This is a genomic window from Streptosporangium sp. DT93, from assembly GCF_049844535.1.
Taxonomy (GTDB): domain Bacteria; phylum Actinomycetota; class Actinomycetes; order Streptosporangiales; family Streptosporangiaceae; genus Streptosporangium.
The window spans coordinates 1-57055 of sequence record NZ_JBNCLF010000016.1; the positions used below are offsets into that span (position 1 = coordinate 1).

Genomic DNA, 57055 nt, shown 5'->3' on the forward strand with positions numbered 1-57055 from the left:
CCGGGATCTGGGTCGGCCGGGTGAGGCGGTGCCGCTGTTGGAGCGGGCGCTGGCCATCACCGAGGCCGCCTATGGCCGTGATCACCCCAGCGTCGCCATCGGGCTGGGTAACCTCGCGAGCAGCTTTCGGGATCTGGGGCGGCCGGGTGAGGCGGTGCCGCTGGAGCAGCGGGCGCTGGCCATCACCGAGGCCGCCTATGGCCCTCATCACCCCGACGTCGCCATTCGGCTGGGTAACCTCGCGGTCAGCTTTCGGGATCTGGGTTGGCCGGGTGAGGCGGTGCCGCTGTTGGAGCGGGCGCTGGCCATCACCGAGGCCGCCTATGGCCCCGATCACCCCACCGTCGCCACCTTGTTGGGTAACCTCGCGAACAGCTTCCGGGATCTGGATCGGCTGGGTGAGGCGGTGCCGTTAGAGCAGCGGGCGCTGACCATCACCGAGGCCGCCTATGGCCCTGATCACCCCAGCGTCGCCATTCGGCTGGGTAACCTCGCGAGCAGCTTCCATGCTTTGGGTCGGCCGGGTGAGGCGGTGCCCCTGTTGGAGCGGGCGCTGGCCATCACCGAGGCCGCCCGCGGCCTTGATCACCCCAGCGTCGCCATCGGGCTGGGTAACCTCGCGAGCAGCTTCCATGCTTTGGGTCGGCCGGGTGAGGCGGTGCCGCTGTTTGAGCGGGCGCTGGCCATCGCCGAGGCCGCCTATGGCCCTGCCCATCCCACTGCCGCCAGCCTACGAGGTGCTCTGTCCTATGTGATACATGCCAAGTAACTGCATCTTTCTAGAGCATGTATGAAATGATCAAGAGAGGTTAATCATTCCGTGTGCTGTACCAGCAGGTCAAAGCGGTAACATCGCCAAACGGTAATCGCTCCCCCTATGTGAGTATCCCAGGACCAGAAGTTTCCTCATAATGGGTTGTCGTGCGGCGACTTGCGCTCTTCGACCTGGACAACACACTCGTCAACCTGGATGAGGCGTTCCAGGTATGGGCCGAGGAGTTTGCCGAGGAATACGACTTGGAGCATGAGGCGGCTGACTGGTTGCTTTCTCTTGACCGGGCCGGCTACCCACATCGTGAGGTCTTCTTCACCAAGGTTCGTGACCGCTTCACCTTGCCCGAGCCGGTCGACGGGTTGTGGAATCGCTACCGCCAACGCATGCCCTACCTCGTCCACTGTCGACCCGAGGTGATGGACGGACTGTCTCGACTCCGCGCGTCGGGCTGGAAGGTGGCGATCGTCACTAACGGCACCGCGGACAACCAGCTCGGCAAGATCCACCGGACCGGACTGGCCGAGGCCGTCGACGCCTACGCGCTCTCAGGACTGGAAGGCATCCGTAAGCCCGACATCAGGCTGTTCGAGGTCGCGGCTCAACGCTGCGGTATGACTCTCGAAGGCGGGGGATGGATGGTCGGTGACAACCTCGTCGCCGACATCGGCGGAGGACAGGCAGCCGGACTACGTACCATCTGGATCGACCGAGGCACTTGGGCCGGCCATGACCACAGCGCGGATCATGTCGTCACCGACGTGCTTCAAGCCATGGAGATTCTGCACAGCGAGCGGTGATCGAGCGGCCGTGCCGCAGCCCGCGAGGAGTGCTGTACAGCAATCCTGTACAGCAACACCGCCTTACACGATCACACGCCACCGACCCGTATCTACCGTCTGATCAGGACGTGAGGCCGCCGACCTGGGACGTGCCGTTGACTCGTAATGAAGGGGTCTGGGGTTCGATTCCCCAAGGCGGCTCCCAGGTCAAAGGCCCTCCGGGATTATCCCGGAGGGCCTTTTTCGTGTCCGTACAGCAACGGAGTCAGCTGTTCAAAGGGCGGTTTGGTCATGGCTCTTGCTCGACAACTCGTTGATCAGGCGGGGCTCGTTCTGCACGCTCCCCGGGAGCCCCGGGTGCCGCGCACCGTTGACGGGATCGCTGAGGCCCTGCAAGGTGGCCGGCGGATGGCGTTCTACCGGGAACTCGGCACAGCACATCTGGATCAGGCGGAGACGGTCCTGCGTCGTTGGTGGTGTGAGGCGATGCTCGACACGGATCCCGAGGCCGACCGGATCCGTGAGGCCGCGCTGGAGGGCACCTTGCCCGTTGCAACGCTCGCTGATGTCCCTTGCTCGCCGAGGGCAGCAAGGGCTGTCCCCCGCGCCGGGGCAGTCAGTCCAGCGCGGCCGCCTTGCGGAGCAGCACCGAGCGTTCGCGCCGGTTGGCGCACAGCCGGGCGGCCAACTCCAGCTCGGCGCGCGCCTCCGGTCGCCGGTCGAGGCGGGCCAGCAGCTCCCCGCGTACGGTCGGGACCAGATGTGAGCCGGGGAGCCGGTTCGAGGCGATCAGCTCGTCCACGATGGCCAGGGCCCGCGCCGGACCCGAGGTCATGGCCACGGCGACGGCACGGTTGAGCTCGACCACCGGCGAGGGCGCGACCCGGCCGAGCACCTCGTAGAGCAGCACGATCCGGTCCCAGTCGGTCTCCTCGGCCGAGGGGGCCGACGCGTGGACGGCGGCGATCGCGGCCTGCAGGCCGTAGGGGCCGAGGCCGCGGGCCGATGACGCCCTGGCCAGCGCGGCCAGCCCCCGGCGGATCGCCGGGAGGTCCCACAGCCGCCGGTCCTGGTCCCCGAGCAGGATCGGTGTGCCGTCCGGGCCGGTCCTGGCCGGGAAGCGCGCGGCCGTCAGCTCGCACAACGCGAGCAGGCCGTGCACCTCCGGCTCGTCCGGCTGCAGCGCGGCCAGCGTGCGGGCCAGCCGGATCGCCTCGTACGCGACGTCGGGGCGCAGCAGCCGGTCGCCCGACGTGGCCGTCGACCCCTCGGTGAAGATCACGTAGAGGACGCTGAGCACGCCGCCCAGCCGTTCCCGGCGTTCGCCGACCGGGGGCAGCTCGAACGGCACCCCGGCCGCCGCGATCGTCTTCTTGCCCCGGGTGATGCGGGCCTGCACGGTCGGTACGGGGACCAGGAACGCGCGGGCGATCTCCTCGCTGGACAGGCCGCCGACCACGCGCAGGGTCAGCGCCACCCGGGCCTCGCGGGAGAGCACCGGGTGGCAGCTGACGAACATCAGCGCCAGGACGTCGTCGTCGATCCCGTCGGGGTCGATGTCCTGCTCGTTCGCGGGGTCGGCCGCCAGCAGGGCGTACCGGTCCTGGAGGGCGGTCCGGCGGCGGATCGCGTCGATCGCCCGCCGCCGGGCCGTGGCCATCAGCCAGCCGGCCGGATTGGCCGGGGAGGCGCGCGGCCACGACACCAGCGCCTCGGCCACCGCCTCCTGGGCCGCGTCCTCGGCCAGCCCGAAATCGCCGGTGAACCGGGTCAGCGCGGCGACGATCCGGGCGGACTCGATCCGCCAGACGGCCTCGACGTCGGCCGTCCCCATCAGGTCCGGCCGTCGGGCCGTCCCCATCAGGTCCGGCCGTCGGGCCGTCCCCGTCAGGTCGGGCCGTCTGGCCGTGCCCATCAGGTCCGGCCGTCGCTCTCGCCGCTCTGCGGGGCCTCGTCGGCCTCAGCCACCCGCCGGACCTCGATCTTGGACCCGCGGACCACCGGGACCCGCTTGGCCCACTCGACGGCCTCCTGCCTCGTGGCGACGTCGAGCATGAAGTAGCCGCCGAACAGTTCCCTGGTCTCGCCGTAGGGCCCGTCCGTGACCACCGGAGCCTCGCCGCCGAAGTCGACCACGGCACCCTGGCCAGGGTCGTCCAGCCCCTCGGCCGCGACGAGGACCCCGGCCTTCATCATGTCCTCGATGAACCGGTGGGTCCTGGACATCATCTCGTCGAGATCGGCCATCATGGCCGCGTTCGTCTCGTCGGTGCCCCGCATGATCAGCAGGTATTTCGACATCGTGTTCTCCTCGTCCGGCGGGGCCGCCTCTCGGTCCTCGCTCCCACACGTCGAACGAGCGGCCCGCCGATCGACACGGCTCCGGAGAAATCTCCCGCCGCGACGCGGCCTGTCCCGTCGGACCGTCTCCTGAGCGACGGCCGGTGCGGACGCCCTGCCGATGATAGGCGTGCCGTTCCGCTCAGCCGTGTTCGGGCTCCACCGGGAGCCACAGCTCGGCGTCGGCCTCGGTCCTGTCCGGCGACAGGCGGGTGCGCAGGATCTCAGGGCCGGTGCGGGTGCGGTACGGGTTCGACGGGAACCACTCGGTGAACACGTCCCGCCACAGTTCCTGGATGGCCCGCGGCACCGGCCCGGAGACGGTGAAGACCGCCCAGGTGCCGGCCGGGACGGCCAGCGTGGTCGTGCCCTCCGGAGCCGCCATGGAGGTGATCACGCCCTGGTGGTAGTCGAGGTCGGTGCCCTCGGCGCGGCTGGGGTCCAGGTCGTCGCAGATCGCGACGATGCCGTACGGCTCCTGGTCCGACAGCTTCTCCAGGCGCTCCAGGGTCCGCGGGTCGATCCCGCGGACGAAGTCGATGATCGCCTGGTTCGGTCCCGCGTGCACCAGCGGTATCCGGGTCCTGAGCCCGACGACGGTGAAGTCCGCCTTGTCCACGACGCGGTACCGCATGCTGCTGCTGCCCTCGACGACGAGGCGGAAGGCCATCCGCGACTGGGAGCTGAGCACGGCGCCGGTACGCCGCGCCTCGCCCGGTCCGATGCCGTGCATGGCACGGAACGCCCGCGCGAACGCCTCACCGGAGCCGTAGCCGTAGCGCACCGCGATCTCCAGCAGCGTCTCGCGTCCCGCGAGGACCTCGGCGCCCGCGAGGGTGAGCCGGCGGCGCCGGATGTACTCCGACAGCGGCATGCCCGCGAGCGCGGAGAACATCCTGCGCAGGTGGTACTCCGAGGTGGCCGCGATGCGCGCCAGCTCCTCCACCTCGAGGGCCTGGTCGAGATGGCACTCGATGTGCTCCATGGCCTGGTTCAGCCGTTCCAGCATGCCCCGGCCCCCCTTCCCCTCGGCGACCACCACGCTAGCGCTGTGATCGGGGGAGGTCGTGCGGTGGGGTTAAGGGGGCGTTCTCCGAGGCGGGGTGCCCTTCTCGCCGCGGACGCGGGCACGTTCGCGGCGTCGGGCGGACGGGCCGGTCGCACCCGACGGCCGGCAGGTCTACCCGGCGTCGCGGTCGGTGCCGTCGGTGCCGTCGGTGCCGTCGGTGTGGTCGGTGCGGTCGCCGTCCGGGCCGGGGGTGTCCTGTCCCAGGCCCCGGCGGATCGCGATCTCCACGGCCGAGTACGCGCCGTCGGCCCGCTCCAGCTCGTACGGCGCGGCCGGCATCAGCGGCGGCTGGGCCATGAAGCGCGGCCGTACCCCGTGGTGCGGCTGCGCCGCGTGCACCAGGAACGGATGGCACAGGAAGACGTCGCCGGGGGAGCCGGTGGCGAGGGCGAGCGGCCGGTGGTCGGACGCCGCCACCAGATCGGGCGCGAGGACCAGCCCGCTCGCCCCGTCCTCCCCGTACTTCTCCAGCACCTTCGGTACGTCGAGGTGTGAGCCGACCCGGATCCGGGTCGGGGCGTCCTGTTCACCGACCTCGCTGAACAGGAACAGCATCAGCAGCGCCCGGCCCTTGGAGCTCAGATTCGTGAAGTACCAGCTCTCGCCCTCCGGCAGATAGCTCCCCTCGATGTGCCAGCCCGCGTCGTTCGGCTCCTCCTCGTGCGGGAAACGCAGCGGGAACGTGCCCAGCGAGTAGCGCGGCTCCCAGCGTCCCGCGCCGACGAGCAGGTCGTACGCGTGGTGCAGGAACGGGGAGTTCGGTGCGGCGGCGAACGGCCCCTGCGCCAGGCCGGGCACCCAGTGCACGGGCTTCGTCCACGTCGCCGGATCGTCCGGGTCGCAGCCCGTCTCCCGCCACAGCAGCCGCGCGCAGTCCGCGGCCACGCGCGGCGCGACGGCGCCCTCCAGCTTCACGAAGCCGTCGCGGAGGAAGCGGGATACCAGGGTCGTGTCGTCCATGCCCCCATCGTGCGGCGACGGCGGCCCCGGCCGCCCGACATTTCCCGCACCGCCTTTGTCGGGTCTCCACCGAGCCCCTTCCCGCTCCGCCGGGACCGGATTTTCCGGTGTGCCGTCGCGTACGTGGTTCTGACCACGGTCCCGATCGGCCGAGCACGACGATCGGTCCGCTCGAGAAGCGGAAGACCGGTGTCCTCGTCACGATCCGCTGTTTTCCCGCAGGTCGCGGGACAAGGGCCGGACGGTCCCCGAGGGAGAAATGCGGCGTGCGGGGGAATCGTTTCAGGAAGGCATTCACACGTGATAGGTGGGACTTTCGGGCCCGTGTGGGCCGCCTTTTAAATGCTTTGCCCGTGGACGGCGCGCGCTGGGATGCTCGGTCGAGCCGGAACGGGAAGGAAACCGTGAAATGGCCGCAACTGCATCCAGTGAGTCGTTCGAGTCCGGGCCGGAGTTCGAGTCCGGGCCGGAGGTCCGCACCGAGGCCGGTGTCCTGCGCGGTGGCCGGGAGGCGGGCCTGGCGGTCTTCCGCGGCATCCCGTACGCCGAGCCGCCGGTCGGCCCCCTGCGTTTCGCCGCGCCGCGACCGGCGCGCGGCTGGGACGGGGTGCGCCCGGCGGTCGCCTACGGCCCGCCGCCCCCGCAGTCCGGTGTGCTCGGGGCGTCCCAGGACGACGCCGGCGACGGCTGGCTGACGGTCAACGTCTGGACACCGGAACCGGATCCGGCGTCGGGGCTCCCGGTGATGGTGTGGATCCCCGGCGGCGGCTACGCCATGGGCGACGCCGCTCTCCCGGAGTACGACGGCGCGCACCTGGCCGGGAGCGGGGTCGTGGTCGTGACCCTCAACTACCGCCTCGGCGTCGAGGGGTTCGCGCGGATCGACGGGGCCCCGGCCAACCGGGGGCTGCTCGACCAGGTCGCGGCCCTGCGGTGGGTGCGCGACAACATCCGCGCGTTCGGCGGTGACCCGGACCGGGTCACGGTCTTCGGGCAGTCGGCGGGCGGCGGATCGGTCGCCGCGCTGCTCGCCATGCCGCGCGCCGCCGGGCTCTTCCACCGGGCGGTCGCGCAGAGCGTGCCGGGGACGTTCTTCTCCCCCGAGCTGGCCGCCGACATCGCGGCCGACATCGGCGCCGAGCTGGGAGTACGGCCCACGGTGCCGGGCCTGTCGGCGGTGACTCCGGCCCGGTTGCTCGCCGCGGGTGACGCGATCTTCGCCGGGACGGCCCGGCGACGGGAGCGCTGGGGGCAGATCACCCACCGGCCGATCCCGTTCGCACCGGTCGTCGACGGTGACGTCCTGCCGGAGACCCCCTGGCGGGCGCTGGCTGGCGGCGCCGCCCGGGACGTGGCGCTTCTCGTCGGGCACACCCGTGACGAGCACCGGCTGTTCAGCCTGATCGACGGCGTGCTCGGCCAGGTCACGCGCGAGCAGGCCGAGACCGCCCTGCGCGTGCTCGCCCCCGGCGCGGACGGCGCGCACCGGTACCGGGAGGCGTTCCCCGCCGCGACCGACGAGGAACTGTACGAGCTGGTCAACGGGGACTGGTTGTTCCGCATGCCGAGCCTCCACCTCGCCGACGCGCAGCTCGCGGGCGGCGGCCGGGCCCACCTGTACGAGCTGACCTGGCCCGCCCCGGGACTGGGCGGTGTCCTCGGCGCCTGCCACGGCCTGGACGTGCCGCTCGTCTTCGGCAACCTGGGCAGCGGGCAGACCGCCGCACTGATCGGCGACCCGCCCTCCCCGGAGGCGGAGGAGCTGTCCGCGCTGGTCCGCGGGGCGTGGACGGCGTTCGCCGCTCACGGCGACCCGGGCTGGCCCGCGTACGACACCGGCCACCGTCTCGCGCGGCTCTTCGACACGCCGTCGACGGTCGCCGCCTACCCGGAGGAGACCTCGCGGCTGCTGTGGCGGGACCACGCCTTCCCGGCCCTGCCGCTGCTCACGCGGTGAAAGGAGGGGAGAGGCCGGAGGCTTGAGTGCCTCCGGCCTCTCCCTTCCTCGTCCCGAGGTCACGGCCGGGCCGTCGTGGCCCCGCGGAGGCGCCGCGCGGCGAGGGCGAGGATCACGACGGCGACCAGCGCGAACAGTATGTTGCCGGTGCGGGCGACGACCGGATCGGTCGTACCGGCGATGGGTGTCAGGAAGAAGCTCGACCACGCGTAGGCGACGACGGCCCCCGACGCGGCGGCGAAGACGTGCGCCGGTCCCCACTCTCGCCGGCGGCCGTACCACCGGAGCGCGGCCACCGCCGCGACCTCGACCGTCAGGCAGACGACGACGCTCACCCAGCCGCTCAGCTGCTCGGCGCTCTGCCGGACGACGCTCGTCACCACCAGCGAACCGGCGAGGACGAGCACGGGTGACGGGACGAAGCCGGGCAGGGGGGACGGGGCGGAGCCGGGCGTGCGGGACGGCACGGCGCGCGGCCGGACGGCGAACGCGGCGAGGACGAGCACCACGGCCGTCACCGCGGTCGCGATCATCTGGGACGCGGAGGGACGGAACACCGGCACCCCGGCCCCCGCACCCGCCGTGTAGAACGTCCCGGCCCAGTAGAGCGCGACGGTGAGCAGGAACACCACCGAGGTGACCACCAGGCCGCGGGTACGCAGCCACGGCACCCGTGCCCGGTCCGGGAACAGGGTCTCGGCGAGTGCGATTGGCGTGCAGATGCTCCAGATGACGTGCAGCGACAGCACGTAGACCGTCCAGTGCGCCCCCATGCCCAGGAAGGGCAGGGGCGCCTCGTCGAGCAGGCGGTAGCCGGCGAAGTCCGGGTTGAACAAGGACATCGTGGCGAAGCCCTCCTCCAGCACGCCGAAGGCCCCCGCCAGCAACGCGATGGCAGGCCAGCCCCGGCCGGTGCGCCGCGCCAGTTCGCGGATGAGCAGCGCCCCGCAGCCGTACAGCGGGACGAGGACCACCACGACGCCCACGGCGGTCAGCGCGATGTCGCCGAGCAGCAACTCCGCCACGAACGGGGAGAGCAACAGCAGGGAGACGATCGGTGCCCACAGCCGTCGTTTCGGCTTCGGCCTGTCGCCGGTCGGAGCCGAAACGGCGGTGGTGGACGGGACGGGATCGGGGAAAGGCGCGTTCTTCGACATTCGATGTCCTTTGGGAAGGTGTTTCGCGACGATGAGGGCGGTGAATCGACCTGTGCGCGATCGCAGACGGACGCCGGGGGCGTCGACGCCGTTGAATTTCCGGATTCCGTACGGACAATGGACAATCTATTCATCGACATCCCTGTACGTCCCGCAACCGAGTTGCGTCGTACGTCGCCGAGGTTGCGTGTTCGCCGGCGCGGTTCCCGGCCGCACGTGTTCGCCGGCCCGGTTTCCGGCTTCGCGACGGGGTGACGGCATCTCCTGGCGGGGAAGGTGCGCGGTCATGACAGCACGATCGACACTCGCCGGCGGCCGCGGTGCCGGGTGGGCGGGACATGTCGTGGTGTTCATCATCATCGTGGCCTACGCGTGCCTGCAGGTGCTGCTCCACGCCGGGGGGCAGCGGACGTCCGGAGCGCTGGGACCGGCGGCGGAACTGGTGTTCAACCTCGTCGTCGACGGGCTCCTGCTGTTCGCGCTGAGCCGTCCGCGGACGGTCGGTGTCCTCGTCGTCCTCGGCGCGGTGATCGCACGGGTCGCCGATCTGGCCGCCCCCGGGTTGCTGATCTCCACCGACCCGCTCTTCGCGGGCTCGGTGCCACTGGCGACGCCCGTCGCGGTGTGGATCCTGGTCTACCTGCGGGCCACGCCCACGGCGTTCGCCTGCGTCGGCGCGCTGGTGCTGCTGAACGTCCAGCCGTGGGCACCGACCTGGACCGGCCTCTACGCCGGTGTGGTCTACGCCGTGCTGCCCGCCGTGATCGCGATGTACGTGCGGGCGCGGGCGAGCCTGCTGAGCTCGCTGCGCGAGCGGGTCGAGATCGCCGAACGCGAACGGCATCTGCTCAACGAGCGGGCCATCGTGGCCGAACGCCAGCACCTGGCCGCCGAGATGCACGACGTCGTCACCCATCACGTCACCGAGATCGTCCTGCACGCCGGAGCCCTGCGGACGTCGACCGACGACGAGGCCGTCAGGGCGGCGGCGGGACGGATCGGGGACCTCGGCTCCCGGACCATGGTCGAACTGCGGGACCTCATCGGCGTCATGCGGAGCGGCGAGCGGGCCGCACCGGCAGGGGGAGCCTGTGACGGGGGCTGCCGCCGTCCGGGGTGTGACGGGGACTGCCGCCGGACGGCGCGGAGCACGGACGACAGGGGAGGGGACCTGGCCGAGCTGACCGGCTCCGCCGGGGCGTCGCTGCGCGTCGGAGGCGATCCCGGTACGGCGTCCCCGGTGATCTCCCGTGCCGCGTACCGGGTGGTGCAGGAGGCGCTGACCAACGTCCGCAAACACGCCCCGGGGGCCCGGGTGAGCGTCGACCTGCGTCACAGTCCCGAGGCGGTGCGCATCGAGATCCTCAACACCGCGCCCACCGGGCCCGCCGATCCGTCGCTGGTGGCCAGCGGATCGGGTGCGGGGCTGGCGGGCCTGCGGCGCCGGGTGTCCCTGCTCGGCGGCACCCTGCGGAGCGGGCCCACCGAGCAGGGCGGGTACCTGGTCACGGCGGACCTACCGGCGCTCGTCCCCACCGAGGAGCACCACGAGCGCGAGGGATCGGCCTCCCCGGCCCCGTCCCCGCCGTGAGTCCTCACGCGGGCCGCGAGTTTCCGCGCTCGTGTCCCCTGCGAGTTCCCGTGTGAGGGATGGGTTTTCACGCGCTCGCGCCCGTCGTGGGTTCCCGTTCGAGCGATGGCCTTCGTGCGATGGCCTTCGAGCGATGGCCTTCGTGCGCTCGCCTCCGCCGTGAGCCCGGTGCGGGCGGCGGAACTTCTTCCGGCCTCTCGGCGCGCCCGGCGCGGATATATACGCTTGGGACATGACCACCCCCCGGCGGGCCGGGCCGCCGGAAGACACCGGCCTGACCGACGTCGGCGACCATGGCGACGGCAGCGACCATGGCGACGGCAGTGGCCGGGCCGACGGCATCGGCCATGCCGGTGTCGGCGGTGGCGACCGGCCCGGCGGCACCGGCGCGGCGACGGTGATCAGAGTCCTGCTCGTCGACGACGACCCGATGGTCCTCGGTCATCTGCGGACCATCCTGGGGTCGTCCGCCGAGATCGACATCGTCGGCGCGGCGCACGACGGGGCCGAGGCCGTCGAGGAGGTGCTGCGCGGCCGCCCCGACGTGGTGCTGATGGACATCAGGATGCCCGGTGTCGACGGTGTCACCGCCACCAGGGAGATCAACAGGCTGTCCCGCCCGCCCGCCGTCGTGGCACTGACCACCTTCGACTCGGACGACCACGTGCTGGAGGCGCTGGAGGCGGGCGCGGTCGGCTTCCTGGTGAAGACGACACCCCCCGAGGACCTGCTCGGTCTGGTCAAGGTGGTCGCGGGCGGGCACAGCGTACTGTCGCCCGTGGCCGCGCGACACCTGCTGGAGCGGTCGGCCCGCGCGGCGGACGGCAGGGAGGCCGCGCTCGGCAGGATCGCCGTGCTGAACGACCGGGAGCGCCACCTGCTGGGCCTGGTCGGGCGGGGCCTGACGAACCGGGAGATCGCCGAGGACCGCTTCCTGTCCGAGACGACGGTCAAGAGCTACGTCTCCCGGCTGCTGGCCAAGCTCGGGCTGGCCAACCGGGCCAACGCGGTGCTCCTCGCGCACGAGGCCGGCCTGGTGGACGACCCCGGCGTGCGGGGCGGCCCGTCTCCCGGATGACGGGCCGCCCCCGCCGGACCGCCCTGAGGAGTCAGGCGAGCTCGTCCAGCCCGGCGATGTCGTCCTCGCTCAGCCGCAGCCCGGTCGCGGCGACGTTCTCCTCCAGGTGGGCGACGGAGGAGGTCCCCGGGATGGCGAAGGTGACCGGGGAGCGGGCCAGCAGCCACGCGAGCATCACCTGGGCGCGGCTCGCGCCGTGACGTCCGGCGATGTCGTCCACGGTCCGTTCCTGCTCCGGGGTGGGGGCCATGCCGGGCGGGGCCTGTGACGTGTCGAGGCCGGGCCTGAGCATGCCCGCGGCGAGGGGGAAGTACGGGACGAAGGCGATCCGGTGCTCCTCACAGGCGGCCAGGACGTCGGAGCAGCCCCGGTCGAGGAGGTGGAAGCGGTTCTGCACCGCGGTCACGGGGGCCAGCTCACGGGCCTCGGCGAGCTGGGCGACGGTGACCCCGCTGAGCCCGAGGTGCCGGATGAGGCCGCGCTTGCGCAGCTCGGCGAGCGTGGCGAAGGACTCCGCGAAGGGGGTGTCGTCGGGGAAGAGCATGCCGTCGCCGCCGACCCGCAGGTAGACCAGGTCGAGGCGGGCCCGGCCGAGCCGGGAGAGGTTCTCCTCGACCTGGTCGCGCAGGTCGGCCGGTGTGGCGGCCGCGTTCCAGCCGCGCCATTCGTCCCGGACGACCCCCACCTTGGTGGCGATCACCAGGTCGTCGGGATAGGGGTGGAGGGCCTCGCGGATGAGGTCGTTGGCCACGTGCGGGCCGTAGAAGTCGCTGGTGTCGATGTGGGTGACGCCGAGCTCGGCCGCCCGGCGCAGGACGGCGCGGGCCGCCACCGGGTCCCGGGGCGGCCCCCAGGCGCCGAGGCCGGGAAGCTGCATGGCCCCGTAGCCGAGACGGCTGACGGCCGGCCCGTCTCCCAGGGGGAGAAGGCCGCCGGGGGCGGTGTGTTCGCTGGTCATGTGTGATCTTCCCTGGTGATGACCGGCGCGCGGGCGGCGAGCCGGGCGCGGACGGAGGCGACGGTGATGCCGGGAGGAAGGCGTTCGAGCTTGCCGCGGCTGGCCAGGTCGTGAACGCCCTGGCGGGTGATGCCGAGCATGTCCGCGGCCACGGCCACGGGGACGGCGACGGCGGCGCTGGGATGCCCCGCCCGCAGGAGCACGGCCTGGCCGAAGGGGGTGCCCCACCACCCGGTCGGCGGGTCGAACGGGGCGTCCCCGGGGTACAGGGCGCTCACCAGGCGGATCGCGGTGTACGCCGCGGCCTGGTCGTCCGGGCCCAGCAGCGTCCCGGCCCATGCGCGGGCCTGCGACGCCAGCCGGTCCCGCATCAGGTCCGCCGTGCCGAAGAGGATATCGAGCGGGTCGAGCAGCCGGTTGCCGACGAGCCTCTCCAGATCGTCCGCGAGCGCGTCGCGCGCCTCCGTCCAGGTGGTCATGGTCCCTCCCTTACTTGACGTTCGTCGTCAAGTAGTATGGCCGAGCATCGACTACTTGACGTCGTACGTCAAGTAGCTTCCGTCCACGACGGCGGGCGGTGGCCGAGCGCGGTTCGCCAGGAGCTCCGCAACCGCGGTCGACGGGCGGACGAACGAGCATCACGTGACGTGTGGCCGCTCGACATCTCGGCGACGGCTCCAGCCCCCGGCGCCGGCCGTTCGATCCGGCTTGACTCTGCCGTCGCGTCAACATCTACCGTCGTGAACAGGCCGGAAGATCCGGCACGGTGATGAGGGGAACGGACGGGCAGGCCATGGCGTGGTCGATCGCACAGGTGGCGCGGATGTCGGGAGTGACGTCCAGGACCCTGCGCCACTACGACGAGATCGGGCTGCTGGCGCCCGCCCGGGTCGGCGGGAACGGTTACCGCCACTACGAGGAGGCTCAGCTGCTGCGGTTGCAGCAGATCCTCCTCCTGCGGCGGCTCGACCTCGGTCTCACCGAGATCAGGGAGATCGTCGACCGGCAGACCGACCCCGTGGCCGCGCTGCGCGAGCACCACCGGCGACTGCTGGGGGAGCGCGACCGGCTGGACGCGGTGGTCCGCGTGGTGGAGCGCACCATCACCGAACTTCAGGAGAGCACGGAAAGGGGAGGCATGTCCAAGATCAACAGACCGGAGAACCTGTTCGAGGGGTTCGACGGGGCGCGGTACGGCGCGGAGGCTCGTGAGCGCTGGCCGGGGCACTGGGAGCGGGCCGGGCAGCAGGAGCTGCTGGACACCGCGACCCCGGAGGAGATCGACCGCATGGGGCGGGAGGCGACGGCGGCGATGGTGCGGCTGGCCGAGCTCATGACGGCCGGCACGCCCGTCGACGACCCCGCGGTCCTCGCCGAGCTCGACGTCCACTACCGGGAGACGACCCGCTTCTGGACGCCGACCGCGGCGGAGTACGCGCACCTGGGGCGGATGCAGGTCGACGAGGAGCTGTTCAGGGTGAACTACGAACGGATCGCCGAGGGGCTGGCCGCGTACATGCGTGACGCCATGGTCGCGTACGCGGACACCAGGCTGAGCTGAGCCTCGCCGGCGAAAGTCGGGGGAGCCGCGGATCCCCCGGCCTGTTTTCCGGGTACGGGCCCCGGCGCGGCCGTCCTCGTCAGCCGTCGTGCCCGCGTCCCGCGGTCGCCTCCGCGCGTTCCTGGGCCGCCATGACCTCGTCCCCGTGCTCGAAGGCCCACCCGCCGAACGCCTCGATCGGCTCCAGCAGCGTCCGCCCCAGCGGGGTGAGCTCGTACTCGACACGCGGTGGTGAGCCGGGGTGCGCGCTGCGCCGTACGAGGCCGTTGAACTCGAGCCGCCGCAGCGTCTCGGTGAGGACCTTGGGACTGATGCCGCCGATCCGCTCCCGCAGCCGTCCCGGCCGGGAGGGACCGTCGCGCAGCGCCCACACCACCACGGAGTTCCAGGTGTTGGCGAGCAGGTCGAAGGCGAGCCGGGCACGGCAGTCGGCGAGGAACATCTGCTGAACGGTCACGTACCGAATGGTGCCCGAGCGGTTCCCTAATGTCGTCCTGAATCCGGCAGCAAGGACATCCAAGGGAGCGTGAACGGGATGAGGATCGGAATTCTCGGTACGGGTGGCATGGCGAACGCGCTGGGCGAACGGTGGGCGCGCGCCGGACACGCCGTACTCGTGGGAGGGCGGGACGCCGGTCGCGCGACCGCGCTGGCTGGCAGGATCGGCGGCCTGGCGGGCACCCTTCCGGAGGCGGTCGCGCACGGCACCGACGCCGTGCTGCTCGCGGTGCCCCACGCGGCCGCGGACGGCGTGGTGTCCGGGCTCTCCGGCGCGCTGGAGGGACGAACGCTGATCGACTGCACGAACCCGGTGGGGCCGGGCTTCGTCCTGGAGACCCGGGGCGGTCCCTCCGCGGCCGAACGCGTCGCGGCCGCCGCACCCGGCGCGCGCGTCGTCAAGGCGTTCAACCTCTGTCACGAGAGCGTGTGGCGCATGACCCCGCCCGTCTTCGACGGCCGACCCCTGGCGGTCCCGCTCTGCGGCGACGACGCGACGGCCCTCGACACGGTACGACGGCTGGTGCGCGACCTCGGCTGCGAGCCGTTCGACGGGGGAGGGCTCGCCCGCGCGGGCCTGCTGGAGGCGACGGCCGCGTTCCTGATCGGCCTGTGGGTGGGCGAGGGGGTGGACGCCCAGGCCATCGCACCACCACTGGAGTACGCGGGGACCCGCTAGGCGTCGCCGGGGCTTTCTAGACGAGAAGGTCCGGATGGTGCCAGGGGAGGGTGACGGGCTCGTCGGGGATGTCACCGGCGAGCAGGCGTTCCAGCAGGCCGACCAGGCCGAACGGGATCACCTGCTCGTCGGTGGCGCGCAGCTCGGGCAGGGACCACCAGCGGAAACCGTCGATCAGCGACCGCTCGTGGTCCTCCATGCCGGAGTCGTCGACCTCCAGTTCCCGGCCGTGCAGGAAGAAGAAGGACTCGCGGGAGAAGAACAACCGGCCGTCGGGGTGACGCCAGTGCCCCTCGGCGGCGGCCACGACGTTCCCGAGCTCCTCGGGCCGCACCGAGTGCCCGGTCTCCTCGCGCAGCTCTCGCGCCGCGGCGTGGTTCAGGGACTCGCCGTCGTTGATGCCGCCGCCCGGGGTGAACCACGAGTGCTCGGCCGCGTCCGTCATCCTCAGCCCGCGATAGAGCAGGATTCGATCCTCACCGTCGACCAACAGGATGCGCGCGGACGGCCGCATGGTCACTTCGGGCATATCGGTGATCATAGGTCGCGTACGATCAGACCGCTTCGGCACCGTGGCCGGTGGCGATCGCATCGATGTGGCGGGCGAGCTCGAAGTCCTTGGCCGTGAGACGGTTCCCGGCGTCGTGAGTGGTGATGACGAACCGGATCCGCTGCCACGTGATGTGGACGTCGGGGTGGTGTCCGACCTCGCGCGCCTTGGCCGCGACGTACGCGGCCAGATGTACGCACTCGTGATAGGTGTGCTTGAAGGTACGGGCGATCGCGTGATCCTCACGCTCCCACCCCGGCACCTCGGCCAGGCGGGCGGCGATCTCCGCTTCGGACAGCGGCTGAGGGGTCATCGGCGTCTCCAGTAGATCAGGCGAACCTGGAAATGATCTCAGTCAACTCCCGGCCGGGCACGGTGTCCGCCCAGGCGGCCGCTCGGCGCGCAATGGCCTTGAACTCCTGACGTAGTCTCACCGATCCGGTGCCATCGACGATCGACGCGGTAATGGATGCGATCTGAACCACTCGCTCGGGCTCAGGGATCGCGGCCAGAGCACCCGCCTGTCGTGCCCAGAACACACCGTTGTCGCGCCGGGCCGACTCCGGCGCGGTGCCGAGAAGCTCGTCCCAGAGTGCGACTGCCTCTCGATAAGCACCCAGCCGCAGATAGGCGGTCGCCCGCTGGACATGGACGTACCCCAGCGTGCGTCGGCAGGCGTTGCCCCAGGGGTGGTCGTCATCGACCCGATCCACGAGCTGGGCCGCTTGATCCAGCAGCCGGTCCACCAGTTTCTTGTCCCTGGCCGGCAGCATCGAATGGCCATGCGCTTGGTGAACCAGGGCGAGTATCCGTACCTTCGGACACAGCTTGCTTTCATCGATCGAAGCGGCTTCGGCATAGTCAACGACGGTACGGCCGTCTTCCAGGTCGATCGCGAGCATCGCCTTGTTCGTGAGGGCATAGCTGATGAGTTGTGGATCATGAGAACGGTGGGCCATATCCAAGGCGATGGTCCGCCAGGTCCTCGCTTGATCGGTGTCACCGGCATCTTGGTAAAGCCAACCAAGTAATGCCGTATATGCGACACCAGCGCCCAATAAGTCGCGACGCACCGGTGCGTCGGCCGCGTGAGCGAGTTCCTTGATGAGCTGCGCCTGAGTCGTGACGGTCAGGATCAGGTGGCGAGGGCCGAGCCACATGTCGGCCTTGTAGTGGCCGGGAAGCTGCTCCAGGAAGTACGTGACGAGCTCCGGGGCTACGGGGCCTTGGCGGGAAGGGTAAGGAGCGAGGTCGATCACCCCGGGTTCGATTCCCAAGATGCCTTGCCGCGTCGGCTCCTTCGCACCGAAAAGATCATCTTCAGTAACATCGAAGGCTGTTGCGTAGGCGGTGGTCCAGTCACGGGGAAAATGCTTTCCCCTCTCCCAGTCTCGGATCTGCCGAGCCAGAGAATCGACAGATCCATGATCATAACCAGCGGCACGGATGAGCTGACGCGCCATCGCGCATTTGTTCCAGCCGTGTGCTTCCCGCTGGGCCTGTAGTCGCGCGGCCCACTCTGGTCGCTGTTGCCGGGTCACCGCTGCACCACCCGATCGGAGTACCCGGAGACTTCATGTCTCCGGGTTGTTCTCCGCCATTCTCCACCTCCCGCTACGGAGCGCGCACGACTTCACTAACAGGGTGGCCGCCACATAAAGACGGACCCGTCCGGCGCTTGCGACGTCCGGACGGATCCTTGATCAGGAAGGCTCTCCTGACCCATGAACAACTTTAATGCTCCGGTTCTCGACCGTTCTACGCCGACCGATTGCTACTGCTTCAGAGACGCGCCGCCTCTGCCGATGGGGTGTGCCGTCTGTGGGCACGCTCCCTACGCGCACGGCTGCCCCGGCCAGGCCGCCGATCACGAGTACGCGCAGCCGTCCGGCGAGCTGATGGCCGAGCGTCTCGACGCGCGCCGTCGGCTCGGCCTCGGCCGGACCCTGCCGACGTTCGAACCCGCCCACGAGGTCAGCGCGCGGTCGACGCCCGTACCCGCATCCCGCCACACCGACCCCGAGGCGGCGCCGTCGCGCACCCGGCCCGCCGGACGTACGGACACCCGGCGCCCGGCAATGTCCGGCGGCGTCCGTCCGTACCGGCCGGTCGAGACACGGGCCGACCGCGCGCTCCGCCTGACCCTCGCCCGCGACCCCCTCACCCGACGACGAGCCCGTACCGTGGCCCACGCCCTTCACCCGGTTGGCCGGCCACCGCTCACCCTGCTGCCGGTCCCGTCCGAGCACCGGCATCGGGTCCTCCGGCCGGGGCTCGCCGTCGCCCCCGGCCGGAGTCATCTCCGGGACACCTCTCCGCCCGGACGGTACGAGCCCTACCGACAGGAGATCGCGGCATGAACGCGGCCCCGCGGCAGGGTGAGACACCCATGAGCAGGCGCGGCGGCGGACTTCCTTCCCATGCGCACGCCGCCGCGCCGTCGATCCCCATGCGCGACGAGGCGCACCGGCCCGCAGCCCTGGGCCGGGCCGAGGAACTGGTCGCCGCGCTGGCCCGTCACGACATCGCGGCCGATGTCCATGAGCTGGCCTCCGGCCGGGTGGCGGTGTCGGTCTACTACGGACTGGTGGTCCACACCGACGGTGAGGAGTTCCGCTGGACCTGCCCCGGGCTCACCTCTCAGGACAGCCTGAGGGCCGTCTTGGAGACGACCACGACCGTCGCGACCGAACGGCTCGTCGAGCACTACCGGATCCTGCGGGCCCGCCCGCTCACCGACGTGCTGGGCAGCGAGCTGCCGCTGCTGGCCGACGTCATCACGGCCGATCATGTCGTCCCGCGATGACACCCCCGCGGCCCGAGTCGTCGAGCGGGTACAGCGCCCGGTGTCATGTCCCGCCGGGGGTGATCCCGTATCGCCGGAGTCGTTCGGCCTCGCCGGTCCGGCCCAGTTGCTCCAGCAGGCGTGTCGCCTGCCGGAGGGCGCCGGGCACTCCCAGTTCGGCGGCGCGCAGGTGGACGAGGACCGCCTCGTCCGGGCGGCCGAGCTCGCACAGCAGGACAGCCGACCAGGTCAGGGCCTCCAGGTCGCCCGCCTCGGTACGCGCGTCCAGCCAGGTGATCGCCTCCTCCGCGCGGCCCGTCTCGCGCATCAGGTCCACCGCGTGCCACAGGGCCGCTCCGTCGCCGTCCTCGGCGCGGGAGCGCAGCCAGGTGACGGCCTCCCCGGCCCGGCCCGCCTGGTGGAGCAGCGCGGTGAGCCGCCCGAGGGCGTCGCGGTCGCCGTCGCGGGCACGGTCGCGCAGCCAGATGACGGCCTCCTCGGTCCGCCCGGACTCCTGGAGCAGCTCGACCGCCTTCCACAGGGCGTCCTCGTCGCCGCTCTCGGCGCGGGAGCGCAGCCAGGTGACGGCCTCCCCGGTCCGGCCCGCCCGCTGGAGCACCTCGATCATCCGCCAGCCGGCGTCGGTGTTCCCGGCCTCCGCGGCGCGGCGGTAGGCGGCCAGGGCCTCGCCGGTCCGGCCCGTCCGCTCCAGCAGTTCGACCATTCCCCAGCCTTCACCGACGTGGCCGGTCTCGGCGGCGCGGCGGTAGGCGGCCAGTGCCTCCTCCCACCGGCCCTGACCGTGGAGCAGGACGGCCATCGGCCAGTGGGCGCCGGCGTTCCCCGCCTCGGCGGCACGCCTGTGGGCGGCGATCGCCTCCGTGGTCCGTCCCGCCTCGCTCAGGAAGGAGGGCACCAGCTCGGCGGCGTGCCGGTCGCCGTCCCTGGCGCGCTCGGCCAGCCAGGTCACGGCCTCCTCGGTCCGGCCGGTGTGCCGCAGCAACCGGGCCGTCTGCTGGAGCGCGAGGCTGTCGCCGGTCCGCGCGCGGGCACGGAGCCAGGCGATCGCGCGGTCCGTCTGCCCGGTCTGCCGCAGGAGGCCGACCGCCCGCCAGTAGGCGTAGGTGTCCCCGTTCCGCGCCCGGCCGGTCAGCCAGCCGACCGCCTCCTCGGTACGCCCCTCCCGTCCGAGCAGCTCGACCAGCTCCGAGGTGGCGCGGTGGTCGCCGTGCTCGGCACGGGTCCGCAGCCAGGTGACGGCCTCTTCGGCCCGGCCCGCCTCCGCCAGCAGCCGGACCGCCTGCCCCAGGGCGCGGCGATCGCCGCCCTCGGCGAGATCCCGTGTACGGGCGATCGCCTCGTCGGTGCGTCCCGCCTCCACCAGCAGGGCGACGGCCTGTTCGTGGGCGTTCCGGTCACCCGCCCCGGCGGCGCGCAGGTAGGCGGCGATCGCCTCCCGCCGGCGGCCCGTCCTGTGCAGCAGGGACGCCAGCCATCCCGGATCGTCGAGGTTCCCGACCCCGGCCGATCGCCGGTAGACGTCGAGGGCCTGCTCGGGGTGGCCCGCCCGGTCCAGCAGGGCCGCCGTCCAGCCGAGCAGGCCGGCGTCGGCGGCGGGGTCCCGCGTCCGGGCGACGGCCTCGCCGATCCGTCCCGCCTCCACCAGCAGGGCGATCACCTCTCGGAGCGCGTCGGCGTCCCCGGCCTCCGCGGCGCGCCGGTAGGCGGCGATCACCTCCTCGTGGTGCCTGACGTCGTGCAGCAGGGGGGCGATCCGTCGGAGGACGCGGGCGTCGTCCAGCCCGTCGTGGGCCCGCAGCCAGGCGAGCGTCTCGCCGGCCCGGCCCGCCTCCGTCAGCAGGGCGATCGCGTACCGTGGCGCCTCCGGATCTCCCGCGACGGTGGCCACCCCGTACAGCCGCAGGGCGTGACGGTGCAGGCCCCGGGCGTGGGCCTGTACGGCGACGGGCAGGTGGTCCCCGGGCGCGCAGTGCGGGATCAGCGCGTCCCACACGAACGCGGGAACGGGACGCGTGCGGCGGACGGTGCGGCCGAACTGCTCCAGGTGGTCGGCCAGCCGGTAGCGGGCCGGTACGCCGGGAAGGGACCGGGCCGGGGCGAGAGGGCCGCCGACCCCTCGATGGGGCGCGCAGGCGTGGGCCACGGCCCGGTCGAACCAGTCCTCGGGCAGCGGCTCGCGCTCGGGACCTGTCAGGTAGCCGGGTGCGGCGGCCCTGAGCAGGGCGTCGGGCAGAACCGGGCCGTGACCCGCGCGCCGTGAGTCCACGGCCGCCTCGATCAGGGCCCTGACCGGCGCGGGCGCGTCGCGGTAGCGCTCCACCAGGGCGGGCGCGCCGGCGAGGTACTGGGCGATCCGGCCGTCACGGGCCTCGGTGTACGCGCGCGCCAGCCGCGGATCGTGTCTCCCGGACGCGCGTACCGCCGCCAGGGAGCGTCCGGGGAAGCGGCTGGGAACGTGGACGGCGGTGCCGGTCAGCAGCGCCCGCGCCCTGGCGTGGGGGTCGGCGGGGGTGCGGCCGGGCTCACGGGTGAAGCCGTCCGTGACGGGATCGTCCGCGGCGGGGACGGCACGACCGGAAAGGGGGGCGGCGTGGCCGGAGGGACAGCTGGGATCGGCGGGGTCGGCGGGGCCGTCGGGGACGGCTGTCAGGGCGGCCCAGTACTCCGGCCAGATCGTGCCCAGCACCAGGACGGGTCCGCGTTCCGGGTCGCGCAGCAGGGTCCGCAGGGCGGAGGCGACCCGCTCCCCCCGCCCGTCGGGGGTGAGCAGGTGGAACTGCGACTCGTCGAGCCACACGACGGTCCTCGGTACGACGAGGGCCAGGGCGTCGGCGGTCGCCTCGGGACGGACCGGATCGGCCGGCCTCCACAGTCGCCACCCGCCGGGCAGCAGCCGTACGGCCTCCCAGCAGGTCCGTGTCTTGCCGGTGCAGGAGTCGCCGACCAGCATCGCCATGCCGCTGTGCCCGGCCACGGCCCGCCGTACCAGGGCGACGATGTCCTCGTCGTGGCGGCGCGGCACGTAGGCGGGCAGCCCCGGTGGGCCGGCACCTCCGGCTCCCGGGTCGATCGACGGGTGCACCCCGAGCGCGAACGGGTCGGTCAGCGAGCTGACCGGCACCCCGGCGGCGAGGGTCTGGCGACTGCGCGCCCACAACTCGCGAGCCCGTCCGGCCGTCGTGCCCGGGTCCCGCCCGGCCAGGCGGGCCAGGACGGTGACGACGGCGGTCAGGTCGGCCTGGCCGGGCGGGGGCCGGGACGAGGCCAGCAGGCGGTGCACGGTCTCGGCCTCCGGAGCGGCGGTGAGGCCGTCGTCGGCGAGGATCGTGGCGGCGATCGTGCCGGGGGAGGGCGCGCCGGCCTCCACGTACAGCTCGTACAGCAGATCCTTGAGCTCGCGCAGCGGTCCCGGGGGGATTCGCGGCCGAGTGATCGGGGGCGGCCCTCGTCTGACCCGGCCGCTCTCGTCGCCGCTCATCGCACCATCATCACCCCATATGAAGGGCAGGAAAGGATGAAATCAAGAATTTCAACCTGAAAAGCTATCTCGTCCTGATTTAGGACTTTATTAAATAATATTGACGCCATTTTTCCGTGTTTACGGATGCCGGGGACGGGGGCACGAGGGATCCCGGGCCAGGCCGATGACGCCCGCGCACGGCCGCTGGCGTTCACGCGTGACACGCGTAACCGGTGACGGTCCGCACAGCCGGCAACGGTCACGCGTGGTCGGTCACTGTTACGTGTGGCCGGTGGCGTTCACGCGCGACCGGCCACGGTCAGGCGGAGCCGGTGGTGTTCACACGGCACCGGTCACGGTCACGCGGAGCCCGCGACGGAGACGAACCCGGAGCCGGGGCGGTAGTCGGGGGACTGGTGCCGGAAGTAGGTGTTGTAGACCTGGCAGTAGGGCCCTCCCCCGGCCAGCAGCGTGGCGTGGTCGCCCTCCTCGACGATCCGGCCGTGATCCAGCACGATGATCCGGTCCACGTGCTCGATCGTGGACAGCCGATGGGCGATGACGATGGAGGTACGGTCGGCCAGCACCCGGTCCAGCCCTTCCTGGATCTGGGCCTCGGTCAGCGGGTCGACGCTGGCGGTGGCCTCGTCCAGGACCACGATCGCCGGATCCTGGACGAGCAGGCGGGCCAGCGCGACGAGCTGGCGCTGCCCCATGGACAGGGCGCGGCCGTACTCGCCGACGTCGGTCCGCAGGCCGTCGGCGAGCGCGTCGATCCAGTCACCGCCGCCGACCGCCGTGGCGGCGGCCAGCACCTCGTCGTCGCTCGCCCCCGGCCTCGGGTAGCGGATGTTGTCGGCGACGGTCCCGCTGAACAGGAACGGCGCCTGCGGGACCGCGCCGATCTGCCGCCGGTACCCGGCGAGGTCCAGCGTGCGGACGTCACGTCCGTCGATCGTCAGCAGGCCCTCCTGGAACTCGTAGAACCGGGTGATCAGCTTGCTGAGCGTGGACTTGCCCGCACCGGTGTGGCCGACCAGCGCGACGCTCTCCCCCGCCTCGATGACGAGGTCGAAGTCCCGCAGGACGGTGCTGTCGGCCTCGTAGCCGAACGTGACCCCGCGGAACTCGATACGGCCCGCGATCCTGCCGACCGGCAGCGCGTCGGTCTGCACGACCCGGGGCGGCGCGTCGATCAGGGCGAAGACCCGCTCGGAGGCGGACAGGCCCTGCTGGAACTGGGACCAGAACGCGGCGATGGAGGTGAGCGGAAGCCAGAAGAGCGCGACACTCTGCAGGAAGAGGTACCAGTCGCCGGCGGTCAGGCCTCCGCCGAGCGCCCGGGTGCCGCCCAGCTGGACGAGCGCGACCGTGGCCAGCCCGGCGACGAGGAAGAGCACGGGGAAGATGCTGGAGAAGACGAAACCCTGCCGGAGCGTCACCTGGTAGCTCTGCTCGTTGATGGGGCGGAACTCGTCGTAGACCCGCTGCTCCTGGCGGAAGTTCTTGGCGACGGTGATCCCGCCCATGGTCTCCTGCAGGGTGGCGTTCACGCGGCTCAGCGAGCGTTGTGCCCTGCGGGTGCTGGTGCGGGCGATCCGCCGGAACAGCAGGGCGACACCGACCACGACGGGCACCACGATGAGGGTCAGCAGGGCGAGCTCGACGCTGCGCACGAAGAGCAGGATCGCGACGAAGCCCACCATCAGCACCTGGCTGATCAGGTCCATCGTGAGGGTGACGACGGTGGCGAAGTCGTCGGTGTCGGAGGTGACCCGGCTGACGATCCTGCCCGAGGGGGTCTCGTCGTAGAACGACAGGTCACGCTTCAGGACGGCGTCGAACGCGTCCTCGCGCAGGCGCAGCACGACGTCGCCGGTGACCTTCGCGCTGTACCACTGGCGGACGAAGTTGAACAGCCAGCCGAGCACCCCGGCGAGCAGCAGGCCCGCGCTGAGCCGCAGGCCGACGTCGGCGATCGTGCCGCTCTCGATGCCGTCCACGCCCTCGCTGATCAGCAGCGGCATGGCCGCCTGGGTCAGCGAGAACAACACGACCATGACCGCGACCAGGACCATCGCGCCCAGCTTCGGCCGGAAGTAGGACAGGATCCGGTGGAAGAGCTCGCGGTCGCTGTAGGTGCGGTCGTAGTCCTCGGCGTCGAGGCCGTCCATGATGAAGCCCATCAGGCGTTCCCTCCCTGCTCGCTCGCGAGGACCACGGCCGGCACGGCCGGCCCGGGGGACCCGCCGGGCCCGTCCTGATCGGACGGGGCGGGCCCGTCCGGCCTTCCGAACTCCCCGGATCTCCCGGGCTCCGCGGTCGTGGTGCCCGGCAGGTCCACCTCGTCGTAGTGGGCGAAGATCCGCCGGTAGAGACGGCTCCGGGCGAGCAGCTCGTCGTGCGTGCCGAAGTCGACCAGCTCGCCCCGGCGCAGCAGCAGGACCTTGTCCGCCCAGCGGATCTGGGAGAGGCGATGCGTGATCAGGAGCGTGGTGCGCCCCTCCTGGACGCGGTCGATGGCCTGCTGGATCCTGTCCTCCGTGGCGGAGTCGATCGCGCTCGTCGAGTCGTCGAGCACGAGGATCGCCGGATTCGTCAGCAGGGCCCGCGCGATGGCCAGGCGCTGGCGCTGGCCGCCGGAGAGGGTGATGCCGCGCTCCCCGATGACCGTGTCGTAGCCGTCGTCGAGCTCGCCGATGAACTCGGCGGCCTGCGCCTCCTCGGCCGCGTGGACGACGGCCTCCCGGTCCGCCCGCTGGCCCAGCCCGAAGGCGATGTTCTCGGCCACCGACCGGGAGAACAGCACGATGTCCTGCTCGATGGTGGAGATCTGGGAACGCAGCGAGTCCAGCTCCCACTCGCGTACGTCCACGCCGTCCACCAGGATCCGGCCGGCGGTGGCGTCGTAGATCCGGGGCACCAGCTTCGCCAGCGTGCTCTTGCCCGAGCCGGTCTCGCCGACGATCGCCACGGTCTCGCCCGGCCGCACGGCGAACGTCACGTCGCGCAGCACCGGATCGCCGTCCTCGTAGCCGAACGTCACGTTCTCGAAGACGATCGACCCGCCGATCGGCGCGGCGTGACCGTCGGAGCGCTGCCCGAGCTCGGTCTCGGTGTTCATGATGCCGAGGATCCGGCGGGAGGACACGATGCCGATCTGCACCAGCGAGAAGCTGAAGATCGAGATCGAGGTCGGGAAGCCCAGCATGCCCATCAGTCCCATGAAGGCGACCAGCTCGCCGATCGTGAGGGCGCCCGAGGACTGCAGGTGCAGGCCGTGCCAGAGCGCCCCGGCCATCGCGAAGGCGAAGAGCAGGTTCGGCAGGTAGCGGGCCTGGACCAGGCCGCCTGCCGCGAAGGAGTCGCGGTAGCGCCGGGCGCGGGTCCGGAACCTGCGCCGCTCCTGGTCCTCCTGCGCGGTGACCTTGATGACCTCGATGCCGCGTACGGCCTCGTTCAGCCCGGCGTTGAGATCGCCGAACTCCTCCCGCATGCGGGTCGCCACCGGGTTGAGCCGCCCCATGTAGTGCCGGAGCGCGATGACGAAGACGACCGCGAAGACGCCGGGCGCCAGCAGCAGGCGCGGATCGATGGCGGCGATGAAGAACAGCGGCACCAGGCCGGTCAGGCCGGAGTCGACGATCAGGTCGACACCCGGATTGATCATGGTGGAGAGCTGCCGGATGTCGTTGGCCGCCCGCGCCATCAGGTCGCCGACCCGCTGCCTGTTGTGGAAGGTCTGGCTCTTGCCGAGCAGGCTGACGTAGAGCTCGTCGCGGGCGTCGCGCTCCAGGCGCTTGGCCAGGATCTCGCCGGACAGGCGCGCGACGACGTCGAAGGCGCCCCTGGCCAGCACGATCGCCAGCAGGGTCAGCGAGATCAGGCCCAGCGCCCGCGCGGCCGCCCCGGCGTCCACGCCACCCCCGCCGCCCTTCAGCACGGTGTCGAAGGCGGTGCCGGTGAGGCCGGGGACCAGGGCGTTGAGCACGACCATGACCAGGGAGGAACCGAGGAACCCGACGAGCTGGAGCGGATGGCGCCGGACGTGGGACCAGATCCACCGCACCGGCCCCCGCCTGTCGTACGGGAGGCCGGAGACGGAGAACTCCGAGCTGCTGCTGGCCACGGCTTGGCTCCCGGACGGGTCGAGAATGGGGGTCGGACCTGCTTTCTATCACCGGCCCCCGACGATTTCCCATCGGGTTTCCCTCCCCCCACCCGCCCACGGACCTCGCCAAACGCCGCGTTCCCGCTGCTCACGGCCTCTTTTCCCGGTCAGGCAGGAGAGGGGTCCACGCCACCGGCGGCAGCGGGGCCCCGGCCGGACCGCACCTCTCGCGGGTGCGCCTCGGTACGGGCTCATCGAGGGATGGCGGCTGAGAACCGGGTGACGGAGAAAGCTCGTCGGTCGCGACAAGGGGCGACGCAGCCCTCCCGGCGGGCTCCGGTGTACCGGGTCACCGCCGGGAGGCGCTGGGTCGGTTCGTCACCTGAGGGTCACTGCCAGGTGTCCAGGCGGCAGCCGTCGGTGGTCTTGCCGTTGTTGCAGTGGTTGAGCTGGAGGGCGTCGAGCCGGTAGGCGAAGGTCTGGCCTGCGGGGCTGACCACCGAGATCTGGACGGAGGCCGCTCCGGCCGGGGCGGTCGCCCTGTGCCGGTATTCCGTCCAGGTGCCGGTCAGCGCGGTGGTCGGACCGTCACTGGTGGAGATCAGAGTGTTGGACGCGTTGTACCACGACAGGCGCAGTTTCACGTTGCCGGAGGTGGCGGTGGTCATCTTGGCGAAGAACTTGTAGGCCTGGCCGGCGGTCACCGCGGGTTTGCGGGTGACCGACACGACGCCCTCGGCGTGCGACTGCACGTTCATGGTGAGCGACCGGCGGCCGTCGTAGTGCTTGGCCGAGATCTGTGACGTCGGGCCGGGCGGGGTCACCTGGATCCAGCCGCCGCCCGAGACGCCGAACCCGGTCGGGGTGGCGTACGGCGCGTCGGCCTCGACGGTGCGTTCCTGCGCGGTCAGCAGGTCGTTGCTGTAGCCGATGTCGCAGCAGGTGGGGGTGGTGAGGTAAGGCCAGGCCGCGACGTTCACCTTGCGGGTGTCGGTGGCCTCGTTGCCGGTGTAGAAGGTCGCCGTGGTCTCGCTCGGGTCGTAGTAGTTGTTGAAGTCGTGGTCCAGTTGCCAGTCGTAGACCTGGCTGGACATGACGTCGGGATAGCTGAGGTGGTCGACGGCCTCGGTGACCTTGGGATGGTCCACGTAGAAACCGTCCGCGCCGAGGTGGATCAGTTCGTGCAGCAGGGTGGCGCTGGACCATTCGTCGGCGGTCGCCGCGCACGTCGTCGAGCACCAGGCGGTCGCCGTCCCGTTGAAGTCCTCGAACACCACGTACTTGCGGTTGGCGTTGTCGTATCCCGCCGCGCCGAGATCATCGGGGACCGTGTAGTACGGGGTCTCGCCGCCGATCACGCCGGCCTCGATCTTCTCCGGTATCACCAGCGCGCGGGCGTAACCGGCGTAGGTGCTGGTGTCGTAGCCGGTGCGGCAGCTCAGCTTCAGGTGCTGGTCGTAGTTGGTGGAGTCGTCCAGCTCCAGGTCCATCCGGTCGACCAGCTTGGCGATCTGCTCGACGTGGGTCTCGTAGTTGTTCCCGCCGCCGTCGTGCCAGGCGTAGATCACCTGGATGGCCGGGGTGCTCCCGCTCGCGTTCTTGGGGTCGGACAGCGTCGTGGTGCAGCCACGCTTGGGCACGGAGGCGTCCACCGGCAGTGGGTACGGACCGGTGGGTTCGTTGATGTACGGCGGCGCGAACGCGGCCGCCGGACTCGCCATCGCCAGGACGACGAGTCCCCCCGCGGCGATCGCCGACATGATGCGACGCAGTTTCAGTGACAAAGGTGTTCCTCCCGTTGAGAACCCATGATCGGGAGAGTAATCAGCGCCACTGACGAAACAAATACCCCATTTCAACTATTTTCGGACTACTGAATAAACGTACGATCTTGCTCTGGTATCGGGTTTGCCGTAATTAAAAGTGCAGTACCGATAACGGCTTCAGATGGCTATCTTTTTCTGATAAAAATATAAATAAAGCGCTTTGGGCGATTTAATTATTTATGTTAACAAAAAGGATGGTTTGTGAATTTTGCGTCGTATGGCGGCGACGGACCGGTGGCGGGGCCGGGAGGAGTTCACCGGCTCACGGGCGCCGGGGCGATCTGCTCGCCGTGGGCATGACGACCGGATCGCCGGGCCGTACCGGCTGGAATTGGGATGCCGGACCTGAAACCGGCATGTAGCCTGCGCGGGGACTTGGAAAGAGGGAAGCGCCGTGGGACACGTTGAGGTCGGCCATCTGACATATGTTCTGCCGGACGGGCGGCCGCTGCTGGAGGACATCTCCTTCCGGGTCGGCGAGGGGGTCAAGGCGGCGCTCGTCGGACCCAACGGGGCGGGCAAGACCACGCTGATGCGGTTGATCGCGGGCGACCTGAAACCGGTCGACGGCAGCGTCGCCGGCTCGGGCGGCCTGGGGGTCATGCGGCAGTTCATCGGCAGCATCCGCGACGGCCGGACCGTGCACGACCTGCTGGTCAGCGTGGCCCCGACGCGCGTACGGGAGGCGGCCGCGAGCCTGGAGGCGGCCGAGCTGGTGATGATGGAGCGCGAGGACGAGAAGGCGCAGATGCGCTACGCGCAGGCCATCATCGACTACACCGACGCGGGCGGCTACGACATCGAGGTGCTCTGGGACACCTGCACGATGGCCGCGCTCGGCATCCCCTACGACGACTGCAAGTACCGCGAGGTCAACACCCTGTCGGGCGGCGAGCAGAAGCGGCTGGTGCTGGAGGCGCTGCTGCGCGGCCCCGACCAGACGCTGCTGCTCGACGAGCCCGACAACTACCTGGACGTGCCGGGCAAGCTCTGGCTGGAGCAGGCGCTGCGCGAGACCCCCAAGACCGTGCTGCTGGTCAGCCACGACCGCCAGCTCCTGGCCGAGGCCGCCGACCGGATCATCACCGTCGAGTCCGGCAACGTCTGGGTCCACGGCGGCGGCTTCCGCTCGTACGCGCAGGCGCGCCGGGAGCGCAACGAGCGTCTCGACGAGCTGAAGAAGCGCTGGGACGAGGAGCACGCCAAGATCAAACGGCTGGTCCTGATGCTCAAGCAGAAGGCCAAGTACATGGACACCATGGCCGCCGCCTACCACTCGGCCCAGACCCGGCTGCGCCGGTTCGAGGAGGCCGGGCCGCCCGAGGCCGCGCCCAAGGAGCAGTTCATCAGCATGCGGCTCAAGGGCGGCCGTACCGCAAAGCGGGCCGTGATCTGCGAGGGCCTGGAGCTGACCGGCCTGATGAAGCCGTTCGACCTGGAGATCTGGTACGGCGAGCGGGTGGCGGTGCTGGGATCCAACGGCTCGGGCAAGTCGCACTTCCTGCGCCTGATCGCCGGTGAGGAGGTCCGGCACAGCGGGGTGGCCAGGCTCGGCTCCCGGGTCGTGCCGGGGCATTTCGCCCAGACGCACGCCCGTCCCGAGCTCCTGCGCCGCACGCCGTGCGAGATCGTGATGACCGAGCACGCCCGGCTCAAGAACGAGGCGATGAAGATCCTGTCCCGCTACGAGCTGGCCGGGAGCATCGCCGAGCAGCGCTTCGAGACCCTCTCCGGAGGGCAGCAGGCGCGGCTGCAGATCCTGCTGCTGGAGCTGTCGGGCACCACGCTGCTGCTGCTGGACGAGCCCACCGACAACCTCGACCTGGCCAGCGCCGAGGCCCTGCAGGAGGGTCTGGACGCCTTCGACGGGACCGTGGTCGCGGTCACCCACGACCGCTGGTTCGCCGATGACTTCGACCGGTACCTGGTCTTCGGTTCCGACGGGAAGGTCTACGAATCCTCAGAACCGGTCTGGGACGAGACCAGGGTGGTCCGGCAGAGGTAAAGAGTCGGGCCGCCGTCGGCGTGTCGGGGTGGGTGGGGGAGCCGTGCCGGTTATCACGGCTAGGTGAAGCACAGCACCCGAATCGTCGCAGTCCTGGCCCTGTCGCTGCTCGCCGCGGGCTCCGGCTGCGGCGGCGAGGAGAAGGCGCCGGACACGCCGCTCCAGCCGCTCGCGGTCAGGGAGCAGGCCTCGTCCATCGTGAAGGGCGACGACGGGTACGTGGTGAACTGGGCCGGGGTCCTCGCCAACACCAACCCGTGGCACTTCGGCGAGCACGTCGTGGCCACCGTCGTCGCCGGGGACTCCCAGGGCAAGGAGGTCGTCCGGCTGGACCAGCCGCTGGACGCGGTGCCGCCCGCGGGGACCCTTCCCTTCACCGGCCAGGTGGTGACCCAGGACAGGCCCGTCACGGTGAACATCACCTACCGCCCGGCCCGCTGGCACCAGGCGGGCCGGATCGTCTCGGCCTTCCAGCCCTTCCCGGTGTACGACGTGCTGACCGACCGCACGACCGACGGCGACTACCTGGTCACCGGCTATGTCGGCACCCCGTACGTGACACCGGCCCGCAGCCTGGCCGTCACCGCGCTGCTGCGCGACAAACGGGGGAAGCTGCTGGGCGGCGGGAGCACCTTCGTGGACAACGTCCAGGCGGGTGAGAGGCGCCGGTTCGTCCTGCAGATCAAGAGCGTCGAGGACCCGCGTGACATCGCCTCGGCCGACGTGACCGCGCGGGCCTGGGGATCGAGCAGCCGTCCCTTCGAGCAGCTCGCCATGGGCGGTGCGCTGCCGTTGAACACGGTCAAGCCGAAGATGCCCCCGTTCGCCAAGGATCGCGGCAGGCAGACGCCCCTCGCCGGGGTGATGGGCCCCTGACCGCCTCCGCTCTCCGCTGATCCGGTGCCGTTCCCCCGGAGGTGCACGGTCTGTCCCGGTGATCCGCCGCCGTTCCTCGGAGATGCACGGCTTTTCCCGGATGCCCGCGGCCGTTCCTGCCGGTTCGCGATCGCTCCTCCGGAAATCCATGGATTTTCCGTGATCCACGGCCGTTCCTGCCGGTTCGTGACTGTTCCTCCGGAAACCCGCGGCTGTTCCCGCTGGTCCACGGCCGTTCCTTCCGAGGTCCACGGTCGTTCTCGCTGGTTCGCGGACGTTCCTGCGGAGGTCCGCGATCGAGATGAACAATCCGGTCAAATAGCCATTCATATATTTATGGCGCAATTCTGGAGCGCCTTTTTTTACCGATTCGATTGACCCGGCAAAGACAGTTCTCGTCATTGTCGGCGAACCACTGGAACGTGGTGTGACGAATCCTTTACCGTCAGTGACATGATTGACAGCGTCCTGGTCGAAACCCTGCGTGCGAGGGAGCCCGGGGCTCTCGTCGCCCTCTACGACGCCTACGCCGAGGGCGTCTACCGCTACTGCCGTTCGGTGCTCGCGACCTCCGAGGACGCGCAGGCGGCGTTCCTCGACACCCTCGTCGCCGCCGAGGCCCATGTCCACGCCCTGACCGACCCCCGGCGGCTGGAGGCGTGGCTGTACGCGCTCGCCCGGCGGGAGTGCCTGCGGCGTGTCCCCGCCGGGGCCCCCGAGACGCCCGTGCCCGCCCCCGAGATCACCGGCGGCGACGCCGACCTGCGGGTGATGGCCTGGAACGCCACGCGCAGCCTGTCCCCCGGCGACAGGGAGGTCCTCGACCTGAGCTGCCGGCACGGCTTCGGCCCCCTCGACCTGGGCGCGGTCCTGGGGGTGAGCGCCAAGGCCGCCGGCGCGCTGTACGAGTCGGCCAGGGAGCGCCTGCGCGACGTCGTCACCGCCGAGGTCCTCGTCCGCAAGGGGCCCTACGACTGCGCGGGCAGGGCCCGTCTGCCGGCCGGTTTCGGCGGCGAGCTCACCCCCGAGGCCCGGGAGCGGGTGATCCGCCATGTGAACCGGTGCGACACCTGCGCCCCGCACCGGGTCAGGCAGGTCTCGGCGGCCAAGGTCTTCGACCTGCTCCCGGTGGCCCCGCTGCCGCCCGCGCTGCGCACGCGGGTGATGGACTGCTTCAGCGACCCCGGCCGCGTCCCCTACCGGCGCGAGGTCGCCCAGCGGGCCGCTCCCCTGGACGGCGCCGGGTTCCCCGAGGTCCGGTCTCCCCGAGGCCGTCGCGGTTCCCGGGTGGCGGCCGGAGCGGCGGTGGCGATCGCCGCGGCGGCCGCGATCGCCCTGGTCGTCGTCCAGGCCGTGGCCGATCCGGCGGGCATCCGCTCCGGCGTCGCCTCGGGCGGGTCCCCGGCGGTGGTGGAGCCTCCGTCCGGACACCGGCCGTGGGAGCCGGGGCGACAGGGGACGGCCCTGACGCCGGACCGTGCCGGCGGGGGAGTGGCCGTCGAGCTGGTCGGTTCGCTCGGGTCGGCGCGTTCGCGCGATGACACCGGGGCCGGACCGGGAGACGGTCCGCGACCTCCGGACCACGACCGGACCGGGGAGGCGACCGGGGAGAGAACCGGGGACCGGGCCGGGGAGAGAATCGAGGATCGGGCCGGGGAGGCGACCGGGGAAGGGGCCGAGGACCGGGCCGGGGAAAGGGGCGAGGACCCGATGGAGGCGCCGTCGGAGCGTGGCCCGAGGAACCCGGCCGAGCCTCCGCCGGACGGTCCGGGCGAGACCTCCCGCCCACCCGGCGACGGCCCGGCCGACCGGCCGGGAGGCCCGCTCCGGCCGCCTTCCGTGGAGCCCCCCTCCCCGCGTCTCCCGCACCCCCCGCCCGTGCCGCCGTCCTCGGGGACCGGCACGCCGGACGGCCGCCACGCCGGCCGCCTGCCGCACCGCCGCCACCAGGGGCACCGGCCGCCCCGCCTCTGCGCTCCCGCCGCCACGCCTGCCGGCCGCTCCGACGCCCCCGGGAGGGGGCCGGGTTCCTCCCGGGCGGAACGCACGTCTCCCGCACGCACGTCTCCATCACGGACGTCTCCATCGCGGACGTCTCCATCGCGGACGTCTCCCGCGGACGGCACCCGGCGGTGGCGTCCTGGCCCGGATCGCCCGCACGACGGCTCCCGGCCCGCGTCCGGCGGCCACCGGCCCCGGCCGGAGGCGGCGGACTCGCCGGACACCGGTTCCGGGCGGCGGGAGAACGCCGGGCCGCCCACCCCCACCGGCGCGGACCGGGGACGGCACCTGCCCGGGCCGGTGGGAGCCGAGGAGCCGGTGCACGACGGTCCTCTGGGCGAGGCGCCGCGGGCCGACGGGCAACGGAACAGGTGATCGGCGGGGCCCGTGGACGGGAGAGCCCTTTGTTCGGCGGGCCTCGCGGGGGAGAGTGCCCGCGTCCGGCTGACCCGTCCGCGAGGTGCCGGGGACCTCGCCCGCGGGAGTAGGGTGACGGACGGTCGTCACGGGGTGTGAGCGGCAGGTGTGCGCGGAGTGATCGGCGGGAATGGTGAGAGATGCCGCCTGGGGGCGGTACGCGCCGCTCTGGGGGCGGCACCGCGTCACGCGGCACCGCAACCATGCGGCACCGCGTCATGTGGCACCGCGCCACACGGCACCGTGTCATGTGGCACCGCGCCACACGGCACCGCGTCATGTGGCACCGCGCCACACGGCACCGTGTCACGTGGCGCCGCGCCGTACGGCGCTCCGCGTCATGCGCGGCACACAGGGGGACTCCGGGGGGAGAAGCATGGGTTCAATCGGACGGCGCCGCCATGTCGCCGCGGTGGCGGGCCTGGCCTGCTGCCTGATCGCCGGGCCCGGGCTTCCCGCCGGTGCCGTGCCCGGCCTCCTCTCCCCGCCCGACGACGGCGCGCCCGGCAGCGTACGGGGCCCGTCGGCCACGGAGGTCGCCGAGGCGCGGGCCAGGGCCCGTGAGCGCGCTGAGCGCCTCGGCACCGCCACGGCCCTGGTCGCCGAGGCGCAGGCCAGGCTGGAGGGGCTGACGATCCACGCGGAGCGCCTCGTCGAGGCCTACAACGGGGAGCTCGTCAGGACGGCCCGCGCGCGGGAGCTCGCCGAACGGTCGGCCGAGCAGTCCCGGATCGCCGGCTCCGAGGTCGACGAGGCCCGCCGGACGGTGGCCGCGATCACCGCCCAGAACTACGGCGGTCTCGACCCGAGCGATCCGCTGATGACCATGATGGGCGGGGGCGGCACCTCCGACGACGGCTACCTGCGCCGGGCCAGCATCCTGGCCCACATGGGCGGCGGCCAGGCCGAGAGGCTGAGACAGCTGCGCGAGGCCCTGGAGGTCTTCGCCATCCTGAGGGAACAGGCCGGGGACGCCTACGCCCGGCAGCGGGAGGCCGCGGCCGCGGCCGAGGAGGCCAAACGGGCCGCCGAGGAGGCCGTGGCCGAGCAGGTCGAGGAGACCCGGCGGATCGAGCGGGAGCGGGCGCTGCTGGAGAGGCAGGCCGACGAGGCGCGCGGTGCCGCCGACCTGCTCGCCAGGGAACGCGCCGCGGCCCTGGAGCGGGCCAGGATCGCCAGGGAGAACGCCGAGCGTGCCCGGTTCCAGCAGGCGGCGCTCCGCCGCGAGGCGGCGCGGGCGCGGGTGGCGGCGGGACAGCCCGCCTCCCACTGGGCGCGGGACGTGGCGGAGGGGTCGGTCAGGGGCGACATCGCCGCCGACTGGGCGCTCACCCAGCTCGACAAGCCGTACGTGTGGGCGGCGGCGGGACCGGCCGCCTACGACTGCTCGGGGCTGACGATGCGGGCCTGGGAGCGGGTCGGGGTCGCCATCGACCACTGGACCGGCACCCAGTGGACCTCGGGGCCGCACGTCCCGATCAGCGAGCTCCGCCGGGGCGACCTGCTCTTCTACGGCCAGATCACCCGCGACCCCGGGGACATCCACCACGTCGGGATCTACATCGGCCAGGGACTGATGGTGCACGCCCCGCAGACGGGCGACGTGGTCCGGGTCGCGCCGATGTGGCGCAGCGACCTGGTCGGCGCGACCCGTCCCGCCTGACGTCCCGCCCGATGTGCCGCTGCCGCACCGGGCCGGGTGCCCGCACCCGGCCCGGGAACGATCTAGTGCGCGCCGAGGACGTCGTCCTTGGCCCGCTGGATGGAGCGCACGATCTCCTCCTCGGCCTCCACCCTGCCGACCCAGTTGGCGCCCTCGACGGACTTGCCGGGCTCCAGGTCCTTGTAGACCTCGAAGAAGTGCTGGATCTCCAGCCGGTCGAACTCCGGTACGTGGTGGATGTCGCGGATGTGCTCCATCCGGGGGTCGGTGGCGGGGACGCACAGGACCTTGTCGTCGCCGCCCTTCTCGTCGGTCATCCGGAACATGCCGACCGCGCGGCACTTGATCAGACAGCCGGGGAAGGTCGGTTCCTGCAGGAGCACCAGGGCGTCGAGCGGGTCGCCGTCCTCGCCGAGGGTGTCCTCGATGAAGCCGTAGTCGGCGGGGTACTGCGTGGAGGTGAACAGCATGCGGTCGAGCCTGATGCGGCCCGACTCGTGGTCCACCTCGTACTTGTTCCGTTGCCCCTTGGGAATCTCAACGAGAACGTCGAACTCCACCGCGGTTCCTCCACTCAACCCTCCGGGCACCCCCGGTTGGGCGTTAATGTCTCGTAAGCGTTTTATGCCTGATAGTTGTGACGATGAGAGGTCGGCGGCGTGATGCGGCGTGATCGGTGGGTGGCCGTGGCCACTCTCGTCCTGCTGCAGATTTTCGTCGTCGCGGCCGGCGCGTACCTGCTCACCGGTGATGCGCTGGTCCGGGGGGTACCCGAGCAGGTGGCGTCGGCGAAGCCGCCCCCCGTCCCGGTCATCACCGCGGGTCCGGTGCTGGCCGCGGGGGGGAACGGGCCTCTCCCTGCCAAGGGTACTTTGGCGGAGCGGCTGACCAAGGCGTTGGGGGACCCGGCGCTGGGCGACAGCGTCGGCGCCGCGGTCCTCGACGCGGAGACCGGCACCGTGCTGTTCGGCAGCGGCGCCGCCGAGGGCCTCACCCCCGCCTCCACCACCAAGGTGGTCACCTCGGTCGCCGCGCTCGCCTCCCTGGGCGCCGACGCCCGGCTGAGCACCCGCGTGGTGCGGGGCTCCTCGCCCGGCACGATCGTCCTCGTCGGCGGCGGCGACCCCACGCTGGCGAGCCCCCGGGCGGCGGCCCGCCAGGTCTACCCCCGGCCCGCCGCGCTCGCCACGCTCGCCTCGCGTACCGCCAGGGCGCTCAAGGCGGCCGGGACGGCCAGGGTGACGGTGGCCTACGACGACTTCCTCTACAGCGGGCCGCGCACCGCCGCGACGTGGAAGCCCGGGTACGTGCCCGAGGGCAGCGTCGCCCCGGTCACGGCGCTCATGCTCGACGAGGGCAGGGTCTCCCCCGGCGACGGCGGCCGGGTCCCCGACCCCTCCCGCGCGACCCACACCGCGTTCGTGTCGCTGCTGTCGAGGTACGGGGTGAAGGTCTCCTCCTCGGCCAGGCGGTCCCGGGCCCCGGCGGGCGCACAGGAGCTCGCCCGCGTCGACTCCGCCCCGGTCTATGCCCTGGTCGAGCGGGCTCTCACGCTCAGCGACAACGACCTGTCGGAGGCGCTGGCCCGGCACGTGGCGATCAAGGAGGGTAAGCCCGCCTCCTTCGACGGCGGCGCCGCGGCCGTGGGCGCGGTGCTGGCCAGGCTCGGCGCGGACCGGGGGGTGAGGGTCTTCGACGGCAGCGGGCTCTCGCCGCGGAACCGCATCACCCCCGAGGCGCTGGCCCGCCTGGTCGCGGTGGCGACGGCCCCGGGCAACCCCGGCCTGCACGCGATCACCGGCGGCATGCCGATCTCCGGCTTCAGCGGAACCCTGGGACACCGCTTCGACCGGCTGCGCTCCGCCTACGGGCTGATCCGCGCCAAGACGGGCACCCTGAACGGGGTCAACACCCTGGCCGGGATGACCGTCACGCGGGCCGGACGCCTGGTGACCTTCGCGTTCATGGCCGACGACGTCCCACCCGGCTGGGGCAAGGCGGAGGCGGCCCTGGACCGGCTCGCCGCGACGGTCGCCTCCGGCTGATCACGGGTTCCGGGTGCGCGGCCGGACGAGTGAGCACGTACGGTGGACGGTATGCAGGTGATCGATTGGGACCTTGCCGTAGCGACCGGAACGCGCCTGGTGCGCCCCGGGCCGCAAGTGAGCCGAGAGGAGGCCCGCCAGGCCGTCGCCGATCTTCGACGGCTCTCGCGCGAGGCCGAGGGGCACGTCCGCGAGTTCACCCGGATCGACACCGAGACCGCGCCGCAGACCGCCACGATCGTGGACCGGCCCGGCTGGATCAAGGCCAACGTCGAGGGCTTCCGGGTGGTGCTGGAGCCGTTCACCGAGCGGATGGCCGCCCGCAGGGACCAGACGCCCGCCATCGTGAGCGCGGTGGGCTCGCGCGTCACCGGCGTCGAGGTGGGCGCGGTGCTCGCCTTCCTGGCCTCCCGGGTTCTGGGGCAGTACGAGCTGTTCCTGCCGCCGGACCCGACCGGCCAGGCGCCCACCGGCCGGCTCACCCTGGTCGCGCCGAACATCGTTCACGCCGAGCAGGAGCTCAACGTGAACCCGCGTGACTTCCGGCTCTGGGTCTGCCTGCACGAGGAGACCCACCGGGTGCAGTTCACCGGTGTCCCCTGGCTGCGCGAGTACGTCCGGTCGCAGACGACCGACTTCCTGCTGGCCTCCGACATCGACCTGCCCGTCCTGCTGGAGCGGCTCCGCTCGGCCGCGGGCACGTTCACCGACGTGGTCAGGGGCGGCGAGGGCAACCTGATCGACGCCATCCAGACGCCCGAGCAGAAGGTGATCCTCGACCGGCTCACCGCGGTGATGACGTTGGTCGAGGGGCACGGCGACTACGTGATGGACGCGGTCGGCCCCTCGGTGGTGCCCTCGGTCGCCGACATCCGCTCCAAGTTCCACCACCGCCGCGAGGGCGGCTCCCGCCTGGACCGCACGGTCCGCAGGCTGCTCGGCCTCGACCTCAAGATGAAGCAGTACGCCGAGGGCTCGGCCTTCGTCCGCACGGTCGTGGGCCGGGTGGGCATCGACGGTTTCAACAAGGTGTGGACCTCGCCGGATACCCTTCCGACCCAGGCCGAGATCGCCGCCCCGGAGCGCTGGATCTCCCGGGTCGTCGACACCCCGGCCATCCCGGAGTCCAGCGGCACCGTCGGCTGAGTGACCGGCGGCCGGCCGGCCGGCCGCCGGTCCGCTCCGTCCCGTCGTGGTGTCGCGCACCGCGCCCTGCCCGGCCTCGCTCCGCCGCCTCGCCGGGGACGCGGGGCCCGCTCCGCGGTGACGGTGTGACCTGACCCGTCCCGTGCTGTCGCCGGAGGCCGGGCGGAGGCCGGACAATGGCGGTCATGGGTCCGCATCCCGCCGTCGCCGACGTCCGCCGTGCCGTACGGCTCGCGCTGGGCGACCTGGAGCCGGGCCGGTCGGTGCTGGCCGCGTGCAGCGGCGGCGCCGACTCCCTGGCCCTGGCCGCCGCGCTGGGGTTCGTCGCGCCGCGCGCCGGGCTCCGCGCCGGCCTGCTGACCGTCGACCACGGCCTGCAACCGGGTTCCGGCGAGCGCGCGGACGACGTGGTCGCCCTCGCGCCCGCCCTGGGGCTGGACCTCGCCGAGGCATTGCCGGTCTCGGTGGGCACCGAAGGAGGCCCGGAGGCCGCGGCCCGGCAGGCGCGGTACGCGGCCCTGTCGCGGGCGGCGGAGCGGCTCGGCGCCGAGGCCGTGCTGCTCGCGCACACCAGGGACGACCAGGCCGAGACCGTGCTGCTCGGCCTGGCCAGGGGGAGCGGCACCCGCTCGCTGGCCGGCATGCCCGCCCGGGCGGGCCTCTACCGCCGGCCGCTGCTGGGGATCGGCCGCGCCACGACCGTGGCGGCCTGCGCGGCGCTCGGCCTGACCCCGTGGCAGGACCCGCACAACCTCGACGCCCGCTTCACCCGCGTCCGGGTCAGGAGGCGGCTGCTGCCCGCCCTGGAGGACGAGCTCGGCCCGGGGATGGCCGAGGCGCTCGCCAGGACCGCCGCCCTGTGCCGGGACGACGCCGACGCGCTCGACGCCTGGGCGGACGAGGTCTACGACCGCTCGGCCACCCGCGACCGTCCACCCCCTCACGACCGCTCGGACACGGTGGATTGCGCTCTTAGCGATATCGTCACGGTGCGGGTGGCCGTACCGAGGCTGGAGGGCCTTCCGGCGGCGGTGCGCCGCCGGGTGCTGCGGCGGGCGGTGATCGACGCCGGGGCCCCGCCCGGCACGCTCGCGGCCTCGCACGTGCTCCAGATCGACCGTCTCGTGACGGCCTGGAGGGGTCAGCGGCGTATAGAGGTGCCCGGGGGGGTGGCGGTGGTCCGGCGGTATGACACCCTGATATTCGCCAGACAGGTAGACAGCCCCTTTTCGTAAGGAAATTCCCAGGTGGACGCAGCCGACATTGGCAGGGATCTCGCAAAGGTCCTGATTCCCGAGGAAGAGCTCCAGGCCAAGATCAAGGAGCTCGCGAGCCGGATCGACGAGGACTACGCGGGCAAGGACCTGCTGCTCGTGGGGGTGCTCAAGGGCGCGGTCATGGTCATGGCGGACCTGGCCAGGGCCCTGCACCTGCCCGTGCAGATGGACTGGATGGCCGTGTCGTCCTACGGGGCCGGCACCAGGTCGTCGGGGGTCGTCCGGGTGCTGAAGGACCTCGACACCGACATCGCCGGACGTCACGTGCTGGTCGTGGAGGACATCATCGACTCCGGCCTGACCCTGTCGTGGCTGGTGCAGAACCTGCGCTCACGCGATCCCGCCTCGGTGGAGATCTGCGCGGCGCTGCGCAAGCCGGAGGCGGTGAAGGTGCCGATCGACGTGAAGTACATCGGTTTCGACATCCCCGGCGAGTTCGTCATCGGCTACGGCCTCGACTACGCCGAGCGCTACCGCAACCTCCCGTTCATCGGGACCCTCGCCCCCCACGTGTACGGAGCGGGCTGAAAAGTACGCCCTGCGCGAAGTGTGTCATTCACAAACGCGACATTGCCCATAGCGGCGGGGAACACGGACCTACCTGACGTACGTTGGTAGGGCAAAGCCGGTGTGGACCGCGCGGGTAACCCCGCGCGTCGCGCCGGTGTACCTTCGGACGACCGAGGGGGTGGCCGAGGCCGCCCCCGGGGTAGTCAGTTGGAGCGGTTAGGGATACCGCGAACCCCGGGTTCGCCCGGGGTTGCCAGGCTCTGGTCAGGAAGGGACGGGCCCGCCGGGGTTCCGCATCGGATGGATCTCAAGCGATTTACACGTGGGCCACTGCTGTGGATCCTGGGCATCGTCGTCGTGCTTCTTCTCGCCTCCACCATGCTCGGCGGGGACGGCAACTTCGAGAAGAGGGACACCTCCCAGATCATCAGCTGGATCGACGGGGGCAAGGTCTCCAACGCCAAGGTCATCGACAAGGACCAGCGCATCGAGGTCACGCTGACCGACAAGAAGCGCTACTACTCCATGTGGGTGGCCGGTCAGGGCGTCCAGCTCACCCAGAAGCTCGAGGCGGCGGCCAAGGCCAACCGGCTCCCCGGCGGTTACAACGTCGAGGTGCCCCAGCAGAGCTTCCTCGTCGGGCTGCTGGTGAGCTTCCTGCCGATCGTCTTCATCGTGCTGATCTTCCTGTTCGTCATGAACCAGATGCAGGGCGGCGGCTCCCGGGTGATGAACTTCGGGAAGTCGAAGGCGAAGCTCATCACCAAGGACACCCCCAAGACCACCTTCGCCGACGTCGCGGGCGCCGACGAGGCCATCGAGGAGCTCCAGGAGATCAAGGAGTTCCTCCAGGCCCCGGCCAAGTTCCAGGCGATCGGCGCGAAGATCCCCAAGGGCGTGCTGCTCTACGGTCCCCCCGGAACCGGCAAGACCCTGCTCGCCAGGGCCGTCGCCGGTGAGGCGGGGGTGCCGTTCTACTCCATCTCCGGTTCCGACTTCGTGGAGATGTTCGTCGGTGTCGGCGCCTCCCGGGTCCGCGACCTGTTCGAGCAGGCCAAGGCGAACGCCCCGGCCATCATCTTCATCGACGAGATCGACGCGGTGGGCCGCCACCGTGGCGCCGGTCTCGGCGGCGGGCACGACGAGCGCGAGCAGACGCTGAACCAGCTCCTCGTCGAGATGGACGGCTTCGACGTCAAGGGCGGCGTGATCCTGATCGCCGCGACCAACCGGCCCGACATCCTCGACCCCGCGCTGCTGCGCCCGGGCCGTTTCGACCGGCAGGTCACCGTCGACCGCCCCGACCTGGAGGGCCGCAAGGGCATCCTCAAGGTGCACGGGCGCGGCAAGCCGTTCGCCGAGGGCGTCGACCTCGACATCATCGCCCGCCGGACGCCCGGGTTCACCGGTGCCGACCTGGCCAACGTGATCAACGAGGCCGCGCTGCTCACCGCGCGGGCCGACCAGAAACTGATCACGATGGAGCTCCTCGAGGAGTCCATCGACCGCGTGATGGCCGGTCCCGAGCGCAAGTCCCGCCTCATGTCGGACCAGGAAAAGAAGATCATCGCGTACCACGAGGGCGGTCACGCCCTGGTCGCGCACGCGCTGCCCAACTCCGACCCGGTCCACAAGATCACGATCCTGTCCCGCGGACGCGCCCTCGGCTACACGATGACGCTGCCGATGGAGGACAAGTTCCTCGCGACCCGCTCGGAGATGCTGGACCAGCTCGCGATGCTGCTCGGCGGCCGTACGGCGGAGGAGCTCGTCTTCCACGAGCCCACCACCGGCGCCTCCAACGACATCGAGAAGGCCACCACCATCGCCCGCCGCATGGTCACCGAGTACGGCATGAGCGAGCAGCTCGGCGCCCGCAAGTTCGGCAGCGGCAACAGCGAGGTCTTCCTCGGCCGCGAGATGGGCCACGAGCGCGACTACTCCGAGAAGATCGCCTCCACGATCGACGAGGAGGTCCGCCGCCTCATCGAGTCCGGGCACGACCAGGCCTGGGAGATCCTCGTCGAGTACCGTGACGTGCTCGACAACCTGGTGCTGGAGCTGATGGAGAAGGAGACCCTCTCCCGCGACCAGGTGCTGCAGATCTTCGCGCCGATCGTGGTCAGGGAGAAGCGTCCCTCCTACTCCGGCTACGGCAAGCGGCTGCCCTCCAACCGCCCGCCGATCCTGACCCGCAAGGAGCAGTCCGGCAACGGCTCGCTCCCGGCCGGTGAGCAGGCGGCCGGCGGCAACGGGGCCGGCGGCAACGGGGCCCTTCCCGCCGGGGCGGGACATCCCGACTCGGTGCCCAGGGACGGGAACTGATCATGGGAGGCGTGCAGCCGCTCAAGGTCGACGCGGTCCGCCTGGAGAACGCCGTCCGGGAGATCCTCATCGCCATCGGTGAGGACCCCGACCGGGACGGCCTCCAGCAGACCCCGGCCCGGGTGGCCCGTGCCTACGCCGAGCAGTTCGCCGGGCTGGGCCAGACGCCCGAGGACGTGCTGACCACGGTCTTCGACGTCGACCACGACGAGATGGTGCTGGTACGCGACATCGAGGTCTACTCGACGTGCGAGCACCACCTCGTGCCGTTCCACGGCGTCGCCCACGTCGGCTACATCCCGAACGTCAAGGGGCAGGTCACCGGCCTGTCCAAGCTGGCCCGCCTGGTCGACGTCTACGCCCGGCGCCCCCAGGTGCAGGAGCGGATGACGTCGCAGATCGCCGACGCGCTGATGAACGTGCTCCAGCCGCGCGGCGTGATCGTCGTGATCGAGTGCGAGCACCTCTGCATGACCATGCGGGGCGTCCGCAAGCCCGGGGCCAAGACGATCACCTCGGCCGTCCGCGGGGACTTCCGCAGCAGCGACAAGACCCGCGCCGAGGCGATGGCCCTCATCATCCGCCGCTGAGACCGGCGCCGGATCCGCCACCGGATCCGCTGCCGGGTCTTCTCCCCGGCCGGGGTTTCCCGGCCGGGCCGGGGACCCTCCGGTGACGTACGGTGAGATGTCCGGTGGTGGCGCGTTCCACGGCGGGTGTGCGGATTCGTTATGGCGCAAGCCGGACCCACGACACAGGCGGGACACGGACAACGCCTAGGCTTGTCCGCATGACTACGTGGAGTGTGCCCGGGCTGCCGGACGCGGGCCGGTGTCTCGTGATGGGCGTGGTCAACGTGACTCCCGACTCCTTCTCCGACGGCGGCCGGTGGTTCGACCCCGACGAGGCCGTTCGCCACGGCCTGGAGCTGGTCGAGCAGGGCGCCGACATCGTCGACGTGGGCGGCGAGTCCACCAGGCCCGGCGCCGCGCGGGTGCCCCTGGAGGAGGAGCTGGCCAGGGTCGAGCCGGTCGTGCGGGGGCTGAGCCGCGAGGGCGTCACCGTCAGCGTCGACACGATGCGGGCCGAGGTCGCCCAGACGGCCGTGGAGGCCGGGGCGGGGATGGTCAACGACGTCAGCGGCGGGCTGGCCGATCCCGAGATGCCCAGGGTGGTCGCGGCCTCGGGCGTGCCGTACGTGGTGATGCACTGGCGGGGGCACAGTCACGCCATGGACCGCCGGGCGGTGTACGGCGACGTGGTGGGCGAGGTCCGCGAGGAGCTGGCCAAGCGGGTCGCCTCCGTGCTGGCCGAGGGGGTGAGCGAGCGGCAGATCGTGCTCGACCCGGGGCTGGGCTTCTCCAAGAACCCCGAGCACAACTGGGCCCTGATCGCGGGCATCGACCGGCTCGCCGAGCTGGGGTACCCGCTCATCGTCGGGGCGTCGAGGAAGCGGTTCCTGGGCCGCCTGCTGGCGGGCCCGGACGGCACGCCCCGCCCCTTCATCCACAGTGACGACGCCACCCTCGCCGTGACCGCGCTCGCCGCGCGGGCGGGGGCCTGGTGTGTACGCGTGCACGATGTCCGCCCGAACGCGGACGCCGTCCGTGTGGCTGCCGCAGTTCAGGGAGCGAGATCATGAGCGTCGACACCACCGCCGTCGAGACGGTCAACCAGGAGTTCTACACCGCCATCGAGAACGCCGACCTGGACCGGATGACCGAGATCTGGGCCGAGGACATCGAGGGTGAGCAGATCAGTTGCGTGCACCCCGGGTGGCCGATCGTGAACGGCCGCCAGGAGGTGCTGCGCTCCTGGGCGCTGATCATGGCCAACACGCCCTACATCCAGTTCGTGCTGACCGACGTCCGCGTCATGGTCCTCGGCGACGTCGCCGTCCTCACCTGCGAGGAGAACATCCTCACCGCGGGCGACGAAGGTGATTCCAGCTTCGCCGCGGGCAAGGTGGTGGCGAGCAACACCTACGTGCGCACGTCGGCGGGGTGGCGGCTCTGGCTGCACCACGGCTCCCCCGTGCTGCAGGGCGACGACGAGGACGAGGACGAGGAGACCGCGTGAGCGAGCGCACCGGCGGACGGCACGGCGACGGCGACCCCCCGCACGCGGGGAGCGCCCCCCGGACCGGTGACGACGCCCGGGCGGGCGGTGACGGCGGGACCGGCGGCGGAGGTACGGATGAGGGCTGGACCGGCGACGGCGGGATCGGTGACGCGGCCGGTGCCGGGCCGTACGATGCCGGGCCGCACGATCCGGCGCCGCTGCGGATCCACGACGGGGTCAGCGAGCTGATCGGCGACCCGGTCGACGGCGTCTTCCCCGGCCCGCCCGCCGGCCCGGGCCGCGGGCCGTTCGGCGACCCCCTGCGCGACCCCCTCTACGACCCCTCCCGCGGTCCGTTCGGCGATCCCGTCCGCGACCCGTCCGGCGGCCCCTTCCGCGGTCCGTCGCGCGATCAGGCGTGGGAGACGCCGTACGGGACGGCCGGGGCCGGGCGGACGGCCGACCGGATCAGCGTCACGGGGCTGCGGGCCCGCGGGCGGCACGGCGTGCTGGCGGCGGAACGCGAGCTCGGCCAGGAGTTCGTCGTCGACGTGACGCTCTTCCTCGACACGGCACCCGCTGCGGCCGGCGACGACCTCTCCAGGACCGTCCACTACGGCGAGCTCGCCGAGGACCTGGTGCGGGTCGTGGAGGGTGAACCGGTCGACCTGATCGAGACCCTGGCCCAGCGCCTGGCCGACGTCTGCCTGGCCCGCGAGCCCGTCCTGGCGGCCGAGGTGAGCGTGCACAAGCCGTCCGCGCCGATCCCGCTGCCGTTCGACGACGTGATCGTGGCGATCACCCGGAGCCGGGCATGAGGGTGGTCCTGGCGCTCGGGAGCAACCTGGGCGACCGGCACGCCACCCTGCGAGGAGCGGTCGACGCGCTCTTCGCCGAGCCCGGTCTCACCTTCGTCGCGGCCTCCCCGGTCTACGAGACCGACCCGGTCGGCGGCCCGGAACAGGGCGCCTACCTCAACGCGGTGGTGATCGCCGAGAGCACGCTGGAACCAAGAGGCCTGCTCGATCGTGCTCAGAGTGTGGAGAACGCCTTCGGCAGGGTCCGGGTGGAGCGCTGGGGAGCGCGCACCCTGGACGTCGATCTGATCACCGTGGGGGACGTCGTGACGGACGACCCCGACCTCACCCTGCCCCACCCCCGGGCGCACGAGCGCGCCTTCGTGCTGGTCCCGTGGGTGCGGGCCGACCCCGGCGCCGTCCTGTCCGGACGGCGGGTGGCCGACCTGCTGGCCGGCCTGGACCAGACCTCGGTACGGCCGCGCACCGACCTGACCCTGGGCGGGCCCGCGTGAAGCCCACCCGTCCCGGAGTCCTCGTCGGGATCCTCGTCGTGCTCGCCGTCCTGACCTGGTCGCTCCTGCGGCCGTTCTACTCGGACCTGCAGGCCGTTCCGTGGACGGCGATCCCGACGGTGCTGCTGCTGGCGGTCGGCGAGTTCTACAGCGGGTGGATGACGAAGGCCAGGATCGAGCGCAGGCCCGGCACCGAACCCGTCGAACCCCTGGCCGTGGCGCGGCTGGTGGCGCTGGCCAAGGCCTCCGCGTACGGCGGGGCGGTCTTCGGCGGGATCTTCGCCGGGTTCGCCCTCCACACCGTCGAGCTGCTGGGGCAGGAGGTGCCCCGCCGCGACTTCTTCGTCGCCGGGGGATCGATGCTGACCTGCGTGCTGCTGGTCTGCGCCGCCCTGTACCTGGAGTACTGCTGCAAGGTCCCCAAGGACACCTCGGACGGCGAGCGCTGACGCCGGCGGGGTCGCGTCAGCGCCGCCCCCCGGCCCACCGGCGCCCGAAGAGCATGATCACCGGAAGTGTGCACACCAGCGCCCCGCCCACGGCCAGGGGGCGCTCCAGCCACCAGGACAGGTCGGGCCGGACCAGGGGGGCGGGCCCGCGGCCGATCACCCACCAGGTCAGGGCCACCCAGATCGCCATACCGGTGGTGTGGAACAGGAACAGCGGGAGCGCGAACCGGTTGACGGTCTCGTTCACGCCCTGCCACCGGGGACGGTCGAGGAGGCGCTCCATGGAGGGCCTGATCACCTCCACCAGGCCGATCTGGAAGATCAGCAGGGCCACGATGACGAAGGTGGGGGGCGCCATGTTGGAGAGCCTGTCGCCGGGCACGCCCACCATCGACCCCGGGTAGATGCCCGAGTAGACCAGGCCGAAGAGGGCGAACAACCCGGTCCACAGGATCGCCTTGTCGAAGCGGCGCGGCAGCGCCACCACCCTGTCGTAGAAGAAGCCGGCCTGGTGGGCCAGCCCCCAGACGATGATCATGTTGAGCCAGCCCGCGGCCTCGTACCCGTAGCGCAGCCGCAGCACGTCGACGACGAGCGCCGCGCCCGCCAGCCAGATCAGCGCCAGCACGTCGTAGTGCCGGTGCAGCCAGAGCGCGACCGGGAGCAGGGCGATCAGCACGAGGTAGACGCCGATGAACCACAGCGGGCTGATGACGAGCAGGACCACGCGGTCCATCCAGCCGATGCCGAACGCCCACGTCACGAACACGCCCAGCACGACCCAGGTCGCGGCCAGCGCCAGCGCCGGGATCGCGAGGCCGCGGATGCGCCGCCACACGAAGGCGCCGATGCCGACCCCGCGCTCGCGGGCGCGTTGCCACGACAGCAGGTGGACGTGCCCGCCCACGTAGAAGAAGAGCGGCAGCACCTGGAGCAGCCAGGTCAGGATCCACAGTCCCGAGGTGAAGCCCAGCGGGCTCGTCGGAGAGGGGCCGTCCGGTCCCCACTCCAGGATGGTGAACGCCCAGTGCCAGATCACCACGACGACCAGGCTGATCGCGCGCAGCCAGTCGACGTACCGGTCCCGCTGCGAGGGTGCCCGGCCGGACGGTGCCTGGCCGGACGGTGCCTGGCCGGACGGTGCCCGGCCGGACGGTGCCTGGCCGGACGGTGCCCGGCCGGACGGTGCCCGGCCGGACGGAGCGGGGTCGGACGAGCCGGGAGCGGATGGTGCGGGGTCGGACGGGGCGGGGGCGGGGACGTCCGCGGGGGAGGTCGTCCGCTCTCCGTCCCGGGAGGAGTCGGTCATGTGGTCCGGCCCTCCCTTACTTGTCGATGTCGCCGACGACGAAGAACATCGAGCCCAGGATGGCGACCATGTCGGGGATCAGGTGTCCCGGCAGCAGCTCGCGGAGCACCTGGACGTTGTTGAAGGAGGCCGAGCGCAGCTTCAGCCGCCACGGCGTCTTCTCCCCGCGCGAGACCAGGTAGTACCCGTTGAGGCCGAGCGGGCTCTCCGTCCACGCGTAGGTGTGGCCCTCGGGGACCTTGAGCACCTTGGGCAGGCGCTGGTTGATCGGCCCCGGGGGCAGGTCGAGGAGCCGCTCCACGCAGGCGTCGGCCAGGTCCAGGGAGACCTTCACCTGCTCCAGCAGCACCTCGAACCGGGCATGGCAGTCCCCGGCGGAGCGGGTGACGACCCTCACCGGCAGCTCCCCGTAGGCGAGGTAGGGCTCGTCCCTGCGCAGGTCCACGTCGACACCGGAGGCGCGGGCGATCGGGCCGCTCACGCCGTACTGCATGATCGTCTCCCGGTCCAGGACGCCCACCCCGCGGGTACGGGCGAGGAAGATCTCATTCCCGGCGATCAGGTTCTCGATGTCGGGCAGCCGCCGCCGCACCTCGGCCACGGCCGCCGAGACCCGGCCCGTCCACCCCTCGGGCAGCTCCTCCTTGAGGCCGCCGACCCGGTTGAACATGTAGTGCATGCGCCCGCCGGAGATCTCCTCCATCACGGCCTGCAGGGTCTCGCGCTCCCGGAAGGCGTAGAAGACCGGTGTGATCGCGCCGAGCTCCAGCGGGTAGGAGCCGAGGAACATCAGGTGGCTGAGCACCCGGTTGAGCTCGGCGAGCAGCGTGCGCGTCCAGACGGCCCTGACCGGCACCTCCATGCCGAGCATCCGCTCCACCGCGAGCACGACGCCCAGCTCGTTGGCGAACGCCGACAGCCAGTCGTGCCGGTTGGCCAGCACGATGATCTGCCGGTAGTCGCGCACCTCGAACAGCTTCTCCGCGCCCCGGTGCATGTAGCCCACGATCGGCTCGGCCGAGGAGATCCGCTCCCCGTCCAGGATGAGCCGCAGCCGCAGCACGCCGTGCGTGGACGGGTGCTGCGGCCCGATGTTGAGGATCATGTCCTCGGTCGCGAGCTCCTTGCCGTGCGCGCCGTCCACGGCGGCGGCCCCCGCGCCCATGCCCACGCTCAGCTCGCGGTGCGCGGCGGCTCGGGCGTGAGGTTCGGTCATGGGTCCATGCTGTCACGTCGGGCGCGCGAGGCAAGATCCCGCAGGGCTGTCGTATCAGGCGCGCGAGGCAAGATCCCGCAGGGCTGTCGTATCAGGCGCGCGAGGCGAGATCCCGCAGGGCTGTCGTATCAGGCGCGCGAGGCGAGATCCCGCAGGGCGCCGATCAGCCGGTCCACGTGCTCCTCGGTCGTGCCGATGCCGACGGAGGCGCGTACCGCCGAGGCGGTGACGTCGTCGCAGCCGCCGTCCTTGGCGCCCAGCAGGTGGCGGACGAAGGGGTGGGCGCAGAACTTGCCGTCGCGGACGCCGATGCCGTGGTCGCCGGAGAGGGTCTCGGCGACCTCGCGGGCGGTGAAGCCGTCCACCACGAAGGAGACGATGCCGACGCGCGGGTGGTCGGGACCCCACAGGGAGAGCTCGTGCACGCCGGGAATTCCGGCCAGGCCCTCGCGCAGCCGCGCCAGCAGGCGCTCCTCCTCGCGGATCAGGGGGGTCCAGCCGGTGGCGGACAGGGCGTCGCAGGCCGCGGCCAGCGCGACGGCGCCCAGCACGTTCGGGGTTCCGGCCTCGTGCCGGGCCTCGGGGTCGTCGTGCCACTCGGCCCCGTCGTCGCCGACGGCCCTCACCGCGCCGCCGCCACGCAGGTACGGCTCGGCGTCGGCCAGCCAGTCGGAACGGCCGATCAGCGCGCCCGTGCCGAACGGGGCGTAGAGCTTGTGGCCGGAGAAGACCACGTAGTCCAGGTCGAGCGCGGTCAGGTTCAGGCGGCGGTGCGGGACGAGCTGCGCGGCGTCGATCAGGACGCGGGCGCCGTGGCGGTGCGCGATGTGGGCCAGCGCGGCGATCGGCCAGAGCTCGCCGGTGACGTTGGAGGCGGCGGTCACCACCAGCAGCGCCGGGCCCTCGATCGAGGAGAGGGCCTCGTCGGCGGCGCGGACGGCCTCGCCGGGGAACGCGGGCACCGGCAGCCGCACCGCGCGGTCCCAGGGCAGCAGCGAGGCGTGGTGCTCGGTGTCGAAGACGACCGCGGTGGTGCCCTCGGGCAGGCTGCGGGACAGCAGGTTGGTCGCGTCGGTGGTGTTGCGGGTGAAGATCACCGAGTCGTCCGGGCGCGCCCCGACGAAGGCGCGCACCGTGTGGCGGGCCTGCTCGTAGCGGGCCGTGGTGAGCTGGGAGGCGTACCCCGCGCCCCGGTGGACGCTGGAGTAGGCCGGGAGCGCGGCGGCGACGGCGGCGCTGACCGGCTCCAGACAGGGGGCGCTGGCGGCGTAGTCGAGGTTGGCGTAGCGGACGAGCCTGCCGCCCCTGACCGGGACCTCCAGGTCCGAGCCGAGCACGGCCGGGATCGGCCGGCCGCCGGTCACCGTGGTCCCGCCGGTCACCGTGGTCCCGCCGGTCGCCGCGGTCGCGAGTGCGTTCGCGGGGGCGGCGAGGACGTCGGCGACGGGAGCGGAGGATTCGAAGATCGTCAGGGCGGGCATGTCAGGGCTCCTTCGAGGTCATCGGACCTCGACCCATGAGACATAGGCACCCGAAGCCCGCGCTTGCCCGGCACGTCTCGTGCCGGACCAGGTCCTCACCCGGGGCACCCCGCCGCGGACGCGAGGGTTGCCGGCCAGCGAGCCGGGGCTTGTCACTGGCACTCATGACCTACGGGGGAACTATAACCGACGGTCGCCGCCCTCCCGCAAGTCCGGACACGCGCCGAGGGGCGCTACGGAGGGTGACTTTCGACCCGGAGGCGCGCGCCAGGAACTCCTGGAGGCTCCCGCTCGTCCAGGCAGTCAGCCGAAGAAACGTTCTGGCCGCCGGCCGGCTCTGTTCCACCGCGGGCCGACAAAGGAGGAAGCAATGGACTGGGTGACCAATCCGGAGATATGGATAGGGTTCTTCACCCTTGTCGCTCTGGAGATCGTGCTGGGGATCGACAACATCATCTTCATCTCGATCCTGGTGAGCAGGCTCCCTCCCGAGCAACGGGACAAGGCGCGCAGGCTGGGGCTCCTCGTGGCCCTGCTCAGCCGCCTCGCCCTGCTGGTGGCGCTCGCGTGGGTGGTGAGACTCACCGAACCCTTCTTCGAGGTGTTCGGGCACGGGATATCCGGGCGAGATCTGATCCTGATAGTCGGCGGCCTGTTCCTGCTGGCCAAGAGCGTCCACGAGATGCACGGCAGCCTGGAGGGCGACTCCGGCCACGCCGGGGGCAGGATGGCCACCTCCTACGCCTCCGTGATCATCCAGATCATGATCCTCGACGTCGTCTTCTCGCTCGACTCGGTGATCACCGCGGTCGGCATGGTCGACGAGCTGGGCGTCATGGTCGCGGCCGTCATCGTCGCGGTCCTGGTGATGCTGTTCGCCTCCGGGCCGATCAGCCGCTTCGTGGACCAGCACCCGAGCATCAAGATGCTCGCCCTGTCCTTCCTGGTGCTGATCGGCGTCGTGCTCATCGCCGAGGGCTTCGAGCAGCACATCCCCAAGGGCTACATCTACTTCGCGATGGCCTTCTCGCTGCTGGTGGAACTGCTGAACATCCGGATGCGCCGCAAGACGGGCCAGAAGCCGGTCGAGCTGCACAGCCGCTACGAGGCGGGCGACGGGCCCGGGGCCTCCGGGCCCCCGGCTCTGGCCGGAACCTCCGAGCAGGCCGGGACCTCCGGGTCGGCCGGAACCTCCGGGGCGGCCGGGACCTCGGTGTCGGCCGAGGAGGGGGAGCACGCCGGCCCCGGGCCGCATGGCCGCCTCCAGGCCGGGACCCGGCCCGACGAGACCGATCGCCCGGTGTGAGGCCGGGTGAGCGGCCCGGCTTTCGGGCCGGATTACGATGCTCACGTGCGCTTTGATCCCTGGAATCCGGAATTCGTCGCCCACCCGTACGACGCCTACGACGAGCTGAGGCGGGAGCGGCCGGTCAGCTTCTTCGAGCCGACCGGCCAGTGGCTCGTCGCCCGGCACGCCGACGTCAACGCGTTGCTGCGCGACCGCAGGCTCGGCCGCTCCTACCTGCACGTGGCCACCCACGCCGAGTTCGGCAGGCCGGACGACCCGGAGTTCCAGGACCCGTTCTGGCGGGTGATCAGGGCGGGCATGCTCGATGTCGAGCCGCCGGTGCACACCCGGCTCAGGAGACTGGTGTCGAAGGCGTTCACGCCGCGCATGGTCGAGGCGCTCCGCCCCAAGGTGGCCCGGATGGCCGGGAGACTGGTCGACGACTTCGTCGAGCGCGGCGGCGGGGACCTGATCGCCGAGGTGGCCGAGCCGCTCCCGGTCACGGTGATCGCCGAGATGCTCGGCGTGCCCGAGGCGGACCGGCACCTGCTGCGGCCCTGGTCGGCCCAGATCTGCGGCATGTACGAGCTGCGGCCGTCGGCCGAGGCCCAGCACACGGCCGTACGCGCGGCCGAGGAGTTCTCCGCCTACCTCGTCGAGCTGGCCCGCGCCCGGCGGGCCGACCCGGGTGACGACCTGATCAGCGCGCTCGCCCTGGTGGCCGACGAGGGGGACCGGCTCACCGAGGAGGAGCTGGTCGGCACCTGCGTGCTGCTGCTCAACGCCGGGCACGAGGCCACCGTCAACGTCACCGGCAACGGCTGGTGGGCGCTCTTCCGCAACCCGGCCGAGCTGGACCGGCTCCGCGCCGACCCCGGCCTGCTGCCCACCGCGGTCGAGGAACTGATGCGCTGGGACACGCCGCTGCAGATGTTCGAGCGCTGGGTGCTGGAGGACATCTCGGTGGGCGGGGTCGACATCCCCCGGGGCACCGAGGTGGCGCTGCTGTTCGGCTCGGCCAACCGCGACCCCGAGGTGTTCGCCGACCCCGGCCGCCTGGACGTGACCCGGGCCGACAACCCGCACATCTCCTTCGGCGCGGGCATCCACTTCTGCCTGGGTGCGCCGCTGGCCAGGGTCGAGCTGATCGAGTCGTTCGGCGCGCTGCTGCGCAGGGCGCCGAGGGCGGAGCTCGTCACCGAACCCGCATGGAAGCCGGGCTACGTCATCCGGGGCCTGGAGTCCCTCCAGGTACGCGTCTGAGCCGGGCTACGTCGTCCGGGGCCTGGAGTCCCTCCAGGTACGCGTCTGAGCCGGGCTACGTCGTCCGGGGCCTGGAGTCCCTCCAGGTACGCGTCTGAACCGGCCCGACCGCAGGAGAGGGAAAATCACATGAGTGATCGTGTACGGGTCGGGCTGGCCGGGGTCGGGATCATCGCGGAGACCCATCTCGCGGTCCTCGCCGAACGGCCCGAGGTCTCCCTGGAGTTCACCGCCGACCCCCGGATCGCGCAACCACCCCTGTTCCGGGGGAGCAGGCCGCCCCACTACGGCTCGCTGACCGACGCGCTCGGGGCGCACCGGCCCGACCTGATCGTGATCGCCACCCCCACCGCCACGCACGCGGACCTGGTCGCCTCGGCCCTCACCCGCTCCTCGGCGCGCGTGCTCGTCGAGAAGCCCCTGGTCCACGACCTCGCCTCCCTGGCCCGGCTGGCCTCCCTGGACGGGGCGGCCGACGCGCGGGGCCGCGTGTTCACCGCGCACCACTTCGCGTTCTCGCCCGAGGTGCTCTGGGCCGCGGAGCAGATCGCCGGGCACGAGGAGTGGGGACCCGTCACGGGCATCACCTCGGCGTTCTACGACCCGTACGCCGTCCGGGGCGAGGACGCCTTCACCTCGTACGTCTCCAGCTGGACGGACTCCGGGATCAACCAGCTCAGCATGCTCTCCCGCTTCGTCGACCTCACGGCGCTCGTGTCCGTCCGGCAGACGGACGGGGGCGCGAGTGCCTGGTGCGTCTGCGAGTACCGCTCCCGGGGCGAGGTGGGCAGAGCCCGGCTGCGGACGAGCTGGCTCGCCGGGTCCAGCAGCAAGGAGACCGTCCTCGCCCTCGGCGGTTCCGACGTGGAGATCTGGATCGACCACACCGCCATGACGGGCTTCGTGGCCGGGGCCGGCGAGCTCCTCGGCACGCACGGCGACGACGGCCGCACCCCCAGAAAGATCGCCCACTACCGGCCCCTGTACGAGAGCCTGCTGTCCGACCGGCCCGACCCGGTCCTGGGCCTCGACGTCGCCACGACCATCACCGGGCTCTACCACGCGACACCGCCCGACGACGCCACCCTGTGACGCCGCCGTGACGCCGTACGGTGAGGACGCGTGATGACGACGGCCGGTGACGCCGCGCGGTGAAGGTGTGTGGCGACGACGGCCGGTGAGGGCGTGTGGCGACGACGGCCGGACGGGGCCGGACGACAGCGCCCGTCGGCGCCGCCGGGTGGCCCCCGTCCCCCTCTCCGGTCTCAGGGGCGGCTCTGGGAGAGCCAGCCGAACCCGCCGAGCCCTCCCGGCGCGATGAGCTCCGCCTCCTCCGAGGAACGGGCCAGGGCCCGCAGGTAGCCGCGCGGGTCGGCGGCGGCCTGCTCGGCCGGAGGGCGCCGCCCGGTGATGCCGAGGGCGCGCAGTGCCTCGCGCTGCGTGGTCAGCGCCGTCGTGACGGCCCCGGCGCTCTCACCGGCGGCCGCGCACGCGTCGAGCGCCACGTGGGCGGTGATGTCGCACGACCCGTCGGGCACCGGTGCCACCATCGACCCGTCGCGGTATCCGGCCAGCGTGCCGTAGGGCGGCCGGTCGTCCACCGCGTGGGCGTAGTCGATCGCGATCGCCCGGCCGCGGGCCAGGCGTACGATCACCGACGCCCAGGCCCGGTCCCGGGGGCGGCCGATCTCGGCCCGCTCGCCGGTGAGCCGCATCGGCCACCAGCGGTTCAGCCAGGCCAGGTCGGCCTCTCCGGGCCTGCCGCCGAGCCGCTCCTCACCGTCGATGACGTTGACCAGGACCAGCCGGGGGCCGGTGACCGTCTGCTCGACGATGTCGACGGGGATGTTGTCCAGCCACTCGTTGGCGAGCACCAGCCCGCAGATCCCGTCCGGGGCGGCCCTGCTCCAGGCGATCTCCCCGGGCAGCGCCGGGGGCCGGGGAGCCAGCTCGACCGCGGTCACCCTCAGCCTCCGCCGCAGCGAGGGCGGGGCCGCGGCGAGCACACCGGTCGCCAGGCCGCCCTCGCCCGCGCCGATGTCGACCAGGTCGAGCACGTCGGGGCGGCCGAGCGCCTCGTCCACCGCGACCAGCTCGCGCAGCACGGCCTCGGCGAACAGGGGGGAGGCGCCGACGGAGGTGCGGAAGTGACCCGAGGGACGCTCCCGGAGGTAGAAGCCGCTCTCGCCGTAGAGCGCATGCTCCATCGCGGCGCGCCAGGTGAGCCACACGTCCTCAGACGCTACCCGGCGGGGCGGGGGAACGAGATCGACTCGTGCCGACGATGGGAGTGAACACATGACCGCATTCTGTCACCGGCGCGCGGGACGGTGACAGAGGTCACGTCGGCGCGTCCCTCACCCGGCCGGTGGTCGTGTCCCCGCGGGCCTTTCACAGGGTCCCGGTGTCCCGCCGGAGATCGGGTTTGGCACCCTTGTGGGGGAACCTCACCGCCCGTACCGGAAGCGCGTCTTCATGGTCGGCGCGGTACGGCCCGTTACGCTGGTCAATCGGGCACGGAGCCCTCACATGGTCGAAGGACGGGACGTCATGGACGCAGTCGATCGCCCGGCACGACTGGCCGTCGGAGTGGTCGGGGCGGGCAGGGTCGGTTCGGCGCTCGGCGCCGCGCTGGTCAGGGCGGGACACCGGGTCGTCGCGGCGAGCGGTGTCTCGGACGCCTCCAGCGAACGGGCGGTCGAACGGCTCGGGCTCGTCCCCGTCCGGCCCGAGGACGTGGTGGCCGACGCGGATCTCGTCCTGCTGACGGTCCCCGACGACGTGCTGCCCGGTCTGGTCTCCGGTCTGGTGGGGACCGGTGCCGACCTGAGGGGCAAGCTGGTGGCCCACACCAGCGGCGCGTACGGGCTGGCGGTGCTGAACCCGGCGATCAAGGCCGGGGCGCTGCCGCTGGCGCTGCACCCGGTGATGACCTTCACCGGCCGCGACGACGACCTGCGCCGCCTGGCCGGCATCTCCTACGGGGTGACCGCGCCGGACACGCTCCGCGCGGTGGCAGAGGCCCTGGTCATCGAGATGGAGGGCGAGCCGGTCTGGATCGCCGACGAGGACCGGCCGCTGTACCACGCGGCCCTCGCGGGGGCGGCCAACCACATGGTGACGCTCATCGCGGAGTCCTCGGAGCTGCTGGAACGGATCGGCGTGGAGCAGCCGGGCCGGATGCTGGGCCCGCTGCTCGGCGCGGCCCTGGAGAACGTGCTGCGGCTCGGCATCGCCGGGCTGACCGGGCCGGTGGTGCGCGGCGACGCCGGGACCGTCCGCAGGCACGTGGACGCGCTGATCCTCGCCGCCCCCGAGGCGGCGGACGCCTACGTGGCCCTCGCCAGGCTCACCGCCGACAGGGCCCTGGCGGCCGGGCTCCTCAAGCCCGAGGCCGCCGAGCGCCTGCTGGACGCCCTGGGCGGCAACACGTGGACCTGACACGGTCCCCGGAGCCGCTGCGCGACCTCGCTGGGAACGCCGTCCCTTCCGGGACCGATGCCCGGAGCGGCACCTTCCGGCCCGGAAGCCCGAGCACTCTCGCCCGGCCCGGTATCCGGAGCATCCCTGTCCGGCCCGGTATTCGGAGCATCCCTGTCCGTCCCGGTGTCCCGAGCATCCCCATCCAGCCCGGTGTCCGGCCCGGTGGCCGGAACACCCCCGTCCGGCCCCGGAGCCGGAACACCCCCCGGAGGTCACAGTGATCGTGGCGGACGACCGCGCAGGACTGATCAAGGCGCGTGAGGCCCTGGGGATCGGCGCCGGCGCCCTCTCCGGCGGGGCCGCGCTGGCTCTCGTGCCGACCATGGGAGCGCTGCACGAGGGGCACCGCTCCCTCATCCGGCTGGCCCGCGAGCGGGCGGACCAGGTGGCGGTGAGCATCTTCGTCAACCCGCTCCAGTTCGGTCCCGCCGAGGACTTCTCCCGCTACCCCCGTACGTTCGAGGCCGACCTGGAGATCTGCCGGGCCGAGGGGGTGGGCATCGTCTTCGCCCCCTCCGCCGGGGAGATGTACCTGCCCGACAGGCAGGTCGGCGTCTCCGCCGGGGCGATGGGCTCGGTCGTCGAGGGGGAGTTCCGCCCCGGCCACCTCGACGGTGTCCTGACCGTGGTGCTGAAGCTGTTCAACCTGGTCCAGCCGGACGTGGCGGTGTTCGGGCAGAAGGACGCCCAGCAGCTCGCGATGATCCGCCGGATGGCCGCCGACCTGAACCTGCCGGTCACCGTCGTCGGGGCTCCCACGGTCCGTGAGCCGG

Annotated in this window: 49 protein-coding genes and 1 riboswitch (1 of these 50 cut by a window edge); of the genes, 29 read left to right on the forward strand and 20 right to left on the reverse strand. The window is 71.9% G+C overall.

Features of this window, described 5'->3' with window-relative positions; translation table 11 throughout:
* On the forward strand, positions 1 to 769 hold a 769-nt coding region (locus ACLQ2R_RS28860; RefSeq protein ID WP_425963962.1), incomplete at its 5' end, for a tetratricopeptide repeat protein.
* 152 nt (positions 770 to 921) lie between these two features.
* Positions 922 to 1572: an HAD family hydrolase gene (locus tag ACLQ2R_RS28865; RefSeq protein WP_425963964.1), complete on the forward strand. Its 651-nt coding sequence runs from the start codon at positions 922 to 924 to the stop codon at positions 1570 to 1572.
* 598 nt (positions 1573 to 2170) lie between these two features.
* Here the strand turns inward: ACLQ2R_RS28865 and ACLQ2R_RS28870 are convergent.
* The 4 genes from ACLQ2R_RS28870 to ACLQ2R_RS28885 all read right to left on the reverse strand — a co-directional run bounded on the left by ACLQ2R_RS28870 (position 2171) and on the right by ACLQ2R_RS28885 (position 5923).
* Entirely contained in the window at positions 2171 to 3415 is a 1245-nt protein-coding gene (locus ACLQ2R_RS28870) for an RNA polymerase sigma factor (protein WP_425963965.1), read from the reverse strand.
* Between the two features lie 53 nt (positions 3416 to 3468).
* Entirely contained in the window at positions 3469 to 3855 is a 387-nt protein-coding gene (locus ACLQ2R_RS28875) for a YciI family protein (RefSeq protein WP_425963966.1), read from the reverse strand.
* A 181-nt stretch (positions 3856 to 4036) separates the two neighbouring features.
* Positions 4037 to 4903 (reverse strand): AraC family transcriptional regulator, encoded by an 867-nt coding sequence (locus ACLQ2R_RS28880; protein ID WP_425963967.1) that lies wholly within the window; start codon positions 4901 to 4903, stop codon positions 4037 to 4039.
* 171 nt (positions 4904 to 5074) lie between these two features.
* Positions 5075 to 5923 (reverse strand): phytanoyl-CoA dioxygenase family protein, encoded by an 849-nt coding sequence (locus ACLQ2R_RS28885; RefSeq protein WP_425963968.1) that lies wholly within the window; start codon positions 5921 to 5923, stop codon positions 5075 to 5077.
* A 409-nt stretch (positions 5924 to 6332) separates the two neighbouring features.
* Between ACLQ2R_RS28885 and ACLQ2R_RS28890 the strand changes: the two genes are divergently transcribed.
* Positions 6333 to 7880, forward strand: a complete 1548-nt coding sequence (locus tag ACLQ2R_RS28890; RefSeq protein WP_425963970.1) for a carboxylesterase/lipase family protein — start codon at positions 6333 to 6335, stop codon at positions 7878 to 7880.
* A gap of 59 nt (positions 7881 to 7939) precedes the next feature.
* Here the strand turns inward: ACLQ2R_RS28890 and ACLQ2R_RS28895 are convergent, their stop codons facing one another.
* Positions 7940 to 9037 (reverse strand): hypothetical protein, encoded by a 1098-nt coding sequence (locus ACLQ2R_RS28895; RefSeq protein ID WP_425963972.1) that lies wholly within the window; start codon positions 9035 to 9037, stop codon positions 7940 to 7942.
* A gap of 286 nt (positions 9038 to 9323) precedes the next feature.
* Here ACLQ2R_RS28895 and ACLQ2R_RS28900 point away from each other — a divergent pair, with 286 nt between their 5' ends.
* Together ACLQ2R_RS28900 and ACLQ2R_RS28905 are read left to right on the forward strand one after the other, a co-directional pair.
* Positions 9324 to 10628, forward strand: coding sequence for a sensor histidine kinase (locus ACLQ2R_RS28900; RefSeq protein WP_425963974.1), 1305 nt, complete (start codon positions 9324 to 9326; stop codon positions 10626 to 10628).
* A gap of 232 nt (positions 10629 to 10860) precedes the next feature.
* Positions 10861 to 11706 (forward strand): response regulator, encoded by an 846-nt coding sequence (locus tag ACLQ2R_RS28905; RefSeq protein ID WP_425963975.1) that lies wholly within the window; start codon positions 10861 to 10863, stop codon positions 11704 to 11706.
* A 31-nt stretch (positions 11707 to 11737) separates the two neighbouring features.
* On the opposite strand, the gene ACLQ2R_RS28910 is transcribed toward ACLQ2R_RS28905, so the two are convergent.
* The gene (locus tag ACLQ2R_RS28910; protein ID WP_425963977.1) at positions 11738 to 12664 is read right to left on the reverse strand and encodes an oxidoreductase; all 927 of its coding nucleotides are present in this window, start codon (positions 12662 to 12664) and stop codon (positions 11738 to 11740) included.
* The gene (locus ACLQ2R_RS28915) at positions 12661 to 13143 is read right to left on the reverse strand and encodes a hypothetical protein (protein ID WP_425963978.1); all 483 of its coding nucleotides are present in this window, start codon (positions 13141 to 13143) and stop codon (positions 12661 to 12663) included. The genes ACLQ2R_RS28910 and ACLQ2R_RS28915 overlap by 4 nt, the downstream gene beginning before the upstream one ends.
* Positions 13144 to 13433: 290 nt before the next feature.
* On the opposite strand from ACLQ2R_RS28915, the gene ACLQ2R_RS28920 reads away from it, so the two are divergent.
* Positions 13434 to 14225, forward strand: coding sequence for a MerR family transcriptional regulator (locus ACLQ2R_RS28920; protein ID WP_425964270.1), 792 nt, complete (start codon positions 13434 to 13436; stop codon positions 14223 to 14225).
* Between the two features lie 79 nt (positions 14226 to 14304).
* Here ACLQ2R_RS28920 and ACLQ2R_RS28925 read toward each other — a convergent pair whose 3' ends face one another.
* The gene (locus ACLQ2R_RS28925; protein ID WP_425963979.1) at positions 14305 to 14682 is read right to left on the reverse strand and encodes a winged helix-turn-helix transcriptional regulator; all 378 of its coding nucleotides are present in this window, start codon (positions 14680 to 14682) and stop codon (positions 14305 to 14307) included.
* Between the two features lie 78 nt (positions 14683 to 14760).
* On the opposite strand from ACLQ2R_RS28925, the gene ACLQ2R_RS28930 reads away from it, so the two are divergent.
* The gene (locus ACLQ2R_RS28930) at positions 14761 to 15402 is read left to right on the forward strand and encodes an NADPH-dependent F420 reductase (protein WP_425963980.1); all 642 of its coding nucleotides are present in this window, start codon (positions 14761 to 14763) and stop codon (positions 15400 to 15402) included.
* 16 nt (positions 15403 to 15418) lie between these two features.
* On the opposite strand, the gene ACLQ2R_RS28935 is transcribed toward ACLQ2R_RS28930, so the two are convergent.
* From ACLQ2R_RS28935 to ACLQ2R_RS28945, 3 genes are read right to left on the reverse strand one after another with little or no spacing between them, the layout of a single operon-like run.
* On the reverse strand, positions 15419 to 15931 hold the full coding sequence (locus ACLQ2R_RS28935) for an NUDIX hydrolase (RefSeq protein WP_425963982.1): 513 nt from the start codon (positions 15929 to 15931) through the stop codon (positions 15419 to 15421).
* A gap of 25 nt (positions 15932 to 15956) precedes the next feature.
* On the reverse strand, positions 15957 to 16265 hold the full coding sequence (locus ACLQ2R_RS28940) for a 4a-hydroxytetrahydrobiopterin dehydratase (protein ID WP_425963983.1): 309 nt from the start codon (positions 16263 to 16265) through the stop codon (positions 15957 to 15959).
* Positions 16266 to 16281: 16 nt separating this feature from the next.
* A complete protein-coding gene (locus ACLQ2R_RS28945) occupies positions 16282 to 17415 on the reverse strand; it encodes a hypothetical protein (protein WP_425963984.1) in 1134 nt (377 codons plus the stop codon).
* A 342-nt stretch (positions 17416 to 17757) separates the two neighbouring features.
* Between ACLQ2R_RS28945 and ACLQ2R_RS28950 the strand changes: the two genes are divergently transcribed.
* Positions 17758 to 18312 carry a hypothetical protein gene (locus ACLQ2R_RS28950; RefSeq protein WP_425963985.1) on the forward strand — a complete coding sequence of 185 codons (555 nt, stop codon included), beginning with the start codon at positions 17758 to 17760 and terminating at the stop codon, positions 18310 to 18312.
* A gap of 29 nt (positions 18313 to 18341) precedes the next feature.
* The gene (locus ACLQ2R_RS28955) at positions 18342 to 18758 is read left to right on the forward strand and encodes a hypothetical protein (RefSeq protein WP_425963986.1); all 417 of its coding nucleotides are present in this window, start codon (positions 18342 to 18344) and stop codon (positions 18756 to 18758) included.
* Between the two features lie 43 nt (positions 18759 to 18801).
* Here the strand turns inward: ACLQ2R_RS28955 and ACLQ2R_RS28960 are convergent, their stop codons facing one another.
* The 4 genes from ACLQ2R_RS28960 to ACLQ2R_RS28975 form a co-directional block, all read right to left on the reverse strand.
* Complete coding sequence (locus ACLQ2R_RS28960; RefSeq protein ID WP_425963987.1) at positions 18802 to 22236, reverse strand: hypothetical protein; 3435 nt, start codon at positions 22234 to 22236, stop codon at positions 18802 to 18804.
* A gap of 341 nt (positions 22237 to 22577) precedes the next feature.
* Positions 22578 to 24404, reverse strand: coding sequence for an ABC transporter ATP-binding protein (locus ACLQ2R_RS28965; protein WP_425963988.1), 1827 nt, complete (start codon positions 24402 to 24404; stop codon positions 22578 to 22580).
* A complete protein-coding gene (locus tag ACLQ2R_RS28970) occupies positions 24404 to 26347 on the reverse strand; it encodes an ABC transporter ATP-binding protein (RefSeq protein WP_425963989.1) in 1944 nt (647 codons plus the stop codon). Before ACLQ2R_RS28970 ends, ACLQ2R_RS28965 begins: the two co-directional genes overlap by 1 nt.
* Positions 26348 to 26718: 371 nt before the next feature.
* Positions 26719 to 28113, reverse strand: coding sequence for a hypothetical protein (locus tag ACLQ2R_RS28975; protein ID WP_425963990.1), 1395 nt, complete (start codon positions 28111 to 28113; stop codon positions 26719 to 26721).
* 436 nt (positions 28114 to 28549) lie between these two features.
* On the opposite strand from ACLQ2R_RS28975, the gene ACLQ2R_RS28980 reads away from it, so the two are divergent.
* From ACLQ2R_RS28980 to ACLQ2R_RS28995, 4 genes are all read left to right on the forward strand, one after another.
* Positions 28550 to 30160 carry an ABC-F family ATP-binding cassette domain-containing protein gene (locus tag ACLQ2R_RS28980; RefSeq protein ID WP_425963991.1) on the forward strand — a complete coding sequence of 537 codons (1611 nt, stop codon included), beginning with the start codon at positions 28550 to 28552 and terminating at the stop codon, positions 30158 to 30160.
* Between the two features lie 63 nt (positions 30161 to 30223).
* Complete coding sequence (locus ACLQ2R_RS28985) at positions 30224 to 31036, forward strand: hypothetical protein (protein ID WP_425963992.1); 813 nt, start codon at positions 30224 to 30226, stop codon at positions 31034 to 31036.
* Positions 31037 to 31489: 453 nt separating this feature from the next.
* Positions 31490 to 33412 (forward strand): sigma factor, encoded by a 1923-nt coding sequence (locus ACLQ2R_RS28990; RefSeq protein WP_425963993.1) that lies wholly within the window; start codon positions 31490 to 31492, stop codon positions 33410 to 33412.
* A 418-nt stretch (positions 33413 to 33830) separates the two neighbouring features.
* On the forward strand, positions 33831 to 35117 hold the full coding sequence (locus ACLQ2R_RS28995; protein WP_425963995.1) for a C40 family peptidase: 1287 nt from the start codon (positions 33831 to 33833) through the stop codon (positions 35115 to 35117).
* A gap of 62 nt (positions 35118 to 35179) precedes the next feature.
* Here the strand turns inward: ACLQ2R_RS28995 and ACLQ2R_RS29000 are convergent, their stop codons facing one another.
* Entirely contained in the window at positions 35180 to 35677 is a 498-nt protein-coding gene (locus ACLQ2R_RS29000) for an inorganic diphosphatase (protein WP_425963996.1), read from the reverse strand.
* A 126-nt stretch (positions 35678 to 35803) separates the two neighbouring features.
* On the opposite strand from ACLQ2R_RS29000, the gene dacB reads away from it, so the two are divergent.
* From dacB to ACLQ2R_RS29055, 11 genes are all read left to right on the forward strand, one after another.
* On the forward strand, positions 35804 to 37162 hold the full coding sequence (gene dacB / locus ACLQ2R_RS29005; RefSeq protein WP_425963997.1) for a D-alanyl-D-alanine carboxypeptidase/D-alanyl-D-alanine endopeptidase: 1359 nt from the start codon (positions 35804 to 35806) through the stop codon (positions 37160 to 37162).
* A gap of 51 nt (positions 37163 to 37213) precedes the next feature.
* Complete coding sequence (locus ACLQ2R_RS29010) at positions 37214 to 38308, forward strand: zinc-dependent metalloprotease (protein WP_425963999.1); 1095 nt, start codon at positions 37214 to 37216, stop codon at positions 38306 to 38308.
* A 176-nt stretch (positions 38309 to 38484) separates the two neighbouring features.
* Positions 38485 to 39543 carry a tRNA lysidine(34) synthetase TilS gene (gene tilS, locus ACLQ2R_RS29015; protein ID WP_425964000.1) on the forward strand — a complete coding sequence of 353 codons (1059 nt, stop codon included), beginning with the start codon at positions 38485 to 38487 and terminating at the stop codon, positions 39541 to 39543.
* Positions 39544 to 39555: 12 nt separating this feature from the next.
* Positions 39556 to 40113, forward strand: a complete 558-nt coding sequence (hpt, locus tag ACLQ2R_RS29020) for a hypoxanthine phosphoribosyltransferase (RefSeq protein WP_386239485.1) — start codon at positions 39556 to 39558, stop codon at positions 40111 to 40113.
* A 282-nt stretch (positions 40114 to 40395) separates the two neighbouring features.
* The gene (ftsH, locus tag ACLQ2R_RS29025) at positions 40396 to 42420 is read left to right on the forward strand and encodes an ATP-dependent zinc metalloprotease FtsH (protein ID WP_425964001.1); all 2025 of its coding nucleotides are present in this window, start codon (positions 40396 to 40398) and stop codon (positions 42418 to 42420) included.
* Positions 42421 to 42422: 2 nt separating this feature from the next.
* On the forward strand, positions 42423 to 43010 hold the full coding sequence (gene folE / locus ACLQ2R_RS29030; RefSeq protein WP_425964002.1) for a GTP cyclohydrolase I FolE: 588 nt from the start codon (positions 42423 to 42425) through the stop codon (positions 43008 to 43010).
* Positions 43011 to 43210: 200 nt separating this feature from the next.
* Complete coding sequence (gene folP, locus ACLQ2R_RS29035) at positions 43211 to 44062, forward strand: dihydropteroate synthase (protein ID WP_425964003.1); 852 nt, start codon at positions 43211 to 43213, stop codon at positions 44060 to 44062.
* A complete protein-coding gene (locus ACLQ2R_RS29040) occupies positions 44059 to 44499 on the forward strand; it encodes a nuclear transport factor 2 family protein (RefSeq protein WP_386239489.1) in 441 nt (146 codons plus the stop codon). The genes folP and ACLQ2R_RS29040 overlap by 4 nt, the downstream gene beginning before the upstream one ends.
* A 449-nt stretch (positions 44500 to 44948) precedes the next feature.
* The gene (folB, locus tag ACLQ2R_RS29045) at positions 44949 to 45299 is read left to right on the forward strand and encodes a dihydroneopterin aldolase (RefSeq protein WP_425964272.1); all 351 of its coding nucleotides are present in this window, start codon (positions 44949 to 44951) and stop codon (positions 45297 to 45299) included.
* Positions 45296 to 45793 (forward strand): 2-amino-4-hydroxy-6-hydroxymethyldihydropteridine diphosphokinase, encoded by a 498-nt coding sequence (gene folK / locus ACLQ2R_RS29050; RefSeq protein WP_425964005.1) that lies wholly within the window; start codon positions 45296 to 45298, stop codon positions 45791 to 45793. Before folB ends, folK begins: the two co-directional genes overlap by 4 nt.
* A complete protein-coding gene (locus tag ACLQ2R_RS29055; RefSeq protein WP_425964007.1) occupies positions 45790 to 46242 on the forward strand; it encodes a DUF3180 domain-containing protein in 453 nt (150 codons plus the stop codon). Before folK ends, ACLQ2R_RS29055 begins: the two co-directional genes overlap by 4 nt.
* A 16-nt stretch (positions 46243 to 46258) precedes the next feature.
* Here ACLQ2R_RS29055 and ACLQ2R_RS29060 read toward each other — a convergent pair whose 3' ends face one another.
* The 3 genes from ACLQ2R_RS29060 to ACLQ2R_RS29070 form a co-directional block, all read right to left on the reverse strand.
* Entirely contained in the window at positions 46259 to 47551 is a 1293-nt protein-coding gene (locus ACLQ2R_RS29060) for an acyltransferase family protein (protein WP_425964008.1), read from the reverse strand.
* Between the two features lie 16 nt (positions 47552 to 47567).
* Positions 47568 to 48767, reverse strand: a complete 1200-nt coding sequence (locus tag ACLQ2R_RS29065) for an NADH-quinone oxidoreductase subunit D (protein ID WP_425964009.1) — start codon at positions 48765 to 48767, stop codon at positions 47568 to 47570.
* A 128-nt stretch (positions 48768 to 48895) separates the two neighbouring features.
* Positions 48896 to 50248 (reverse strand): aminotransferase class V-fold PLP-dependent enzyme, encoded by a 1353-nt coding sequence (locus tag ACLQ2R_RS29070; protein WP_425964010.1) that lies wholly within the window; start codon positions 50246 to 50248, stop codon positions 48896 to 48898.
* Positions 50249 to 50302: 54 nt separating this feature from the next.
* Positions 50303 to 50418: riboswitch (SAM riboswitch) on the reverse strand.
* 200 nt (positions 50419 to 50618) lie between these two features.
* Between ACLQ2R_RS29070 and ACLQ2R_RS29075 the strand changes: the two genes are divergently transcribed.
* The 3 genes from ACLQ2R_RS29075 (at position 50619) to ACLQ2R_RS29085 (ending at position 53891) form a co-directional block, all read left to right on the forward strand.
* Positions 50619 to 51554, forward strand: a complete 936-nt coding sequence (locus ACLQ2R_RS29075) for a TerC family protein (RefSeq protein ID WP_425964012.1) — start codon at positions 50619 to 50621, stop codon at positions 51552 to 51554.
* Between the two features lie 45 nt (positions 51555 to 51599).
* Positions 51600 to 52799, forward strand: coding sequence for a cytochrome P450 (locus ACLQ2R_RS29080; protein WP_425964013.1), 1200 nt, complete (start codon positions 51600 to 51602; stop codon positions 52797 to 52799).
* A 129-nt stretch (positions 52800 to 52928) separates the two neighbouring features.
* On the forward strand, positions 52929 to 53891 hold the full coding sequence (locus tag ACLQ2R_RS29085; RefSeq protein WP_425964015.1) for a Gfo/Idh/MocA family protein: 963 nt from the start codon (positions 52929 to 52931) through the stop codon (positions 53889 to 53891).
* Between the two features lie 173 nt (positions 53892 to 54064).
* Here the strand turns inward: ACLQ2R_RS29085 and ACLQ2R_RS29090 are convergent, their stop codons facing one another.
* Positions 54065 to 55030 (reverse strand): SAM-dependent methyltransferase, encoded by a 966-nt coding sequence (locus ACLQ2R_RS29090; RefSeq protein ID WP_425964017.1) that lies wholly within the window; start codon positions 55028 to 55030, stop codon positions 54065 to 54067.
* A 319-nt stretch (positions 55031 to 55349) separates the two neighbouring features.
* On the opposite strand from ACLQ2R_RS29090, the gene ACLQ2R_RS29095 reads away from it, so the two are divergent.
* Positions 55350 to 56240, forward strand: a complete 891-nt coding sequence (locus ACLQ2R_RS29095) for a Rossmann-like and DUF2520 domain-containing protein (RefSeq protein ID WP_425964018.1) — start codon at positions 55350 to 55352, stop codon at positions 56238 to 56240.
* A gap of 265 nt (positions 56241 to 56505) precedes the next feature.
* Positions 56506 to 57055 carry the 5' portion of a pantoate--beta-alanine ligase gene (panC, locus tag ACLQ2R_RS29100; RefSeq protein WP_425964020.1) on the forward strand. The gene runs 299 nt beyond the window's last position, so only the first 550 of its 849 coding nucleotides appear in the window; its start codon is at positions 56506 to 56508; its stop codon lies beyond the right edge, outside the window.

Coding starts and splice junctions, on each gene's coding strand:
- ACLQ2R_RS28870 (WP_425963965.1), bottom strand. CDS start 3,415: ATGGGGACGGCCCGACGGCCGGACCTGATGGGGACGGCCGACGTCGAG.
- ACLQ2R_RS28875 (WP_425963966.1), bottom strand. CDS start 3,855: ATGTCGAAATACCTGCTGATCATGCGGGGCACCGACGAGACGAACGCG.
- ACLQ2R_RS28880 (WP_425963967.1), bottom strand. CDS start 4,903: ATGCTGGAACGGCTGAACCAGGCCATGGAGCACATCGAGTGCCATCTC.
- ACLQ2R_RS28885 (WP_425963968.1), bottom strand. CDS start 5,923: ATGGACGACACGACCCTGGTATCCCGCTTCCTCCGCGACGGCTTCGTG.
- ACLQ2R_RS28890 (WP_425963970.1), top strand. CDS start 6,333: ATGGCCGCAACTGCATCCAGTGAGTCGTTCGAGTCCGGGCCGGAGTTC.
- ACLQ2R_RS28895 (WP_425963972.1), bottom strand. CDS start 9,037: ATGTCGAAGAACGCGCCTTTCCCCGATCCCGTCCCGTCCACCACCGCC.
- ACLQ2R_RS28900 (WP_425963974.1), top strand. CDS start 9,324: ATGACAGCACGATCGACACTCGCCGGCGGCCGCGGTGCCGGGTGGGCG.
- ACLQ2R_RS28905 (WP_425963975.1), top strand. CDS start 10,861: ATGACCACCCCCCGGCGGGCCGGGCCGCCGGAAGACACCGGCCTGACC.
- ACLQ2R_RS28910 (WP_425963977.1), bottom strand. CDS start 12,664: ATGACCAGCGAACACACCGCCCCCGGCGGCCTTCTCCCCCTGGGAGAC.
- ACLQ2R_RS28915 (WP_425963978.1), bottom strand. CDS start 13,143: ATGACCACCTGGACGGAGGCGCGCGACGCGCTCGCGGACGATCTGGAG.
- ACLQ2R_RS28920 (WP_425964270.1), top strand. CDS start 13,434: ATGAGGGGAACGGACGGGCAGGCCATGGCGTGGTCGATCGCACAGGTG.
- ACLQ2R_RS28930 (WP_425963980.1), top strand. CDS start 14,761: ATGAGGATCGGAATTCTCGGTACGGGTGGCATGGCGAACGCGCTGGGC.
- ACLQ2R_RS28935 (WP_425963982.1), bottom strand. CDS start 15,931: ATGCCCGAAGTGACCATGCGGCCGTCCGCGCGCATCCTGTTGGTCGAC.
- ACLQ2R_RS28940 (WP_425963983.1), bottom strand. CDS start 16,265: ATGACCCCTCAGCCGCTGTCCGAAGCGGAGATCGCCGCCCGCCTGGCC.
- ACLQ2R_RS28945 (WP_425963984.1), bottom strand. CDS start 17,415: ATGGCGCGTCAGCTCATCCGTGCCGCTGGTTATGATCATGGATCTGTC.
- ACLQ2R_RS28950 (WP_425963985.1), top strand. CDS start 17,758: ATGGGGTGTGCCGTCTGTGGGCACGCTCCCTACGCGCACGGCTGCCCC.
- ACLQ2R_RS28955 (WP_425963986.1), top strand. CDS start 18,342: ATGAGCAGGCGCGGCGGCGGACTTCCTTCCCATGCGCACGCCGCCGCG.
- ACLQ2R_RS28960 (WP_425963987.1), bottom strand. CDS start 22,236: ATGAGCGGCGACGAGAGCGGCCGGGTCAGACGAGGGCCGCCCCCGATC.
- ACLQ2R_RS28965 (WP_425963988.1), bottom strand. CDS start 24,404: ATGGGCTTCATCATGGACGGCCTCGACGCCGAGGACTACGACCGCACC.
- ACLQ2R_RS28990 (WP_425963993.1), top strand. CDS start 31,490: ATGATTGACAGCGTCCTGGTCGAAACCCTGCGTGCGAGGGAGCCCGGG.
- ACLQ2R_RS28995 (WP_425963995.1), top strand. CDS start 33,831: ATGGGTTCAATCGGACGGCGCCGCCATGTCGCCGCGGTGGCGGGCCTG.
- ACLQ2R_RS29010 (WP_425963999.1), top strand. CDS start 37,214: ATGCAGGTGATCGATTGGGACCTTGCCGTAGCGACCGGAACGCGCCTG.
- tilS (WP_425964000.1), top strand. CDS start 38,485: ATGGCGGTCATGGGTCCGCATCCCGCCGTCGCCGACGTCCGCCGTGCC.
- ftsH (WP_425964001.1), top strand. CDS start 40,396: ATGGATCTCAAGCGATTTACACGTGGGCCACTGCTGTGGATCCTGGGC.
- folE (WP_425964002.1), top strand. CDS start 42,423: ATGGGAGGCGTGCAGCCGCTCAAGGTCGACGCGGTCCGCCTGGAGAAC.
- folP (WP_425964003.1), top strand. CDS start 43,211: ATGACTACGTGGAGTGTGCCCGGGCTGCCGGACGCGGGCCGGTGTCTC.
- ACLQ2R_RS29040 (WP_386239489.1), top strand. CDS start 44,059: ATGAGCGTCGACACCACCGCCGTCGAGACGGTCAACCAGGAGTTCTAC.
- folK (WP_425964005.1), top strand. CDS start 45,296: ATGAGGGTGGTCCTGGCGCTCGGGAGCAACCTGGGCGACCGGCACGCC.
- ACLQ2R_RS29060 (WP_425964008.1), bottom strand. CDS start 47,551: ATGACCGACTCCTCCCGGGACGGAGAGCGGACGACCTCCCCCGCGGAC.
- ACLQ2R_RS29065 (WP_425964009.1), bottom strand. CDS start 48,767: ATGACCGAACCTCACGCCCGAGCCGCCGCGCACCGCGAGCTGAGCGTG.
- ACLQ2R_RS29070 (WP_425964010.1), bottom strand. CDS start 50,248: ATGCCCGCCCTGACGATCTTCGAATCCTCCGCTCCCGTCGCCGACGTC.
- ACLQ2R_RS29075 (WP_425964012.1), top strand. CDS start 50,619: ATGGACTGGGTGACCAATCCGGAGATATGGATAGGGTTCTTCACCCTT.
- ACLQ2R_RS29085 (WP_425964015.1), top strand. CDS start 52,929: ATGAGTGATCGTGTACGGGTCGGGCTGGCCGGGGTCGGGATCATCGCG.
- ACLQ2R_RS29095 (WP_425964018.1), top strand. CDS start 55,350: ATGGACGCAGTCGATCGCCCGGCACGACTGGCCGTCGGAGTGGTCGGG.